This window comes from Chryseobacterium sp. Leaf394 (assembly GCF_001424105.1).
Taxonomy (GTDB): Bacteria; Bacteroidota; Bacteroidia; order Flavobacteriales; family Weeksellaceae; genus Chryseobacterium.
On record NZ_LMQH01000011.1, the window covers coordinates 2,119,113 to 2,176,783 of the forward strand.

A 57,671-nucleotide genomic window follows, 5' to 3' on the forward strand; every position below is an offset into this window, starting at 1 on the left:
TTTGTAGAACAGCAAAATAAAACAATACAACTTATATGTCAAAAGCAATTTCGCAAGTACCATTTGCAGTAAATGAGCCGGTAACTTCTTACGAACCGGGATCAGCAGAAGTAAAATCTCTTCTTGCAACTTACAAAAAAATGTGGGCAGAAAAGACAGAGATCCCAATGGTTATCAACGGTAAAGAAGTAAAAACAGGCGATACTGTTCAGCTTCAGTCACCTCAGGATCATGCACACGATTTCGGTTTTTATCATAAAGGAACGATGCAGCATGTAGACGATGCCATCAACTCTGCTTTAGCAGCAAAAAAACAGTGGAACGAGCTTGGATGGGAACACCGTGCAGCAATTTTCTTAAAGGCAGCTGATCTTTTGGCGGGACCTTACAGAGACGTTATCAATGCAGCAACAATGATCGGACAGTCTAAAAATGTTCATCAGACTGAAATTGATGCCGCTTGTGAATTCATTGATTTCTTAAGATTCAACGTAGAATTTATGACTGAAATGTATTCTGAGCAACCGGTTTCCGACGCAGGAATCTGGAACAGAGTAGAATACAGACCTTTAGAAGGATTCTGTTTTGCCGTAACTCCATTCAACTTTACTGCAATCTCCGGGAACTTGCCAACCTGTATGGCTATGCTTGGAAACGTAGTGGTTTGGAAGCCTTCAGACAAACAGATCTATTCTGCAAAAGTGATCATGGATGTTTTAATCGAAGCGGGGCTTCCTGCCGGAGTGATCAACATGATTTTTACAGACGGAAAAGAAACTGCTGAAAAAGTAATGGCTCACAGAGATTTTGCCGGACTTCACTTTACAGGTTCTACAAAAGTTTTCCAGGGAATGTGGAAAATGATTGGCGATAATATTCACAACTACAGAACTTACCCGAGAATCGTTGGAGAAACTGGTGGAAAAGATTTCGTAATCGCTCACCCTTCTGCAAATGTAGAAGCAGTTGCTACAGGTTTAGTGAGAGGTTCTTTCGAATATCAGGGACAGAAATGTTCTGCAGCTTCAAGAGCTTACATTCCAAAATCGCTCTGGGCTGATGTGAAAAAAGTAATGGAAACTCAGATTTCATCTATTAAAGTTGGTTCTCCTGAAGATCCTTCGAACTTCGTGAATGCAGTAATCGATAAAAATTCTTTCGAAAAATGCAAAGGTTACATCGACAGAGCAAACGCTTCAGATGTTGCCAATGTTGTGATCGGCGGTAAAACTGATGATTCTAAAGGCTGGTTTGTACACCCAACTGTTATTGAAACTACAGATTCTCAGTACGAAAGTATGGTTGAAGAAATTTTTGGTCCTATCCTGTCTGTTTTCGTTTATGAAGACGCTGATTGGGCAGAAACTTTAAAAGTGGTTGATTCTTCTTCTCCTTATTCATTGACTGGTTCAGTTTTCGCTCAAGACAGATATGCTGTAAATGAAGCTTTCAAAGCACTGGAAAATGCATCAGGAAACTTCTATATCAACGACAAACCGACAGGAGCAGTTGTTGGTCAGCAGCCTTTCGGTGGAGGAAGAGCTTCAGGAACTAACGACAAAGCAGGTTCTAAAATGAACTTACTAAGATGGACTTCTGTAAGATCGATTAAAGAAACTTTTGTTTCTCCAAAGGATTATAAGTATCCATATTTGGGATAAACAATAAAACATGGGCAATAAGTAATTTTTGTCTCACAAAAACAGCCTCGGAATTTCGGTTTCGGGGCTTTTTGTTTCAAAATTTTAGCTGAATTAAATTTTATTGCTTGTAATTTTAATAAATTAACATTAAGGAATTTAATTTTATCATTCTTTTAATGAACAAAAACTTTTTTCGGAATAATTCTTGAATAGTTGAAAATACACCAAAACAAAATATTATGAAAAAGTTAGTTTTAGCCGCACTTTTCGGCATTACGATTACAGCTTGCGGAACGAAGGAGTCTTCGGCAAGTACCAACAGTACAGATTCTACAGCAGCTGATAATGCTGCAAGAATGTCACCATCAACAATGGACACTATTGTTCCGGCAGTACCAAATGACAGCGCCGTAATGAAAGCAGACTCGGCAACAACAGGACGTTAAAATTTTATTTACATAGAAATCTTCAGAATCTTCTGAGGGTTTCTTTTTTTTAAAACTATTTTCATTTCTTCTTTGGCATAAACAAAACTGAATTCTTCTCAAAGGTTGTTTACTGAAGTTTTGCTTTTTACTTTTTACTTTTTACTTTTTACTTTTTACTTTAATTAAAATGATTATATTTGATTAATTAACCTCACAATTATTCAATATGAAAAATACGATCGTCAGTGCATTACTGGTATTATTCTGTGCTGTAAGCTGCGCCGATAAAAAAGAAAACCGCGAAGAATTTAAAGAAGAACACAACAAAGATTCTATGCGGAATAAAATGGGTGACAGTGCAGTTGCCAATTCAGAAACTGTAAACGCAGCAGATTCTTCCACTTCTAAAACCGACTCTACCGAGAAGCCTACAAACTACAAAACGATGCCACCCAATCAACAGGGAGGAGGAAACAGGTAGTTCTGATTTAAATCAAAAATAAATTAATTCTCTTTCAGAAGATATCCGTAATTTTAAATCATGATTTCAGAAAAAACAGGTTTGGTACTTTCCGGCGGAGGCACCAAAGGGATTGCCCATGCAGGAGTTTTGAAATTTTTGAATGAAAAAAATATTCAGATTGACGTTTTATCCTGCTGCAGCGCGGGATCAATTGTCGGCTGCCTGTACGCAATAGGAAAAACACCGGAAGAAATTTTAGATTTTTTTAATTCTGTATATTTTTTCAACTGGAAACACTTTACCTTCAATCAGCCCGGGCTTGTATCTTCTGTGATTTTCAGGAATTATTTAAAACCCATTTTTGGAGATTTAAAATTAAATGATCTGGACAAAGATGTGAGAATCGTGGCAACAGAACTGGTTTCGGGAACTGAGAAAATTTTTGATCCCGAATTTGAAATTGTAGACGCCATCATCGCTTCCTGCTCCATTCCGGGAATTACTACACCTTATATCATCAAAGAAGAAATGTTCTGCGACGGTGGAGTTCTGAATAATTTCCCTGCAGATATCATCAGAAAAGACTGTGACAGACTGATTGGCGTATTTGTTTCGCCTCCTCACAACATCAACATTAATGATCTTAAGTCAATAAAAGCAATTGTTTCACGTTCCTATGACCTTTTATCTTACCGTGTCGAAAAAATAAAATTCGATTACTGCGACTGGCTCATCACGTCACAGCAATTTTCCAGTTACGGAACTTTTGAAAGAAAGAAAAACAGATTGGAAGAGTTGTTTGATCTCGGCTATCAGGCGGCAAAAGAAAGTTATGAGGAAAATTTCTCTGTTAGAAAATATTCAGTAAAATAATCAGTTTCAGTAAATATTCATTGAAAAAACATAAGTTACAAATAAAAATTACATGTTAAATTTTGTATGTTGAAGTTTTTTCATAAATTTAAACAATGGATTGGCAATTTATTTGTTGACCAAAATCAAAACCAAAAATCTCAAAATAATAAAAATATGGCAATGTTTAATTATGGCGTTGGAGGAAACGAAGTGAAAGTTGATGCCAACGAAGCTATCGCCCAAATTCAGGAAAACAAATCTCTGATCGTGAGCCAGCTTACCACAGACGAATCTTACACTCCGGAAATCGTTACCGGCCTGAAAACTGTAGAAGATGTTTTCAGACATTTTCAGCCTTCTGTAGAAGTGCAGCACGAGGATGCAGACGGAAACGCGATTGATGAGGAATTCAGATTCAGAAATCTCGCAGATTTTACACCAAAAAATCTCGTTAACAATTCCGACTATTTACAGAAACTGAGCATGGAGCAGGATCAGTACAACAAAATTGTGCGTCAGCTGAAAACCAACAAAATTCTCAGAAACATGCTCGAAAACGAACAGTCGAGAGCAGCTTTTGTGGAAGTTCTGAAAAATGTAGCTCAGGAACTCGAAAAATAATAAAAACACCCCAAAATATCATGGAAAATAAACTTCAGGCATCTGAAAACACGCAGCAACAGCAGCAGTTTCAGGACAAAAGACCGTCTGCAAATCCTCTGGAAGAACTCAACAGAATCGGTGGCTTCGGCTTCGTAGAATCTGTTGTAGACGGCATCGCCAATATGAACCCTACCAGAAAAGCGAGAAAAGAAATATTCTTAAACGACTCTAATAAATCTGACGAAAGAAAAGAACTTCTTCAGAAAATCAACCTTTGGGTAGAACTTCTGGAAGGAGGCGACAACGCTGAAAAACTGGCTGACACCTGCAAAAATAAAGCTCTAAGTGCAGAGAATAATTTAAAATCAAATCTGAAAAATACTTTAGATTCTGTGCGTCAGCTGGAGACTTCTTACCGTACAGTCGCTCAGTTTTACAAAAACACAGAGCTTGATAAAGTAGATAACGTAAGTATCGTGAATGCAAGTCTTGATCAGGTTTCAGATTTGGACAATCCTGTTTTCATCGAGGCCATTTCGGAAGAATTCAAACAGTATTATGACCGTCTTGATTTAAGAGACAACTACTCTATTCTGGCAATTCCTGGTTATTTAGGTTCTAATAAAGTCATTGAAAAATGGGCTAAAATCTGTAATGAAAATAAAGTAATGATGGTGACCGATTTTGCCAATCTGGATAAACCGGATGATGTGGTAGATCTTTTCCATTCAGCGAATCTTACAGGTGGCGAGCTTCACAGAAGCAATGTGATTATGACCTGCAACTGGCTTGTAGGAAGAGGAAGAGCAGAAGAAGTAGGCGAAGAGGAAAACGTAGAACTTCCGCCATCGACTTCTTTGGCTGGAAAAATCCATAAAACTCTGATGTCTCAGGTGGCCGCCGGTAAAAAACACGGTAACATCAACGAAGTAGACGCCGTAAAATTTGATTTAAAGAAAAGTGAAATTTCTCAGCTTGAAAAAATGGGACTTGTTCCTATGGTCAACGAGTACGGAAAAATCATGGCATTCTCAGCGAAAACATTGTTTACCGGAGACAATATCGGTCTTCAGACCTATTCTGTAGTTCGTGTATTCGATTATGTAACTAAAGTTTTGCTTGATTTCCTAAACAGAAGAGCTTTTGAAAACTGGAATGCTAAAAACGAAGATGATCTGAGAAGACAGATTGTAAGTTTCCTTGACGGAATTAAAGGTGCCGACAAACTGATTGAAAAATTCAAAATCGTAAGATTTGAGCAGGATAAAGTGAATAAGGACAGAGTTTGGTTAGACATCAGACTGACTCCATACTTCCCTACAAAAAGTTTTGTAATCAAACTTGATGGTCACAAAGGTGATGACGGTAACGAGTGGGATGCAGAATATATTCAGGATTAAATTATATAAAATAAATCATAAAAACAGACTGTCATTTTTGGCGGTCTGTTTTGTTTTAAATTTAGAAACATCTTTCATATTTAAGTATCTTTGCGCTTACCATTGAGATTCTTTATTTGAAACCTAAAAAAAATTCCACAGACTTTCTTCACATCGGAAATAAAATCCAGACTTGGTATAGCAAAAATGCAAGGGATTTGCCTTTCCGGAACACAAAAGATCCTTACAAAATCTGGATTTGCGAAATTGTTTTTCAGCAGACCAGAATTGCTCAGGGTTTGGGACACTACAACAGATTCATCGACAGATTTCCGGATGTAAAAACACTGGCTGAAGCCGATGAAAACGAAGTTATTCTTCACTGGAAAGGTCTGGGATATTATTCGAGAGCAATCAATATTCATAAAGCTTCAAAACAGATCATGACTGAGTTTTCGGGAATATTCCCCTCAGATTACGATGATATTTTGACGCTGAAAGGTGTCGGAAAATATACTGCAGCAGCCGTTTCGAGCATCTCTTTCGGTGAAAGAAGAGCAGCGGTTGACGGAAATTTCTACCGAGTTTTAAGCAGAATATTTGCTGATGATTTTGATGTATCTCAAACAAATGCATTTTCCTATTTTTCTGAATTGGCATTTTTAATTATGCCCGAAAACGCAGGCGATTTTAATCAGGCCATGATGGATTTAGGTTCGGAAATCTGCAGACCAAAAAATCCAAATTGTGGTGATTGCCCTGTGAATGACGACTGTCTGGCCTTCGCACTTGGTAAAGTTTCTGAATTTCCTGTGAAGACCAAAAAAGTGAAAGTTGAAAATCATTCGCTGAAATATTATTTTGTTCACAGAAACAATCAGTTTATCATTCAGCAGCGTGGCGATGATGATATCTGGAAAAAACTGTATGAATTTTTGCCCGAGATTTCTTCAGAACTCGTTCCCTTTATCAAAAATGCAAAAACTGTGAATCACAAACTGACGCACAGAAATTTAAGTATAGAAATATTTGATGTGGAAATCAATTCCGACCTGGTTTGGAATGAGATCATTTCAAACAAAAACCTGATCGTTTCAGACTTTGAAGATTCTCAAAAGCGTTCATTTCCCAAACCGCTGGAAAATTATATTCAAAACACATTGAAAGACTGAAATTTGTCTCGTAAAATCTAAAATCTAATTTGTATTTTTGCAAAATGATTAAAAAAGTCAGTTTTGTTTTTGCGTCTGCGCTTCTAATTTCCTGTGGAAAAGAGGCCACACCAAAACCTTTTGGTGAATTAAGACTGGAATATCCGGCACCGAAATATCAGAAGATGGATAAAAACTGTAATTACAGCTTTGAATATTCAGACTTCGCCAACCTCAGTGATGCGAAAAGACCTTGCTGGTACTATCTTAATTATCCTAAAATGAAAGCGAAAGTTTTCATTTCATACTATCCGATTAATAATAATTTTGCAGATCAGGTAGCTGAAGCCGAAAAAATGGTGTACAGACATACTGTAAAAGCAAGTTCTATCGACACAAAATCATTCGAATATTCTGAAAGAAAAGTTTACGGAAACTTCTATGAACTAAAGGGACAGACGGCTGCCAACATTCAGTTTTATGCGACAGACAGTACAAAACATTTTGTTACTGCTTACCTTTATTTCAATTCAAGACCAAAACCGGATTCGCTGGCTCCTGCTGTGGATTATGTAAAGAAGGATCTGATGCATTTTTTGGATACTTTTGAGTGGAAAAATTAGAATTAAATTAAATAATAAACATATAAATATGCAGTCGCTGTTGATTAATTTAAAGACAGTAACTAAATCTCAATTGGCGATTACATATAACAAAGAAAATAAACATAAAAATATGAAACTTTTAGTTGTAGGAAGTGTAGCATTTGATGCGATTGAGACACCATTTGGTAAAACAGATAAAATTTTGGGCGGTGCGGCTACATATATAGCAATTACTTCGTCTATTCTAGGCGTAAAATCAGGAATTGTTTCCGTTGTGGGAGGCGATTTTCCTCAGGAATATCTTGATATGTTCAGCAAAAGAGATGTAAATCTTGAAGGATTGGAAATAGTAAAAGACGGAAAAACTTTCTTTTGGTCAGGTAAATACCACAACGATCTGAATACCAGAGATACTTTGGCTACTGAGGTAAATGTTCTGGAAAACTTTGATCCAAAAATTCCAGAATCTATGCAGGATGCAGAAGTTTTATTATTAGGAAACTTACATCCGGGCGTTCAGCTTTCAGTTTTGGAAAAAATGAACAACCGTCCGAAATTAACGATTCTAGACACGATGAATTTCTGGATGGATTCTGCTATGGATACTTTGAAATTAATGATTGCCAAAACTGACGTGATCAGCATTAATGACGAAGAGGCAAGACAGCTTTCAGGAGAATATTCTCTGGTAAAAGCTGCTAAAAAGATCCACGAAATTGGACCTGCGTACGTAATTATCAAAAAAGGAGAACATGGAGCTCTTCTTTTCGGAGAAGGAAAAATCTTCGCCATTCCGGCACTTCCATTAGAAGAAGTTTTTGATCCGACCGGTGCGGGAGATACTTTCGCAGGTGGATTCGCGGCTTATTTAGCTAAAAAAGGAAATTTTGACTTTGAAACTATGAAATCTGCACTGATCGTTGGATCTGCAATGGCATCTTTCACAGTTGAAAAATTTGGAACAGAAAGAATTGAAGAAGTGCAGGAAACTGATGTTTACTTAAGAATAAAACAGTTCAAAGAGTTGACTACTTTTGAAGTAGACCTTGATTAATCATTGGTTTTAAGAAATATTTATAATAAAAAATTTAGTCTGATTCATTAAGAATTCTAAATTTGCAACTCGTTTAATATAAAAAAATGATAGATAAATTAAAAATCGCTTTTCTTTTTGGTATTTTCATGATGTTTTTCTCTGTAAATACATCTGCACAGCTGAAGAAAGGACAATTGGTAGATGGGATTGCTGCAGTAATTGGCGATGAAATTATTTTAGAATCTGATGTGGAAGAGCAGCTGAACTATGCAAAACAGCAGGGCGCGGGAGAAACCAACAAATGCGAGTTTCTTGAAAGCCTTCTTAATAACAAGCTTCTTGTAGTTCAGGCAAAAAAAGATACCTTGATCGAAAACCGTTCTGCAATGATCAAAGAGCAGGCAAACGCTAAATACAATCAGTTAGTTTCTCAGTTTCCGGATGAAAAAACAATGCTTGCAGCGTACAAATTCCGTAACCAGTACGAAATGAAAAATGCCATCGAAAAAATTGATACCGATCAGTATTACGGGCAGGCAAAATACCAGAGAATCACCGAAAAGGCAGACGTTACACCAAATGAAGTAACCGATTTTTACAATCAGTTTAAAACGCAGCTTCCGCAGATTAAAGACGAAGTTTCTTTATCTCAGATTTTTATGTATCCAAAGCTTACAGAGAAGCATAAAGATGAGTTAATTGCAAGATTAAAAAAGATAAAAGCAGATATTCAGAGTGGTGAATCATTTGACAGCCAGGCAAGAATTTATTCGGAAGATAAAGGTTCTGCTGCAACTGGAGGTTTAATGAAAAACGTTTTCAAAGGACAGATGGTAAAACCTTTCGAGGCGGCAGCACTGAATCTTCAGGAAGGTGAGATTTCTGATCCGGTAGAGTCTGAATTTGGCTATCACATTATTCAGTTGGTGAAAAAATCAGGTAAAGCATACGATGCACGTCACATTCTTTTGATGGCAACACCTACGGAAGAGGAAATTACTACAGCCAAATCTAAATTAGACAGCATCAGAGGTTTAATTCAGGGAGGAAAAATTACTTTTAAAGAAGCTTCATTCAAGTTTTCTGATGATAAAAGAACGAAGTTCAATGCGGGTGTAATTCCGGGAGCAGACGGTTCAAACAAAATTGAAAGAGAAAGCATTCCGGGAACTATAACTTATGAATTGGCAGGTCTGAAAAAAGGAGACATTACCACAGCATTTGATGATAAGGACGAAAGAGAAAGAATTGTTGTAAAAATTGTAAAAATTGAAGACGAAATCGCAGCTCACCAGATTACTCTGGAGACAGATTATGACAGAATAAAGCAGTTGGCACTCAACAGACGCCGGAACGAAATGGTAGAAAAATATGTAAATGAAAAAATTCCTACCACTTTTGTATCCATCGACGGAAGATATGAATGCGATTTTAAAAGCAACTGGAAGAAAGCTTCCATTTCAAAATAAACTTTAAAACCTTCAGAAATGAAGGTTTTTTTGTGCCCTTACCATTAGTTTTATTATTTTAGAGGTTTACTATATTTACAGGTATCATTTCATTTAAAATAAAATATGTACGAAAATCAAAACAGAATTTCAGAACTTTTCAATATCAAATATCCTATCATTCAGGCAGGAATGATCTGGCACTCGGGATGGCGCCTGGCATCAGCAGTTTCCAATTGTGGCGGACTCGGAATCATCGGTGCCGGAAGCATGTATCCCGATATTTTAAGAGAAAACATCAGAAAATGTAAAAATGCCACAGACAAACCTTTTGGTGTAAATGTCCCAATGCTCTATCCCAATCTGGATGAAGTAATACAGATCATTATGGAAGAAGGCGTGAAAATCGTTTTCACATCTGCAGGAAATCCAAAAACCTATACAGAAACACTTCAGAAAGAGAATATCAAAGTCGCCCACGTCGTTTCATCAACCAAATTTGCTGTGAAATGTGAAGAGGCAGGTGTAGATGCTGTTGTAGCAGAAGGCTTTGAAGCAGGCGGTCACAACGGCAGAGACGAAACCACTACCCTGTGCCTTATTCCGAATGTGAAAAAACATCTTTCAAAACCACTGATTGCAGCCGGAGGAATTGCGTTGGGATCACAGATGAAAGCAGCGATGGTGTTGGGTGCTGACGGCGTTCAGATCGGTTCGCGTTTTGCCGCTACACATGAAGCGAGTGCCCATGATAACTGGAAAAATAAAATAACTGAACTGAATGAAGGCGATACGCATTTGACTTTAAAAGAGTTGGCTCCGGTACGTTTGGTGAAAAACAAGTTCTTCAGTGAACTCGAGGAAATTTATCATGTCGGAAGAAACAAAGAAGCTCTGACAGCATCTTTAGGCCGTGCCCGCGCAAAGCTGGGAATGTTTGAAGGCAATATGGATGACGGTGAACTCGAAATTGGTCAGGTTTCTGCACTGATAGACCAGATTTTATCTGTAGAAGAGGTTTTCAACAATCTGTTGAAGGAATTCAGAGCGTCTGCAAATCCCATCTTCTGAGAATTCTGTTAATTGAATTTTTAAATTTAAAAAAAATTTCGATATTAGCAGAATATAATTTATGCCCTATTCCCCCAAGTCAAATGGATTCTAAACAGCAATTTTTAAAAATGTCTAATGAAGCGAAGGAAATCTATCTTTCGCATCTGTCGGCAGATCCCGTCATTTTCGGATTTGAAAATAATGAGCTCAAGGTGCTTCTCGTAAAAATGAATTACCGTGACAAATGGCTTTTGCCGGGAGGTTATGTGAGAAAAGATGAAGATCTTGACGATGCTGTGCAGAGAATTATAAAAGAGAGAACGGGTCTTTCTGATGTCTATTTACAGGAATTTGGCGTTTTCGGAAAGAAAAGCAGAAGTGAAGATTATTTTGAGGATTTTGATGAAACTCTTTTTCACAAACAGCGTTTTATTTCAATAGGATATCTTGCATTATACAATCCTTCAGGCAGCGATTTGGTAAAAGATGAGCTGAGTCAATCCTGTGAATGGGTTTTCGTAAGCCAACTTGGTGATTTTGATCTGGCAATGGACCATCGTGAGATTATTGAGAAAGCTCTTTTATCCCTGAGAGAAAAAATTGCAATCAGACCGATTGGCTATAATCTTCTTCCTGAGAAATTTACGCTTTCAGAAATTCAGAAGCTGTATGAAACCATTTTAGGTAAAGAATTAAACAGAGGAAATTTCTACCGGAAAATAAAAAATTTAGGAATACTGAAAAAACTCGATGAGCAAAGACGCGGCGGCGCGCACAAGTCTCCTGACCTCTATACTTTTGACGAAGAAAACTACCAGAAAGCCCTGCAAAACGGACTTACAAACTGGTAATTTCATTAAATGAAAATAATTTTGGGCTTGCATTTTGCGAGCCCAAAGTGTTTTTTATCTGCCAAATCTGAAATATTCTGAGAGCGGATGTTTACTGTTTTTCATAAATGCAGAAGCCATTTCCATTCCTGTTACCGAAAAAGTAATTCCGTTTCCTCCGAAGCCGCAGACGAAATAAGAGTTTTTAAAATTCTGATGTTCTCCGATGTATGGCAATCCATCCTTTGTTTCGCCGAATGTTCCTGCCCAGACAAAATCGGTGTAGAAATGTTCATCAGGTTTTATTCTTTTCAGATTTCTCAGAATTTCTTTTTCTTTTTTGCTTAATAAAGCATCGCGCTTTTCGGCATTGTGAAAATCTTCATCACCGCCACCGATCAGAAATCTGCCGTCGTCTGTGCTTCTCATATAAAGATAAGGCTCGTCTGTGTTCCAGATCAAAGTATTTTCCATAGTTTTAAAACCTTTAGCATGAACTTCAGAAACAATGGCATATGTGCTTTTCAGATTTACAAAATCTTCTTTGATCAGTTCTTTAGACTCATAGCCTACACAGTAAATAATTTTCTTTGCGGCAATGGTAAATCCGCTTGTAGTAAGGGCAAGATTATGATCTTTTAAATATTTTACAGATCGGAGTTCGGTTTTATCATAAATTTCCAGGCCTTTTTTTTCATTAAATCTTAATAACTCGTGTGAAAACTTAAAGGCGTCAATACTGCCACCTGATTTGGATAAAATTCCACCATAGGTATTGGTAATTTCATATCTCTTTTCTATCTCTTTTGCAGATAAATATTCCACATCGAAACCTGCTTTCCGGCGAGCTTCAAACTCATGTTCAAGCCAGTCGGCATCCTTTTTCCGGGCTGCGTAATAAAGAGAAATTTTTTTTCTGAATCCAGACCTTGATTTTATATCTTTTACAAGTCCTGCAATATCTTCGATTGATTTCTCGCATGCTTTGTAGCAGCTTATTGCTGCAGTTTCGCCAATCATTTCAGACATTTTATACAAAGGCACATCAACTTCGTACTGAAGCATGGAAGTAGTGGCAGAAGTGCTCCCGTTACAGATTTCCCTTTTATCAATGAGGATTGTACTGTAACCGTCTTTGATCATCTGATGGGCGATAAGGCTGCCCGTAATGCCTCCGCCAATAATCAGTACATCGCATTTTTTATCTTCTTTAAGGGAAGGATAGGAAGAAATAAGACCATTTTTAATCAACCAGAAAGGTTCATTAGATTTAAGATCCATAGTTTAAATTTTTTGATAAAAGTTTATCAACAATCAAGCCTTTTTACCTCTGAAAAAGATTGGTTTAATTATTGTTTAAACTCATTCACCAAAACAATAAAAATTAAAATATGATCACTATTATTCCAGATGCTCCGCAGAATGTCGCCGCATTTAAAGCTTCGGGCGAAATTACCAAAACAGATTTTGAAACCGTTGTAAATCCTGAAGTTAAAAGAAAAGTGGAACTGTATGAAGAGCTCAATTATCTTATGCTGATCGACACCGATCTTGACCAGTTTACCGCAGGAGCATGGTTTGAAGATGTGATGTTAGGCGTTAAAAATCTTGCAAAATGGAATCGTGCCGCCATCGTAACAGACAGCAAAGGCATTCAGAACTTCACTGATGCTTTCAGTGTTTTGATGCCTGGAGAATTTAAAGGATTTCCTAAAGACAATCTGTACAATGCCCTGTATTGGTGTGAAAACGGAAACGAAGTCGCAGATTAATAAAAAGTTAGTTAAAAAAAGCCCGGTTTTGAAATTTCAAAACCGGGCTTTTCTATGATAATTTATATTTATTTTACGGTCACCAATTTTGGTTTGGCATTTCTGTACAAAAAAAGATAACGGATGCTGATCAACAGACCGGTCATCGTCATTCCTACCCCAACCAGTGAAGGATAATTGTATGGAAGTTTGTATTCTAAAGGAATTCCGCCTAAAAACGCTCCCATTGCATTGGCAATATTGAAAGCCGCCTGCATAAATGCTGCTGCCATCATCTCACTTTTTGGTGCTGCTTTCATCATCATAATATTGATGGGTGCAGAAACTGACATCGATAATGCTCCGCAGATAAAGGTCAGCACGAGAGATATTATTCTGTATTCTGATAAGAAAAATACCGAGCACAAAGCAATCATCATCAGAGAAAGAAATAAGATGCAGGTCTTTTCAGGACTCATGCGGTCTGAAATATAACCTCCGACTAAATTTCCAACCACCATTCCGCCACCGGCAAGCATCATCACATAAGCCATCTGATCTGGTTTTATCCCTGAAACGACCGTCATTAAAGGAGTGATATAACTGAACCAGGTAAACAGACCGCCAAAACCAATAGCTGTAATCATCAAAACGAGCCACGCCTGTCTGGTTTTAAGAAACTTAATCTCATCTTTAAAATGCGCATCCTGATTGGCCTCGGTGTCGGGTAGCCAAAGTCTGATAAAAAGCAGAGCCAGCAAGCCAATTACTGCTACTATTCCGAAATAGTAACGCCAGTGGAAAACGTGTCCGATATAGGTAACCAAAGGAACCATTGCTAAATTGGCCAACGTAAGTCCGGTAAACATTAATGAAATATAAAATGCTTCTTTGCCTTTGCCACCCATTCTTGATGCGACAACAGTTCCCACTCCGAAGAATGCACCGTGAGGAAGTCCGGATAAAAATCTCATCGCCATCATCGAGCCGTAGTCGGGCATCAAAGCTGATAAACCGTTAAATACCGTAAACAAGACCATTAAAGCCAGTAAAACTTTCTTCGCTGGAAACTTAACAGAATATCCTATCAAAATCGGAGCACCAATAACAACACCGAAAGCATAAGCTGAGATCAAATGTCCCGCCTCGGGAATGCTGATCGCTAAAGACTTTGCGAGATCCGGAAGAAGACCCATGATGGTAAATTCTGTTGTCCCAATTCCCAATCCGCCGATTGCTAAAGGTAAAATTCTTTTATCTAATGCCATGATTTATTTAAAATGATTGTAATTGCCTACTTATGAAGCAATGAAAGTTTTGAAACCGCAAAAGTCTGTAAAATTTATCAGAATTTTGTTTCCAGATGATTAAATTTTGAGTGGAAGTAATAATTTTTATTAATGAAGATCAGATGTGATTTGATTAAACTCATCTCAGAGAAATCTAAAGACGCTGTTTCGAATAGGTTGAATCGCTCAATTTGTGTAAAATAATAATCTAAGCCTCTTTTAAAAAATTAATATAAAAAAACTGCCTCAAAAATGAGGCAGTAGTATTTTTAGTGAATATGTTTTTCGGCGTGGTAAGAACTCCTTACGAGTGGTGAACTTTCTACATGTCTGAAGCCTAAACTTCTTGCAAAATCTCCAAACTCATCAAATTCTTCAGGTGTGATGAATTTTTTCACAGGCAAATGTTTTTTTGTCGGCTGAAGATACTGTCCCATTGTAATCACGTCCACATTTGCATTTCTGATGTCTTCAATCGTCTGAAAAACTTCGTCTCTGGTTTCGCCCAAACCAAGCATTACGCCTGTTTTTGTGCGGTTTTGTCCAGCTTCTTTAAGATATCTCAAAACCTCAAGGCTTCGCTCATATTTCGCCTGAATTCTCACTTCTCTGGTCAGACGTTTTACGGTTTCCATATTATGCGAAATCACTTCCGGAGCCACAGCAACCAAACGGTCAAGATGCTTCGTCATCCCCTGAAAATCGGGAATTAATGTTTCCATGGTTGTTCCCGGAGAAATTCTTCTCACAGCATTTACTGTTTCACCCCAAAGGATTGAGCCCATATCTTTCAAATCATCACGGTCTACAGAAGTAAGAACTGCGTGTTTGATTTTCATTAATTTGATTGACCGTGCTACTTTTTCCGGTTCGTCCCAGTTAACATCCAAAGGCTTTCCGGTTTTTACACCACAGAATCCACAGCTTCTTGTACAGATATTTCCAAGAATCATAAAGGTTGCAGTACCTTCGCCCCAGCATTCACCCATGTTTGGGCAGCTTCCGCTTTGGCAAATGGTGTTGAGCTTATATTTATCTACCAAAGTGCGGAGTTCACGGTAATTTTTCCCTGTAGGAAGTTTTACTCTGATCCATTTCGGTTTCTGAACGGTTGTATCCTGAACTAAATTCTCCATCAGCTTCTTAAATTGGCCTCAAAGTTACGTAATTTTTAAATGAAACCATCAACGATCAACATTGACAAAATGCATAAAAAAAGGTCCGCATTTCTGCAGACCTGATATTGTAATTTTTCAGATTTAGTCTAAAGGCTTCCGACCTGAAATAATGTTATATAAAATAACAATAATTGCGATTACCAGTAAAACGTGAATCAGATTTCCTAATCCCATTCCACCTCCTACACCTGCTAAACCAAGTACCCAGACAATGATGCAGATTACTGCTACTAACCATAATAAGCTTCTCATAATAAAATTTTTTAGTGTTATGAAAACTTATATACACAATCTGTGCCTTTTGGAATAAAATACTGTTTAATGTTAAAAAAAAATTAAAGATCTCCGCCGTGATTGTCTAACTGACCTTCCCATTTGGAAACTGCAGATGTTGCCAAAGCATTACCTAAAACATTGGTCATACTTCTTGCCATATCGCAGAAATGGTCGATTGGAAGAATCAATGCTATTCCCGCCGCAGGAATATCAAACATGGTACATGTTGCTACGATGATCACCAAAGAAGCTCGCGGAACTCCGGCAATACCTTTTGAAGTAAGCATTAAAACCAAAAGCATGGTAATCTGCTGCCCTAAAGTCATATCAACACCGTAAAACTGAGCAATAAATATTGAGGCGAAAGTCATGTACATCATGCTTCCATCAAGATTGAATGAATATCCCAATGGTAGAATAAACGAAACGACTCTGTTATTACAGCCAAATCTTTCAAGCTCTTCAACCAGTTTCGGGAAAACCGCTTCTGAACTTGTTGTGGAAAACGCAATTAATAAAGGAGATTTTATTCTTCTTAATAATTCGAAAAGCCTTTTTCCTAAAATTAAATATCCTACCAATAAAAGTACTACCCATAAAACAGCAATCGCAAAGAAGAAATCTCTCAGATAGACAGCGTAGACCTTAAAAATTTCAAAACCGTTGGTTGCAACTACTGCTGCAATGGCTCCGAAAACGCCTAATGGTGCAAACCACATGATGTACCCAACCATTTTTAAAATCGCGTGTGCAATAACATCAAAAAGCTTAACCACTGGCTGAGAATACTCATCACCCATATTTGCCAAAGCCACTCCAAACATAATAGAAAAGACTACAATCTGCAGAACTTCATTGGTTGCAAAAGCTTCAAATAAACTTTTAGGAATAATGTGCTTCACAAAATCTTCCAGTGAAAAACCTTTACTCGTTTTCACAAGTTCGTCTGCTGCTGTGAGTTCCTGATTCGGGAATTTAATGGCGTGCCCTGGCTCGAGCCAGTTGACCAAAACCAAACCTATAAATAAAGACACCAGTGATGCAGAAATGAACCAGAGCATTGCCTTGGTTCCTACCCTACCTATCATTTTGATATCGCTCATTTTTGCAATACCCACCACCAACGTCGTGAAAACCAGAGGAGCAATAATCATCTGAACCAGTCTGATAAAAACGGTTCCGAGGAGTTTAATATTTTTTGAGAAAGCAAGTGCACTGTCAGGATACTGCAGATGCACGATTCCGCCGAGTAGAACACCGAGAATCAGCGCGATGATAATGGCGAAAAAAAGTTTGTTTTGTCCTTTCATGTTGTAAAATCAAGTGGCACAAATATAATATTTTTAATCTACCAAAAAATTAAAGTTTAAGCACTGAAATACATTCTGGAAACCAGCAATTTTCTGAAAATTCAGATAATTTTTAGAAAAAATTTTCGTGAATTTAATTTTCAAAAGAGAAATAATTATTACATTTACAATTAACAATTTAAAAAAATAAATTCACTTATGAAAAAAACAATCACAATGGCTGCTCTTGCAATTGCAGTTTCTTTTGCGTCTGTTTCTTGTAAAAAGAAAGTCTCTGACGCTGATTTACAGACTCAGGCAACGACAGTGGTAACTTCTACTCCTACAGCTACCGTTGAAATCAAAGAAGGTGTAGCACATTTGAGCGGAACTTTCCCTGATCAGGCTTCAAAAGATGCAGCAATTACGCAGCTGAAAGCTATTAAAGGTGTAAAAGATGTGCACGATATGGCTAAAGTAGAAACTCCACTTGCCAGCACTCCGATTGAAAATGCTTCAATGGTAGATCCTGCTGTACAGCAAAAAGTAAAAGATGCTGTAAAAGATTTCCCATCTGTAAATGTAGAAGTTGTAAACAACGAACTTACGCTTACAGGTAATGTTTCTGCAGCACAGGCAAGAAAAATTAAAGAGTCTGTTGACGCTTTGAAAGTAGGAAAAGTAAACTTCAATTACACAGTAAAATAATTATAGATGAGCACATTAGAAGAAAAATATTCAGGAGTAGTATCTGCAGCACAGTCTGCCGGGATCTCGAATTTAAAAGTACAGGAGCAGGACGGTATTCTTTATGTATCTGGAGATGCAGCCAACACAGCTGCTAAAGATACAGTATGGAATGCTTTGGGAGCTATCGACGCTTCTTATTCTGCATCAGATATCAATATCGACGTGCAGGTTACAGGTTTGGCTGCAGGAGCTTCATTAAGTGTAGCAACTGAAGAATCAAATCTGAACATCAGACAGGATCCTTCTACTGAAGCTGCCGTTGTAGGTAAAGCTTCAAAAGGATCTTCTGTAACACTTGTAGAGCAGACTTCTGACGACTGGTGGAAAGTAAAAACTACCGACGGAGTTGAAGGATATGCTTATGCAAGATATCTGAAGGCGTAATACTTCAATATTTATAGAAATATTAACACACAGGAACATCCCAGCAATGGGATGTTTTTCTATTTTTGCCCCATCAAATAACTATTACTTTAAACATGAGGAAAATCTTATCCCTATTTTTTCTTTTAGGTTTATTTTTGGTGGCAAACGCACAGAAAATCAGCCTGGACGGAAAAGTAAAAACTTCTGACCAGAAACCACTACCAAACGCTACCATTTACCTGTTAAAATCAAAAGATTCTACGATCATCAATTACACCTCGAGCAATAGTGAAGGTAGATTTTCCCTGAAAACAGATCAGGTGAATGAAAGCAGCATTCTGAAAGTGGAAGCAGACAAACACAGCGTCTTCTCAAAAATTTTTGATAAAATCGACAGTTCTGTAGATTTAGGAGACATAACGCTTGAAGACAGCAAAATCACTGATATTGCAGAGGTAAACATCTCGGCTTCTCCGGTAAAAATTAAAAAAGATACCATTGAATTTAAAGCTTCAGCAATCAAGGTAAGACCTGACAGTAAAATTGAAGAACTTCTGAAAAATCTACCAGGCGTAGAAATCAGCAATGAAGGAAAAATTACTGTTAACGGAAAGGAAGCAGATCAGATTCTCATCAACGGCAAGCCTTTTTTCGATAAAGACGGAAAAATTGCCCTGCAGAATTTACCCGCAGACATCATTAAAAGCATTCAGTTTACCACCACAAAAACAAAGGAGGAAGAGCTCAACGGAACTGCCGCAAAATCCAACAACGCCACGATCAATTTCACGATTGACGAGAAAAAAAACAAAGGTTTGATCTCCAGACTTACGGCAGGATACGGTTCAGACGAGCGGTATGAAAGCAGCGGCCTGATCAGTTATTTTAAAAATGACACCAAAATCAGTTTGCTCGCATCTTCCAACAACATCAATTCTCAGGGCTTCTCGAATGACGAAGTTTTCGACAGCATGGGACACGGCAGAAACTCATGGCTGATGCGTGGCGGAAGCGTTGTAACAAACGGAAACAGCACTTATTACACTCAGGGCGGAAATAACAACAAAGGAATTCAGAGATCCACCACCATCGGACTTAATTACAGCGATAAATTCGGAAAGGATGTTGACCTTGAAACTTTAAGCTTAATTCATACAGACAATGATCTTACCACCAGATCAAAAGCTTCCCGAACTACCCTTTTGCCGGATTTTACTTTAAAAACAAACTCTGAAAGCAACGGTAAAAATGAAAATACACAGTATGGAGTTGATCTTACTGCAAGAATTAAAATAGACTCGCTTACAAACATTTATTTTTCACCCAATTTCAACAGAACAGAGTCTAAATCTTTCAGCAATTCTAATTCAAATACGCTGAGAGATAATCTTCTGCTCAACGAAAACACGAGCTACATCCGCAACGAAACTGAAAATAACAGTTTTGCACCGAATATTTATTATTCCAAAAAATTCAAGAAAAAAGGCCGTGTGGCTTATGCCAACATGAGTTCTACCATTTCAGAAAACATCAACAACAATCTGAATAATTCCCGCACAGTTTTCTACAATTCTCCGGATCCCGACGATATCAGAAATCAGCTTGCCAAAACAAAAAATCAAATCAACAGATATGATTTCAGAACCGGATATACCGAACCGCTTTCCGATTCCGCTACGGTGAGTCTGAATTTTAACTATAATACATCTGCCTTCAACAACAGAAGAAATGTAAATGATTTTGATGTCGCAAATAATGGCTATTCCAATCTTAACAGCGCGCTTTCATACGAAATGAATCAGGACATCGACAGAATTTCGCCTGAAATAGGTTTTCAGATGAACAAGAAGAAAATTAATATCTGGTCATCAGCAGAATTTCAGTTTACAAAAATGGGCGTAAATTCATTTTATCAGGGACAAAACTTCCGTTTAGACAGAGATTATGTACTTCCTGCGTTCAACCTCAGTGCAACCTATAATTTTTCAGACAACAAACGGTTAAGCATTTACAATTACGCCTACTTCGACATTCCTTCAGCCGAAAGACTGACGCCGTACGAAGACAGAATCAACCCTTTGATCTCTTATATTGGTAATTCAAACCTGAAAAACACCTGGACCAACAGCCTTTTCATCAATCTGAATAATTTCAATATGGTGAAAAATATCAATTACTATTTAAATGTTGGTTTTACCTATAGAGATAATGACATTGTAAACTATTCTTACTTCGACGAATCCGGGAAGCAGTTTATAACCTATGCCAACCTCAGCGGAAACAAAAACATCAACGCCGGCGCCGGCTTTACCAAAACCTTCAAGTGGAAAGATAACAAGCTGAGCATTAACCCGAGAATGAACATAAATTATTCTTACAATCAGGGTTTTATCAATACACAGCAGTTTGTAAGTAATGTATATTCGTTAAATCCAGGAATGAACGTTACGTATGAAATCAAAGATAAAATTACAATCAAACCGTCTTACAGCATGAGTTACAACTTCAGCAACTACGAAAACTACAGCATTGATGAAGTAAAAACCAGCAATCAGATTCTGAAAATGGAACTGACCAATTATGTCTTCAAAAGTAAACTCGTTATCGGCAATGACTTTGAATACAATACCACATCTAATATCGCTCCCGGTTTCAAAAGAGATTTCTATTTCTGGAATACCAGCGTTGGGTATTCTTTCTTTAACAAACAGCTGACGGCGAAAGTGAAAGTTTATGATATCTTAAACCAAAACCAAAGCGTAAGAAGAACCATTACCAATGCTTACTTCGAAGACCGCGAAGATTTAATTTTAAAGCGTTATGTGATGTTTTCACTCACCATGAAACTCAATAAATTTGCAGGAAAAAAAGTGAAGGAGAATAAATAATTTAACGATATAAAATGAAATAACCGGAGAATGTTCTTCGGTTATTTTTTTTAAAGAATGTTTCTAAATTTATTCATTCTTTCCAAAAATCTTCTGTCAGGTAAAAAACAGTATCAATAAAATACAGCATATCATCCTGTGTAAGAACATTTTCATCATGAAGATCTTCTAAAATAACTCCAATCTCTCTATTAATGTAATCGTTATTTCTATTATTTTCAAAACCATTTTCTAATAGAAATTCTTTCACTTTTGAAAGGTCTGTGACAGAAGTAATTGAAACATACTTTTGTTGAACTACCGCAAACAAAACCTCCTCATCCTTTGCAAAACCAAGTAATTCGTATGCAGTATCCGGGAAGAAAAAATTATGTAAAATGAGATTATGGAAATATTCTTTCCAGGATTTATAATAAATTCCGTCATTTAATTTTACAACAGATTCATTATCCCTCAAATAGACTTTTTGTTCTGCACCTTCACTTACGTATTGCGAAAAATCAATATCTCTTACCCAAAGATTGTGATTATCAATATAATTTTCTAGTCTCTCTGTTTCTTTTCTTTTGAAGTGCTTTTCGATTTCAGTATCTGCACCTGCTTTCTCGCCATCATCAAGGTAACCGGCGATTGTTTGGATAGTTGCTCCGTAGCTAACTTTGCTCTTTCCTGAAAGGATATTGTGTAATTCATCTTTTAAAGCATTTTGCATTTACAAATTTAATTAATTATTTAAATCAAACGAGTATCTCAAAAATATGTAAAATCACCTTTTCTTAATTCAGAATCCACTTCCTGTAAAACCCAAACTGATCCATCTCCACAGCCGGCGGATAAGTATTTTTTATATTTTTCTGAAACTCCGCAGTCATCTTGTTGAGATCCTGCACTCTCACATCTTTATCATCAATATTCAGTTCAACGCCGTTTCCCAGCTGGTTTCTCTGGTTCTGAAAAGGATTTTCCAAAAAGTCACCCATCAGTTTATCGTATTTTTCCACTGTGATTTCCTGAGCCTTATTAAAATCGAAACTCAGTCTTTTGGTATCACTTTTAAACTTTTCAATACTGATCATCTGGTAGAAGAAAATATTTTCGCTGTCACTCAGTTCGAAGATCAGTCCCGGCAAATCTCTGAATTTATATGGACCTTCCATCATCACAATTTCCGGACAAAACCACGCTGTCCATTTTCTTTCTCCGAAATTTGCGGTTGCTTTCTGAACTTTGTATTGGTCTATCTGCTTAAACTCCTCCTCCACTTTCCAGCTGATTTTGTCATCAGATTTAATTTTAAAAGGTAGATTTTCGTGGCTGTAAATAATCTGAATATTTTCGTTTCCCGCCTGCTGATGTACCAGAAACTGATTTGATTTTGAAGGATATTTACTGTTTTCTAACAGCTTTTCATCATAAAAATAACTTTTCCCGCCCTCTACATCAAGATTCATATTGTATTTCCTTTCGCTTTTGTCGGGATGTACAATTTTCAGATTGTAATTGACTCTGGTTTGAGCCAAGAAAATTGTTGCCAGAAATAAAGCCGTGACCAGTGTAATTTTTCCCATTGATGAGTATTAAAATTCGGAGTAAATATAGGGATTTGACCTATATTTTTTTTAAAAAAATAGTACACATGTTTTTATCAAAATTTTAAATCAGTAAGTTTCGGCTAAAGCCAAATTCCTGTCTGCATTAAGAAGCCGGGCTAAAGCCCGACCCTATTGAATATTGATTCGTCGTAAAATTCTAACCAAAACGACGAAATGGGTTCAATATTAATAGCTGTGGATAAAATCAAGGAACGAAATTCGGTGAAGTCAAGTCCATGGAACAAATCAACACCAGTCATCAGAACCATGAAATGGTTCAACAACAATAGCCGTGGGTGCAACCCACGGAAAAAAGAAGACAACCTCAACCAGAACCACGAAATGGTTCAACAAAAATACCCGTGGGTGCAACTAATGAAAAAACATACAACCCAATCAGAACCACGGATTGGTTTAACAATAATAGCCATGGGTGCAACCCATGGAAAAAAGAATACAACCTAACCAGAACCATGAAATGGTTCAACAACAATAGCCACGGGTGCAACCCATGGATCGACGCAAAACATAACAATCAAAAATAAAAACAAAAGACCAAAAGCAATTCCGATTTTTGTTGTTTTTACAGAGAAGATTTATTTGACAAAAATATTTTATATGACTTCAGAAGTAAATCCAAGATATTTATTTTTCGTAAATTTGAAAAAGAAACAACTGCTTTTTTAGATATGAACTTACCTAAGTATTCGCTAAATTCCAGTGATCGAATGATGACCTTTGAATTTATTAGTGAAGGGAATAAGGGGTTGATCCATAAATTAGTCAGATTTCAGGCTACCAACCTAAAAGATGTTTACAATCTTGCTTTTGGAGATAAAAATCTGACAACTGGCGATATTGATGATAAAGTAATTTCAAATAATGGAGACAGTGAAAAAGTTTTAGCTACTGTAGTATCAACACTTTATGCTTTCACAGATAAATACACTGATGTTTGGGTTTATGCGACTGGAAGTACAAAAGCCAGAACAAGATTGTACAGAATGGGAATTACCAAATTCTTTTCTGAAGTTGAGAATGATTTTGAAATTTTCGGTCAATTACAAGATGATTGGGACAGTTTCAAAATTGGTATAGAATATGAAGGATTTTTAGTGAAAAGAAAAAAATAATCTTTGTAATGAAAATAATAGAAGAATTAAAAAAAAGAAAGATTCCAATTGTCGCAATAGACAAATCTTTGGATCAATACGATGATAAAATTTTATTTCCAAAAAAGCTTGCAAAAGCTAATGAAATGCTTAGGAAAATTGGATTACCAAAAACGACAGCGAAATAGATTTTTTTAATTAAATATCAAAAGACCAGAAGAAATTCCGGTCTTTTTCTTTTCCTAAAACTTCATTTTTTAAATCATCTTTCAAAAACTTTTTAATCATTAAATTAGCAGCAAATTTCAAATATGAACATCCGATATTCATTTTTTCTGATTTTGCTTTTTATTCTTGGGAATGCGCAGACTCAGCAGGCAGACAGTTTTGTGAAAGAGAATTTTACAAAGCAGGAATTTTATATTCCGATGCGGGACGGGACAAGGCTTTTTACTTCGGTGTATATCCCGAAAGATATTGCGAAAAATAAAAAATATCCTTTCCTGATGCAGCGTACCTGCTACAGCATCGCTCCGTACGGGGAAAATGAGTACAGGCGAAGCCTCGGACCTAACAAATATCTGATGAATGACAAATATATTTTTGTTTATCAGGATGTCCGCGGAAGATATATGAGTGAAGGCACTTTCACAAACATGACGCCGCAGGTGGAGAGAAAATCGAAAAAAGATGTCGACGAAAGCACTGATACCTACGACACCATCGAATATCTCATCAAAAATATTAAAAACAACAACGGGAAAGTCGGACAATACGGAACTTCCTATCCCGGATTCTATACGGCAGTTGGCGTTCTTGCGCAACATCCGGCACTGGTAGCTTCTTCACCGCAGGCACCGATTTCAGATTTCTGGAATGACGATTTTCTGCACAATGGAAGATTTATGATGGGTTATTTCAGAACATTTCCAGTGTTTGGAGTACAGAAAACAAAGCCCGAAAACAAAGCATGGTACACGGATTCTATGATCAGGTCTACCTCAGAAGATGGTTTGAAATTTTACCGTGACATGGGAACTTTGAAGGATGGATATGAGAAATATTATAAAAATAATTTCTTCATGACCGAAATTATGGAACACACCAACTACGATGAATTCTGGCAGAAAAGAAACCTTCTCCCCCATCTTAAAAATGTGAATCATGCGGTGATGACCGTTGGCGGTTGGTTTGATGCTGAAGATCTTTCCGGACCGTTGAATATTTACAAAACGATTGAAAAAACAAGTCCGAAAGCTAAGAACACGATCGTGATGGGACCATTTTCTCATGGTGGCTGGGGAAGAGAAGAGGGAAAACATTTTCACAATCAGATCTATTTCGGGGACAGTATTGCGACCTACTATCAGAAAAATCTGGAGACGAAATTTTTCAGTCATTATCTGAAAGGCGACAGCAAAAAAGATGCAGGTTTGCCGGAAGCGATGATGTACGATACGGGATCAAAAGAATGGAGAGAATTTGCACAATATCCTCCGAAAAATACACAGAAAATTAATTTTTATCTGGCTGACAAATCTTTAAAAAACACTGCCGGGCAAGGTTCTTCAGAATATTTCAGTGATCCAAACAATCCGGTTTTAAGTTCAGACAACCTGAAAGATTTCAACGGATTTACGCCAAGAAATTACATGTCGGAAGACCAGAGATTTGCTGTAGGAAGACCTGATGTTTTAACCTTCACGACAGATGTTCTGACCGAAGAACTGACTTTTGCCGGAGAAATTTTAGCTAAATTAAATATTGCTTCAACCTCTTCAGATGCTGATTTTGCAGTAAAACTGATTGATGTTTATCCTGAAGACTTTAAGCCTGAACAGAAAAAAGACGGTGTGATCTATGGAAATTACCATCAGATGGTGAGAAGTGAGATTATGCCTGCCAGATTCAGGAATTCAAGGGAAAAAGCGGAAGCGTTGCAGCCGAATCAGAAAACTGCAGTTAATTTTAAATTGCAGGATGTAGTTCACACTTTTAAGAAAGGGCATAAAATTCAAATACAGATTTCTTCAACGTGGTTTCCGCTGTTTGCTGTCAATCCGCAGAAGTTTATGGAGAATCCTAATTTTGCAACGAAGGAAGATTATACCAAAGCGTTTATAAAGGTATTTGGAGATTCTGCAATAGAGGTGCAGGTGTTGAAATAATCTATTTCTTTTGCCTTGATGCAAAAGAAACATAAGATCAAGACTGGAAATTCCGGCTAAAAATTATTTTTTTTAAACGGCTCCATTTCCTAAGTCATTAAATTAAACGTTTTATTAAAAAGGCTGCTCAGAATACTGAACAGCCTTTTTTATATTGTATTGTAAAGCTAAGATTATTGATATGCGTAGTATCTCGCGCCAAGTAAAACAGGATTTTCTGTCTCAACAGATTTCAAACCGAAACCTTCGTAGCTTGGATTTATTGAATGTTCCAATTGTTTTCTGTGAAGTTTCTCGTACGTTTCAAAGTCAATGGCCAGTCTGTTTTTTAAAGTTTCAAAAAGATTCCATTTTGAAACGATATTTTTCCAGTTTGGGGAGACTTTTCCGGCAAAAACTTTAGATTTGGAACCACTTCCGTAGCCAAGGAAACCAATTTCATTTCCGGTTAAATCTTCATTTTCATTGAAAGAAACCTGCAGCGCTGACAATAAAGCCATAAAGATCGAAGCGGTGTACATATTCCCGATTTCAGATGAGGCACGCTGGGATTTTTCAATTTTATCATGAATAAATTTGACGTATTCATCAGATTTTGCAACCGCTTTCTGCTCATCGGCATTGCTGTACGGAAGTCCGTTTTCCAGACTGTAAATTTCAGTAAAAACCCTCTTTCCGTGGAATGCATAAGGTAGGTGAAAAATTAAATATTTCCAGTTTTCATACGGTTTATCCTCACCAGTGATCTCTTTATAATGTTGGTAAGCTTCCCTGATTCTATCCTGATAGCATTGATTGGAATATTGTCCGTCAAAAACCGGTTCATCTGTAAATATTTCAATTTTATTGGGGAAAGTTTCGGGTGCATTGCTGAGATTTTCTTTGTTGAAATTTCTTCTGGGTTTGAAAAAATCAAATACAGATTCTGTGGCTACACCCCAGTTATTTTCAATTTCAATGAGATCAGGTTTTGACGAAACCAAAAGTGCTACAGCACCGCCACCCTGCGTGTATTCTCCTGAAGAAGCCAGTTCGTATTTGGCATAATCACTTGCAATAACAACTGCTTTTTTATCAGGATTTACCCTTACAAAATCGAGGGAATTGTGAAGTGCATCCACTGCTCCGATGCAGGCGAAAGTCATGTCTACAACATCACAGTTTTTAAAACATCTTTCGCCAAATTCCTCTGTCAAGACAGTTTCTACCATCTGCATAGCGTAGGATGCTGTAGGTTTTGCGGCATCCAGAGCACTTTCGGTTCCTAAATAAATTCTCGAAATTTCTTTTGGATTGATATTGTAATCTTTGATTAATTTTAATAATGCTTCAGCTGCAAATGTTGCTGCATCTTCATGCACATCCGGGAAACCCATTTTATGAAGTCCTAAACCCTTCTCCAGTTTTGCCGGTTCTATGCCTCTTTTTTCGGCTAAATCTTTAATTTCCAAATACAAAGAAGGCACATAATAGCTCGCCGCTTCAATTCCAAAACTCATAATTTTTTATATTTTGAACTAATTTATGAAAGATAATGCAAAAATAGTGGCTTATTAATACTGACATTTGTTAGATTATCAAAAATTATTATTGAGTTGGATGTATGATTATATTATTCCTATTTTCGAAAGACAAAAATTCCGAAATGAAAAAATATTTATTTTTGATTCTTCTATCGGGACTTTCATACAGTCAGGATCAAAAGCAAATTTCAGATTTTATCAATCAAATGTATGGTAACGGATACTATTTTTTAGAGAACAAATCAAAAACCAGCCTAATCGAAGAGTTTGATAAGGATTGGGAAAATATTTTATCTGAAGATGAGAGAAAAAAATATAATTCGCAGATAAGAATTCAGAATGAAAAATATGTTAACTGGCTTGATTTTCAACTTAAAAAAGCAATTATCTGCGAAAATGGGAGACCAATAGTGAACGAAACAAATATTCCTTTCGAAACTGTTTTGTTTATCCCAAAAGGTTTAGAGAAAAAAGAGCGACAAAAGATTACAGATGAATCCGGACAGAACAGATTTATCATTTATTCTAAAAAAAGCTGGAATGATTCAAGAAAAAAAGCTGCTTATTTATCTTTTCTAAATAATTTTCAGAAAAACTACAGAGGGAAAGATTTTAATGTCATAAGTCTTTCAAAACCAATTTTCTTCGGTGACAAACGTGTTTTGCTGAGTAGCTTTTCGAAATTTCGCCGATCCGCTTGCCTGCTTAAAGAGACATCTGGAAGTAATTTTGAAGAAGTTGACTGTTTGATTATAAATGTTGATTAGGTTAATATCAGAAAATGAAATACTCAGCATAAAAAAGCCGGCTTCATCTGCCGGCTTCCTTATTTGATCTAATAAAAAATCTTATTTAAAATCTTCAATTGCTTTGTTAATCGCATCGATCTGTTTGTTGATGCTTGCAGCGTTTTGAGGGTTTTGTTTTAAAACTTCCATTTTTTTGTTGAGACCATCTTTCAGCATCTGGGAAATCATCATTTTTACCTGAGGATTGTCGCCCATCTGACCTTTTGCCTGACCTAAAATTTTGGTAATGCTTTCAGTAGCTTTCAGGTTATCAGAACTCATGATCCAGTTGTAGCCTTCCTCGGCATTTTTCCCCAATTCAGGATTCTGGAATTTGATGAAAGGATAAAAGGCCACCAACTGACCGAGATGATGCATCTGCGAAGTCACTTTATTTTTAACTATGACTGGAAGCATTTGTGTTAACATTTCTTCCGAAGCACCTTCTAAATCGATCTTTTCAGCATACGAAGCCGCTTTTGAAGGATCAATTGCCAGAATTGCACCTACAGAATTCGCTTTTACAGCATTTGAAACTGCGCTCACTCCTTTTTCAAAAAGAGGAATGTATTTTTTGTCTTTCATTTTAGCCAAAGCCGCAATCGCAGCTGCCTGAACCAAAGTTTTAGGATCGTTTGAAGCCAGCTTTTCAACTTCAGTTCCCATGGCCTTCATCTGCTCGGGATTTGAAAGATCAATCATTTCCAAAGCTTTCATTCTTACTCTGAAGTAAGGATCTTTGATTGCTGCTGCCAATAATTTTGTAGCCGCAGGGTTTTTACCTACCTGATCTTTAATTCCTGTTAAAGCTGAATATCTGCTTTTAAATTCTTTCGAACCTGTGAATTGCAGAAGATTTTGCTCAGGTGTTTTAGTATCTGTAATGTCTGCTACTAAAATTCCGTCTGCATTCAGATTTACCAAATCCGGAGTTTTGGATGAATCAAAATTAAATGTATTTTTTGCTGTTGCTTTTACCCAAACCTGTTGTCTTTTAGGCTTACCATTGTCGTAAATATCAATGGTTAAAGGAAATTCAAATGGCTCATCCTGAGACTGACTGATGGTAACAGAAACCTGCTTTTTTACAGGCTCGTAAGATGTTGTGTAAGAAATTTTCGGGTGACCGCTTCCAAAATACCACTGATTGAAGAACCAGTTTAAATCTCTACCCGAAACTTTTTCGAAAGATAATCTCAACTGATGTGCTTCGGCATTTTTGTACTCGTAAGTTTTCAGATAATCTGTGATTCCGGCAAAGAAAGCATCATCGCCAAGGTAATTTCTGAGCATGTGAAGAATTCCACCTCCCTTCTGATAGGTTACCAAATCAAAAACATCTTCTCTTGATTTATAATCAAATCTTACCAGATCTTTTTTGAAATCTCCCGGATTGTGAATGTACATATTGACATCGGTCATCTGATGGTAATCAGCCTGATCTTTTCCGTATTTGTACTCGTTCCAAAGGTATTCTGAATAGTTGGCGAAAGATTCGTTTACCGTAAGATTGCTCCAGCTTTCGGCAGTAACCAAATCCCCGAACCAGTGATGAAAAAGTTCGTGAGCGATGGTGTCTTCCCAACTGTTTTCGTCGATTAACTGTCCCGGTTTTTGAAGGACAGCACTTCCGTGAAGGGTTGCCGTCGTGTTTTCCATGGCACCGCTAACATAATCTCTTCCTGAAATCTGCGCATATTTTGCCCAAGGGTAATCGTAGCCTAATTTTTTAGAGAAAAACTCCATCATTTCCGGCGTGTTTCCGTAGATCTGTTTTGCGTAAGGTTCGTATTCTTTTTCTATGTAATAGTCAACTGGAATATTTCTCCATTTGTCTTTTACGATGGCATATTCGCCAACTCCCATAAAGAAAAGGTAGGTAGAATGCGGTTTATCCATCACCCAATGATCTGTTCTCAAACCGTTTCCTGCTTTTTCAGAACCTTTCATAATTCCGTTGGAAAGGGTAACGTATTTATCCGGAACGGTCATGTAAATTTCCTGAGTTGTCTTTTGATTGGATTTATCGATAGTCGGGAACCATGCGGAAGAAGATTCGGTTTCACCCTGAGTCCAGATTTGGGTCGGTTTGTCGGCATCTTTTCCCTGTGCGTTGATGAAATAAAGACCTTTTGCATCGCTGATCGCAGCACTTCCTTCCTGCTTTACTTCGTTCGGGCGGGAGGTATATTTAATGTAAACCGTGTAATCCTGATTTTTCTGATACGTTTTGTCTAAAGTAATTTTTAAGACATCATTTTTATAATCATATTTCAGCGGAGATTTTTTTCCGTTCTGATCCAGAGCCACTTCGTGTATAAGCATTGATTTTGCATCAAGCGTCAGCTCATTGGTTGCGTAAAAATAGGGAGATGCGGTAAGCCATTCTTCGCCGTTCATCTGCTCTTTCTGATAGTCGAAACTGACTTTGAGTTTGGTATGTTTAAGTTCTGTAACTTTGGCATGTGTTGCTCTGTACACTTCCTGTCTTCCTGAGGTTTCGCTTTGTGCAAATGCATCTGCCGAAAATAAAATCCCTCCCAAAAGAGCGACTGATAGAATGGCTTTTTTCATTATATATCTAAAATTATTTCTTTGTTAAAATGGTAAAAATATCATTCACCAATGTTTCGTAATCTCCTTTTTTGAACTGTTCTTTTGTTTTTTCGAAAGCCTTCTTCAACTCGCTTTCGGGATTTTCTTCGTCGATAATTTCAACTGAAGATATTCCTTTGATCTGCGAAAGCAACATTTTTATTTTTTCTGCATCCACATTTTGGTCTAAGGTGATTTTTATTGACTTCATGATTAATAAGTAGTATAATTCAATGTATAGTTACAAAAAAAGTGAAGTTTCTGACTCCACTTTTATATTTTATTTAATTCATTTTAAATCGCTACAGGTGCTTTGATTCCCGGATGCGGATCATAATTTTCTAAAGTAAAATCTTCGAAATTAAAATTAAAGATATCTTTAATCTCAGGATTTAATTTCATGGTGGGTAAAGATCTCGTTTCTCTTGAAAGCTGTTTTTTAACCTGCTCAAAATGATTGTTATAAATATGAACGTCCCCGAAAGAGTGTACATAATCTCCTACTTCTAAATCGCAGACCTGCGCTACCATCATCAACAGCAATGCGTAGCTCGCGATGTTAAACGGAACACCTAAGAACACATCTGCACTTCTCTGGTAAAGCTGTAAAGATAATTTGCCGTCAGCTACGTAGAATTGGAAAAGAGCGTGACAAGGCGCCAAAGCCATATTTGGAATTTCAGCAGCATTCCACGCAGAAACGATGAGTCTTCGTGAATCGGGATTTTTTTTGATCTGGTCGATTACGTCAGCAAACTGATCTACTACTTTTCCGTCTGCACCAGTCCAGCTTCTCCACTGTGCGCCGTAAACAGGACCTAAATCACCATTTTCATCAGCCCATTCATTCCAGATAGAAACTCCATTATCCGTAAGATATTTAATATTGGTATCACCTTTCAGAAACCACAGCAATTCATAAATAATAGATTTTAAATGAACTTTTTTCGTTGTAACCAAAGGAAATCCTTTTGACAGATCATAACGCAGCTGGTACCCGAAAACGCTTCGTGTTCCCGTTCCCGTTCTGTCGGTTTTATCGGTTCCGTTGTCTAAAATATGCTGAAGTAATTCGTGGTAATTTTGCATTTCTGGAGAATAATATTGGGCTCAAATTTATGAAAAATCATGCAGATAAGTTGTGTGACTTTATTCAAAAAACAAATTGCTGTTATTTTACTTCATCTGAAAATCCTTATCACCACATTGCCACAGCAGAAAAGAATATTCTCTGGCCACCTGAACAAACTGTTCATCTACTGTACTTCCGCCGAAATGCCCCGCTTTGTAATCTACATACAGAAGAACTGGATTTTTTGATGCATTCTCATCCTGCATTTTAGCCGCAAATTTTGCGGGGATATAGCTTTCTACGCGGGAATCATTGAAACCGGTCGTGATCAGCTGAGCAGGATATTTTGTTCCTTTTTCAATATGATGAAAGGCATCCATTTCCCATAAAGCTTTAAATTCCGTTTCGTCTTTTACGGTTCCAAATTCAGGGATATTTCCGGGGCCGTTTGGTGAAAATTCCATTCTCAGAGCATTCAGACAGCCTACTTTCGGAATGGCAACTTTATAAAGATCGGGACGTTCTGTAATCGCTCTTCCAATCAAAATTCCGCCAGCGCTTGCTCCCGAAATTCCGAATTTATCTGATGAGGAATATTTATTTTTAATCAAATATTCTGCGCAGGCATTGAAATCTTTCCACGTGTTGGGTTTTGTAACCTTCTTACCGGCAAGATACCAATCCCGACCTTTTTCTCCACCACCGCGGATGTGTGCAAAAGCCAGAATGACACCGCGATTCAGCAACGGTAAATATCGCGTTGAAAAGTAAGGTGTAGAAGACATCCCGTAAGCGCCGTAACCCTGCATGAATGCGATATTGCTGCCGTCTTTTTTCAGTTTGGTTTTATCATACATAATGCTCAGCGGAACCATTGCACCGTCGTGGGAAGGAACTTCTACTTCCTCAAAAACAATATTTTCAAGATTCGGAAAATTGATATCCATGCTGAAAGGTCCTTTGGAAAAGTTTTTCGAATCAACGTCGTAAGTGTAAAAATTGATCGGTAAATTCCAGCCGACATTGATGAGCGTCAACTCGTTTGAATTCTTTGAAAGTGCCGTCGCTTCTACATTTCCCTTCAAAGGTGTTTCTATTTTTGTGGTTTTTCCGGTTTTTAAATCATAATAAAACGGTTCTACAACCAACTCATTTTTAGTTTTAAAATAAACCAGATAATCTTTTGATTGTGTGACAGAGGACAGCTTCCATTCTTTATCTCCGGATGCTACTTCTTTGGCGGTGGTAAAATCGGGTTTCGAAAGCGAGGTTTTTACCAGTCTGAATTTAGAATTTCCTTTTGTAGTTAAAAGATAAACATCATCACCCTTCACAAAAAAATTCCAGATTTCATCTTTTTTTGTGCAGAACGGTTTCCAGTTGATGCGTTCTTTTTTCAGTTCTGAAGCGGGTGCGTAAAACATTTCCTTGTAATTTTCAACCGTTGCTTTACTTAGAAAAATATAGGGGGAATTTTTTGAAATATACATGTCCGGATATTCCGACAGGAGAATGTTGAGATCAGGATATTTTTTTGCACTTGCCAGCAGAAGATCTTTTGAATTGTCGGTGCCGAGAACATGAAGCTTTGTTTTGGAATTTAACCATACTTCGGGATCGTGGGTATCATAGCTTTTTGCCTCACCGTACATGATTTCTGTATTGCTGCCGTCAACAAAACCGCCGTTGCTGTGCGGGATGACATCAGGGAGAAACTTTCCGGTTGTCACATCCATGATTTTCACATCACCCAATTCCGATCCCACTTCGCTAAGATTAAAAACCAATCTGCTGCCGTCATGACTCACACTTACTGCATAATCCATCACTTTACCTGCTATGTAATTTTTGGGATCAAACAGAAGGACTTCTTTTCCGTTTTTGCTTTGTCTGTAATAGAGTTTGAGTACAGACTCATCCGGCAATCTTTTCTTATAAAAATATTTTCCGCCTTCAATGGCAACGGGAATATATTTTACAGCAATAATTTTGTCGAGCTCTTTGAGTTCCTGAATGATCTTATTCTGATTCGGAATTTTTGAAAGCTGTGCATTGGTGAAGTTTTCCTGGACTTTGAACCAGTCCAGAACTTTTGGATCTTTGATATCTTCCAGCCAGCGGTAGGAATCTTCAACTTTCTTCCCGAAATAGGTATCGGAAACCAGTTCTTTTTTCGTTTCGGGATATTTGTACTGACCAAAAGACCATACACTCAGAAGCAAAACGCCCAATGTTATTGATTTTTTCATGGTAATAAGTATTAGTTTTTAAAATTGGTGACAATAACTGTCCGCTAGACAAATATAATAATTTGACTGTCAGTGCAGTTAAATATTTAAACCGAATTTAATTTTTCCTCTAACATAGAATGTCAAGATCCTGAAAACAGAGCTGATTACACAGAAAATTATTTAGATTCTGCAGATTAAATGTTTAAATAAAAAAAACAGGCTTCATCGAAACCTGTCTGAATTGTACTATGTAAATTAAATTTAAACTGCAGTATAACCACCGTCAACAAGGTAATATCCACCGGTCATAAATGATGCTTTGTCTGAGCTTAAAAATAAGACTAACTCAGCAACTTCCTGCGATGTCCCAAGTCTTCCCATTGGATGTTTTGCCACCAAAGCCTCCTTCATATCTCCACTTGCACTTTCTAACAGAGGTGTTTCAATATAAGCAGGACCTACAGCATTACAACGTATATTTTTCTGTCCGTACTCTGCTCCGATATTTTTCGTTAAACCAACAACTGCATGTTTTGATGCAGTATATGCCGAAGAAAGCGGTGCTGCCACTGTTCCGTGGATTGATGCGATATTCACAATCACTCCGCCACCGTTTTTCTCCATCTGCTCCAGCTGATATTTGCAACCGTAGAACACACCATCTAAGTTCACGTTCAGTACTTTTCTCCAACTGTCAAGACCATATTCTCCGGTCAGTTTCTGTTCGCCTCCAATTCCTGCATTATTACACGCAATATCTAATCTTCCGTAGATTTGAACTGTCGATTTAATAAGTGCTTCTACTTCTTCTGCCTTTGACGTATCTGCTCTTACAAATGATGCTTCACCGCCTTCAGATTTGATTTTTTCTACCGCCTGTTTACCATGTTCTTCATTGATATCAGAAACGATAACTTTTGCTCCCTCTTTTGCATAAGACTCGGCGATTGCCAATCCGATTCCTGAACCTGCTCCTGTTACAAGAGCTACTTTATTGTCTAAAATTCCCATTTGATAAAATTTTGATTAATATTTGAATAATTAAATTTACAAAAATTCCAGTTCATTGTTTCTTTTTAAAACATTAAACTTTTATTAAAGTTTTTCTGGATAATTTACTCAAAAAGGATTCCGAAATCTATCAATAATTTGATTTTGAGAATTATCAAATCTCAGGTTTAAAAAATATTTAAGATTTTATGGTTGACATTATTCAAACTGATACCCTCCGATTCTGATTTTCCTTCCAGTACTTTTGCCAAAGGTGAATCTGGGGAAATGCAGAAAATTTTATTCCCGTCTAAATCAATATTTGAAAGGGAAACCGAAATGTAGAAAAGTCCTTTATCTGTTTTTACCAGCGCTCCTTTTTCCGCCTTTGCAGAAGGTTTTGCAGATAAACTTTTAAGAAAATCTCTCTGTTTCAAAACTTCATTCAGCTGAACTTGCAGATTGTTGATTTCCTGCTGCAGCATTTCGCGGCCGGTTTCATATTTATCTCCCATCGAACTTTTGGTATCGTTGCTTGAGGCGCGGGTTTCAGCGATAAGATTTTCGAATGTCAGAATTTTTTCTGAGATTTTGTTCCTGAGAATGTTTAGTATTTCTTCTTTTTTCATTTTGAATAACCTTTGTGAAAGATTTATTTTTGGCTAAAGCCAATTCCAACATCAAACTAAAAGCGGGCTAAAGCCCGCTCCTATTGATATTTTAAATATTATATTAAAGTTACACCTTATTTTTCAAAAACAGCAAAATCAGAAACTTTAAAATTAAAATCTTTTCCTTCACTAAAATCTCTCTTTGTTTTATCAAAAACATTTTTAAAATTTCCATTTACGTTTTCATCCTGAATGGTGAAATTTACCGGCTCCTTTGAAAAATTTAAAACCACTAAAACCTCATCTTCCCCGTTCTTTCTAACGTACGCCAAAATTTTATCATTGGCGGTGGTGTTCAGAAGATATGTTGAAACTGCAGAGTCTCCACCTCTCAAAGCTGGATTTGATGATTTTAAACTCAACAGTGTTTTATAGAAGTCAGCCATATCGTATTTTCCATTCCACTCGATGACGTCTTTTTCGAAGAACTCCAATCTCTTCATATTCGGAAGTTCCTGACCGGAATACAATAGTGGAATTCCGTTCCATGTGGCAGAGAAAACAGCCATCGGCTTTGTGATATCTCCGTATTTTTCAAACTCGGTTCCGTTCCACGAATTTTCGTCGTGATTTGTTGTAAACCATGCTCTCATAGAAGCATCTCCGATTGCAGAATATTGTTTCAGCAAATCTGTCAGTTCACTGATAGGCTCATTTTTTTTGTAGTAGTCCGCAGATTTGTGCATCCACTTCCATGAATAACTTGCGTCGAAAACTTTACCGTAATCCGGATTTTCCAACTCGTCGTATTCGCCTATGAAGAAAAGAGGCTTTATTTTTTCAACTTCAGGTCTTGCTTCTATCCAGAAATCGACTTCAACCCATGAAGCCAAATCACATCTGAAACCGTCGATGCCTGTTTCTCTTACCCAGAATTTCATTGCATCGATCATTTCCATTCTCATCTCCCTGTTTTTATAATCCAGTTCGATGATATCATCCATTCCTGAAGCTTTGTGAAAACTTCCGTCGGGATCTTTTAAATAAAATTCGGGATGAGTTTTCGTCCATACATGATCCCAGCCGGTGTGATTGGCTACCCAGTCGATAATCACTTTAAAGCCCAACCGGTGCGCTTCGTTAACCATATGCTTAAACTCATCCATGGTACCGAATTCAGGATTGATGGAAGTGTAATCTGATGCTGCGTACTGACTTCCCAGACTTCCTTTTTTATTGAGCTGTGCAATTGGGGTAACAGGCATAAACCAGAGGGTTTTCACGCCCATATTTTTGAGGCGGGGCATTTCTTTTTCAAATGCTTTGAAAGTGCCTTCTTTGGTATATTGTCTCAGGTTGACTTCGTAGATATTGGTGGTATGTTTCCAGTCTTGTGGTAAATTCATATTCTGATTTATTTTTTGAACGCCGCACGATAGCAATGTGCAGGCAATCGTGAATGACAAAAGATATTTTTTCATCCTTATTCTTATTTCAACAAAAATAGGAATTGCTTCTTTAAGAAACGGTATTCCACTGTGAAATTAATTTATGTATTACATTTTAAATAAAAGAAAAACCCCAAACTTTCGTCTGAGGTTCTGTATTTTATAAAATTTTATCTTTCGTCGTCCTGATCATCTTCATCAAAAACATCGTCGTTGTAGTCGTCTTCTTCTTCATCATCGAAATTGTCGTCGTCTTCATCTGCAAAATTTCCTGTTGCTCCGAAGTCGTCATCAAAACCGAAATCATCGTCGAGAATTGGTTTTGCTGCTTTTTTCTTTCCTCCACCAATAGCATTTTTCACAGGTGCCTTCAATGGTGCATTTCCAAATCTGAAAGCTGTAAGCGGATAATTAACACCTTTTGTTTCTTCGTTGATCTCTACCAACTCGCAGAAAAACTCCCATAGATCAAGAAGACCATACTGAAACTGCGCTTTGTCACCGATCTCAGCAAAAGCCTCATCAATGTAAATATCAGACATAATCTCGCCGTCTCCGTCGTCACTCATATCTTCCAGAGGAACACTTTTTACTACAGTACCGTCATTCTCCAGCATATTAAAAGCTGAAAGCTCGTCGCCCTGCAAATTGAAAGCACTTTTGATACCCAAATGTAAGTTCCAAAGCGTTTGTTTTCCCTTAACCTCGACATCTCTGAAGACATCTTCTTTTGCATCTAAAATTACACGAATCTTGTAAACCATACCAACTTGAATTTCTTTTTTTCTTTTACTACTGAATCTATTTCTGTTGCAAATATAAAATAAATGAAAGTGGACAAAAAAATTTTTCAGAATTTTTTAAAAGATTTTTTTTTCATACATTTTGAGCCGTACTACTTCCCTTTTTCAAGCATAAAACTGAATTTTGTGCCTTCCAGATAGATGCTTTCTACAGTAATATTTTCATTGTGCGCTTCCAAAATATGCTTTACGATGGCTAAACCGAGACCTGAACCACCCTGTCTTCTGCTGCGGCTGGTTTCCACACGGTAAAATCTTTCAAAAATACGGGGAAGAAGTTCTGCTTTTATTCCCATTCCGTTGTCGATAACCTCTACGAGTACTTTATTTTTCACAATACCCGTTTTAACAATCACTTTAGCTTCCTGACGGTTGGCGTAATGGATGGCATTGGAAATTAAATTGATAAAAACCTGCGAAATTTTTCCTTTATCAGCATCAACAAAAATTTGGGTCTGCGGCGTCTGAATCTGAAGAGTAGTATTGTGTTTCTCCGCTTCGAGATCGAGAAGATCGAAAATTTCTTTAATTAAAAGATTGATGTCAAATCTTGACACTGAAAGATTAATTTCACCGGCTTCGAGCCTGTTGATCATATCCAGATCTTTTACAATGGCAATCAGCCTTTCTACAGACTGATCTATTCTTTCTAAATACTTGTCGCGTATCGCAAGATTTTCTACACCACCATCCAACAAAGTTTCTACATAGCCCTGAATGGAAAATAAAGGCGTTTTCAGCTCGTGGGAAACATTTCCGATATAATCTTTTCTGTAGCTTTCCATTTCCTTCATCAGATCGATTTCAGTCACTTTTCTCTGATTGAGGTCTGAAAATCTTTCGCCCAGTTCTTTCAGAGTAATATTGTCCTGATCATCGTACACCATCTCTTCAGGAAGTATTTTGGAAATATTCCTGATTTGTTTTTTGGCGTACGAATTAAAAAGGAGTTCGAGAACGGTGTAGTTGATGAGAAACATAATGATGATACTAACCAGAATTCCGAAATTGAAAACGGAAGAATCCTGGTAGACATCTTTTACAGAATCAAATAATATAACAAGCGTAAACATCACCAAAGTGATGAGAAATGAGGAGACGAGTGTAAGTCTGTAAAACTTCAATTTTACAAAATTTTAATTGTTTAGAAATTAAAGGTAAGGAATTTAACCCTGAACAATCAGTTTATAACCAATTCCTTTTAAAGTCTGAATGGTATTGATCCCTAATTTTTCTCTAAGTCTTCTGATGTGTACGTCGATGGTTCTTTCACCCACAATCACATCATTGCCCCATACTTTTTCAAGAATTTCTTCTCTTTTAAAAACTTTTTCGGTGTTTGAAGCCAAAAGATAAAGAAGATCAAATTCTTTTTTCGGAAGCAGAAACTGCTGTCCTCCTTTTGATACTCTGAAATTGTCTTTATCTATAATTAAATCTCCGATTTCGATCTGCTTTGATGTATCAGAAACCTGAGACGTCAGCTGAAGCAATGCATTAACTTTAGAAATAAGAATTTTCGGTTTGATAAGCTTCACGATGTAATCATTCGCCCCTGCCTGAAAACCTGCAAGCTGAGAAAACTCTTCGCTTCTGGCAGATAAAAACACGATGAGTGTCTTTTGCAGTTCTTTGATCTTCCGGAGTTCCTGACAAGTTTCAATACCGTCTTTTTCGGGCATCATCACGTCGAGAAGAATAAGGTCCGGAACAATTTCCTTTGCTTTATCAATTCCTTCGTTACCGTTTGTGGCGGTGTAGATATCATAACCTTCTTTTTCTAAATTGTAAGAAAGTATCTCGAGGATATCCATTTCATCGTCAATTAAGAGGATCTTTTTTGAGTTCATTTTTGAATTTTGCTGGTCAAAGTTAATCATTTTTAAATCACACGTTAAGGTTAGGGTAATCGTTCACATAAAGTTAACAATAATTACCGATTGGTAATGTTTCGTTAATGAAAATTTAAATTTAACTAAACCAACGCAGGCATAAATGTTTAGTTCCTTTGCACCGAAGAAATTAGTAAAAAAGAAATGAACTTTAGAAAAATCAGTATTGCAGTTTTGTTTTTAACATCAACAGGAGCTGTAATGTATGCCCAGGAAACCAAATCAGACACTGTAAAATCTGAAAAGAAAATTGACGGTGTTGTCATCCAGGGAACTACAAGAAAAGGTGCAGAATCCAACATCATCGGACTGCAGAAAAAATCAGTGGAAGTAATAGAACGTGTAGGTTCTGTACAGTTGGAAAAACAGGGTGTAGGTGATGCATCTGTTGCAGTAACCAAAGCTACCGGTTCACAAAAGCAGGAAGGCAGCGGCCAGATCTTCATCAGAGGTCTTGGTGACAGAAACAACTCTACCACCATCAACGGACTTCAGGTTCCTTCCAATGATCCTTTATACAAAAACATCGATTTGAGTATCATCAAAACTGATATGATCGATTTCATTGGTTTGGAAAAAGTTTATAATCCAAGACTTTGGGGGGATATGTCTGGTGCGAATGTAGACATTGTAACCAAAGTGTACACAGGAAAGCCTTATTTTAAAGTTAATTTAGGATCATCTGTAAACTTTAATGCAGTTCAGAAGAATAATTATTTCTTACAGGACGGACCGAATTATTTTGGTTCTACCATCTTAAAAAAACCATCTAAGAATGCTATTGTAAATCAAGGTTACGCATTTAAGACATCATGGAGAAATGAGGAAGTGAACAATCCTTTTAACTCTGCACTGAGTTTTGATTTCGGAACTAATTTTAAAGTTGGTGACCAGGGCAAGTTCAGCATTTTCGGATATGCCGGTTTTGATAACAACTACGAATATTTCAAAGGTGTTACGGGAGGAGCTTATGACGGACAGGATAATGCTCTCAGATTATATACTGATGCTGAAGAATTTAAATACAGCACCAATACAACAGGTTTAATTAATCTAAATTACAAGATCAATCCTAAACACAACATCAATTTATCATCAAATTATATCCATACAACCGAACAGAGATTAGGAAATTATTCCGGATACAACAGAGATTATTATGATAATGATGTAAACCAGGAGCGATACGTAACACAGCTGCGAAGAGCTACTTACAGAACAAATGATTTGCTCGTAAATCAACTGAGAGGTGAACATACCGTAAGCGAACCTCTAAAAATCAGCTGGAACTTAGGCTACAACAGATTAGACAGCAGAAGACCAGACAGACAGCAGAACGTAACGGTGCTGGACAAACAGACAAATACGAGTTTCTTTGCAAGCTCGAATCCCGGAGCTAACAACAGGTATTTTGACAGATTGTTGGAAAATGATTTCGTAGGTGATGTACATGCAGATTACAAAATTGGTGAAGCTAAAATAACCTTAGGTTACAGCGGCAGATACAAGGAAAGTGAATTTAAAGCAACTCAGTACAACTTCAGAATTTTACCGGCACAGGGAACTTATACCGTAAATCCCAATAACTATGATGCATTTTTCAATTTAGCAAATTATCAGGCCGGAGGATTTTTTGACATTGTAACTTTCAGAGGAGATATCAAATACGATCCTAACACTGCATTAATCCCGCAATTATTTACTTCTGAAGTAAACAATCACGCAGGATATCTGAACGTAGATTACAAATTCACTGAAAAACTTACTGTACAGGCAGGTGTGAGATACGACAAACTTATGCAGAAACTTACGTACAATACTGCTATTCAACAGGGTGCGAGAGACAAAGACTATAATAAAATCTTACCTGCTGTAAACGTTAAATACAGCATTAACGATCAGCATAATTTAAGACTTGCAGCATCTAAAACATACACAAGTCCGTTATTACTCGAAATTACTCCGTACCAGTACGAAGAAGTAGATGAGACTATTCAGGGAAGCCAGTCTAACTATCTTGCTGATAACTATAATGTAGACTTGAAATGGGAATGGTTTCCGAAGAAAAATGAACTGATTTCCTTAACTGCATTCGGAAAACACATACAGAATCCTCTTGCTAAAATAACAATTAACTCAGCTTCCAACTTAACGTCAGTGGTGAACGTGGGAGATACAGGAAGAGTATTCGGTTTGGAAGCAGAGGTAAGAAAAGACATCTACGATTCAGGTAAAACAAGATTCTATACATTCCTGAACGGTACTTACCTTAACACTAAAATGGAGCTTGACGGTGAAAAAGTAAGAAGAGAAAATGCCGGTGTCGGAGAGTCTCAATATACTACTGATTTCCTTAAATCTTCTGATAAATTACAGGGAGCATCTGAGTTTCTGGCCAACGTAAACCTAGGTGTAGAACAGAAATGGGGGAACAAAAATCTAATGGATTTTGTAGTTTCTTACTCTTACATTTCAGATAACATTTATTCAATCGGTTTCCAGAGTAGAGGAAATATGGTTGATAAAGCATTCAGCACTTTAGATGCTACACTTAAATTCAAATTAGGAAACGGAATGGGATTCTCGTTTACAGGAAGAAACCTTCTAAACCCTACTTTCACAAGATTCCAGGATAATACTGTGACCGGTCAAGAGCTGGTTTCAAAAAGATATAAAAGAGGTGCAGGTGTAGGCGCAAGCATTTCTTATGAATTCTAATAAATAAAAAAATAAATAAAATATTGTAAAATGAAAAAGAACAATTTAAAATTATTAGCTGTTGCATTCCTTGTATCAACAACAGCGGTAGTATTTCAATCTTGCAGCGATGACGACGATGACGATATCGTAATAACCAACCCAGGCGGTGCTGCTTCAGACCCAAACAACTTTAAGGGAGAGATTAAGTCTGGTGAAACAGTAACACTTGACGCAACTAAGTTATACAAACTTACTGGCGCATTAAAAGTAAAAGCTGGCGGTACTTTGGTAATTCCTGCAGGAACAAGAATTGAAGCTTCCGGTGGTACTTCTGCATATATCACTGTAGAGCAGGATGGTAAAATTTTAGCCAACGGTACAGCTTCTAATCCAATTGTAATGACTTCACCAAACCCTACACCAGGAAGCTGGGGAGGATTGGTAATCTGTGGAAAAGCTCCGATAAATAAGGGTACAAGTGCAAATGCTGAAGTAGGTGACGCAACTTATGGAGGTACAAATGTTTCAGACAATTCAGGTGTACTTAAATATGTAAGAATTGAGTATGCCGGAGCAATCTTTCAGGCAGATAAAGAATTCAACGGTTTATCTCTTTTCGGAGTAGGTAACGGAACTGTAATCGATAATGTATCACTGATCAACGGATCTGATGACGGTATCGAATTCTTCGGTGGAACAGTAAATGTATCCAACATTATTTCTGTAGGAAACGAAGATGATGCTTTCGACTGGACTGAAGGATGGAACGGTACTGCAACCAACATCTATACAAAAAGAAGAGCATCAGGAGTTGGAAACAGAGGGATCGAGGCAGATAATAACTCAAACAACAACGATGCTAACCCAAGATCTAATCCTACCATCAAAAATGCAACCTTCATCGGAGGTACAGTAGGAGCAGAAAACGATGCAATCAAATTAAGAGTGGGTACTCACGGAACTTTGGATAATATCGTTTTATCTAACTGGTCTACAGGGATAAACGTAGAGCATGACGCATCTGTTTCTTACTTTAACGGTGGTGGTAAAATCACTAATGTGAAGTTTGATACAAACGTTACCACTAAAGCTTCCCTAAAATCAAGTACAGGTGCTACAGTAACTGCAGCAGCTAACTTATTTACTGAGAATGCTTCTGCTACAGGTGCCGGAAGTGGTACTGCAACTCCTACATGGGCTGCAGGATGGGCAGGTATCTAATTTTAAACAATTAGTTTCTTCATATCAAATTGAGAAAACCTCTTCAGAATTTCTGAGGAGGTTTCTTTTTTTTATTCTTCAATCGTCCGGAAGGTTAAATTGATTCTCGGAGTTTTCACTTTGGTCGTGGGTGGAAGACGGTGCAGCCAGTTTTCCTGCGTAGTTCCTTTCATGACCAATAAACTTCCGTTTTCCAAAAAAACATCGATGGTTTCTTTGGTAGCTTTATGTTTAAATAAAAACTTTCTCTCAGCTCCGAATGATAAGGAGGCGATAGCACCATTTTTCTTCAAATCTTTCTCGCCATCGCTGTGGTAGGCCATTCCTTCGCTGCCGTCGTGGTATAAATTAAGTAAACAGGAATTGTACGTCTCGCCGGAAAATTCTTCACATTTTTGTTTTAATTCCAGTAACTCAGGTGTCCAGAATCTGGCGTATTTTGTCCGTTTGGAATAAGTATATTCAAATTCTTTTTCGCCAAACCAAGCCACTTTTCTTTTCGTTAAAATCAGTTTTCCGAAAATAACAGCTTCATCGTGCTCCCATGGAATTTGGTTTAATAAATACTGTTCATATTTCAGACATTCCTCTGGAGAAAATATTTTACCGTAATATTCTGTAATTCCATCTTTCGGAAGAATATTGATTGGAAATCTTGGTGTTTCATCGAATAGATTGAGCATTTTTTTGATTTTAATTTTTTAGAGGTAATACACCGATGGCTTTCAGGAATAACATAATCTGTCTGTGGAAGTCTCTGCAATCTGTGGAAGAAATAAAGTTGTTAACTGAAACTTTAACGTCCAATTTGTCATTCCGGAGGAATCTTAACAAAGATTTTAATAGTTGAGATCCTTTGACCACGCCGAACCCTAAGGTTTCAGGATGACAAACAGCCTGTATCATTTTTCTAAATATAATCAGAATAAATCTTAGCACTCTCCCACCCGATCATCAACTGCTTTCTATCACTTCCCCACATGTAACCTCCGATTTTACCACTTGATTGTATCACACGGTGACAGGGAATTAAAAACGCTACAGGATTGCTCCCAATCGCAGTACCAACCGCTCTTGACGCATTAGGATTTCCCACTTCCTGAGCCAGACTTCCGTAAGTAGACAATTTTCCCATCGGAATTTTAAGCAGACTCTCCCAAACTTTTAACTGGAAATCTGTTCCTTTTAAATGGAGTTTTACCGTTTCTAAATTTCCCCAGTCTTTATTAAAAATTGACAGTGCATTTTTCTGGAAATCATCCTGTTTTTTTGAAAATGCTGCGTTTGGAAATCTGAGTTTTAAATCTGATAAAGCTTTTTCTCTGTCATTTTCAAAAGCAATGTAGCAAACGCCTTTTTCTGTGGAAGCCGAAATTACATTCCCAAAAAGACTTTCTGAAAAACTATAGTTAATTTTTAAATTCTTTCCGCCGTTTTTATATTCCGCAGGTGACATTCCTTCAATTTTAACAAACAGATCATGCAGACGACTCGTACTGGACAAACCTGTTTCCAAAGTCGTATCAAAAAGGCTTGTTTTTTCTTCTTTTAAAAGACTTTTAGCATGATTTAAACTGATAAACTGCAGAAATTTTTTCGGACTCGTTCCTGCCCAATCAGTAAACATCTTCTGAAAGTGCGCCGGACTTAAACCCACGAATTCCGCCACCTCATCCAGATTAGGCTGAAGCTGAAAATGATTCTTAATATAATCTATTGCCTTTGCAATTCTCTGATAATCTAAAATACTCTGGGCAGACATGCTTTTTTTATTTAAAACAAATTTCAGAAGAAAATTCCGAAGAAAAAATCCGTTTCCGGCGGAATTTTGGTTGAGGCTGAGATAAAGGTTAAAAATATAGAATGAATATTTTAATCCTCACATTATATGTAAAGAATAATACAACATTTCGGTGCGTCGCACCTCCCATTCATTTTGTAAGAATATAGTTCTACCGATATTCCACATCTTCGCTGCTCTCTTAAAAAAACTAAATTAAAGTTGTACCTCTCTCTCTTTTTCAACCTCAACCTCGACCTTAACCTTAACCTTAACCTTAACCTTAATCTCAAAATCCCTACCTTTGCCAAAACAGAAAATATGTCATTAAAAGCTGTGCTGTTCGATATGGATGGCGTAATTGTGGATACAGAACCGCTGCACAGAAAAGCCTATTTTAAAACCTTTGATCAGCTTGAAATTCCCGTTTCAGAGGAACTGTACACTTCATTTACCGGAGCTTCAACCAAAAAAGTTTTCGAAACTTTAATCAGTCAGTTCAGTCTTTCTCACAGTCACGAAGAATCCTCAGCAATCAAAAGAGCGCATTTCAAAGATTACTTTTACAGTGACGAAGATTTTGATTTGATTTCCGGCGTCCGAAAACTGATCGAGCATTATTACGACAACGGAATTACTTTGATCTTAGCCTCATCCGCCACGATGACCACGATCAATATGGTCTTTGATAAATTCGGACTGGAAAAATACTTCAGCGGAAAAATAAGCGGTGCCGACCTGAAAGAGTCAAAACCTCATCCTGAGATTTTCCTGAAAGCAGCAGAAATGGCCGGTCAGCCCATTGAAAACTGCATGGTGATTGAAGATTCCACTAACGGAATTCTGGCCGCTCACCGTGCTGGAATATTCTGTGCAGCCTACAAAAGTTTTCATACACACAATCAGGATTACAGTCTGGCGAATATTATTGTTTCAGATTATGCTGAACTTGAAGTTGGTAAGATTTCGAAATTCTTTTAAACGGACAAGATCATTTGATCATAGTCATATTCTGGTTCGCCTGGGAAAAATCCGTTCAGGTCCGGAAATATCAATTGTAAATATTTGAATTCCGAATTCTCATAAAATTTAAATGAGGTTAATGCATATTCATGTAGCAATTCGTTTTTAATCTCAACGAAATAAACAGGAAAACGGTCAATCAAATCGTCTATTTTTTGATTTAAAGGCACTTCTTTAAACTTGTACCTCTCCGCATAATTATTAATCAAAGTATTCGTCAGTCCATTTGGAAGTCCGGAAATGAAAAGTTCAGGAATTCTAAAGTTTTTAGAGATACCTGTTGAGTATCCAAAAGGTGTAAATCCAATTTCTTCCATAACGTAGGTATTATGAAATCCATAATTTTCTATATTGTCATACACCATTTTGAAGTATTTCTCTTTTTTATTGTCTCTCATCTCCAGTTCGTTATCTAAATTATATATAAGTTATTCTACAGAATAGACTTCCGCTAACACACCAAAAAATTGTGTAGATTGCCCAAATTTCTGTTAATTTTATTTATTTCAAAAATAACTATATTTCACAAATAAGAAAATTTTAGACGAAGAAATACTGAGTATCACTTTGTAAAACTGTGGATTCTTTTAATGCTTTGGGACTTGGAAAAAATAAAAGATACATCCGATTATTTTCAAATAAAATAAAAATTCTTGTAAAATATTAACGTACAATCACATGCAAAATTCGTAACCTGACCAAATGCGTAAGACAGAGCGCAATTTTATTAATATTGAATTTGATTAATTCTCGTCGTGTCGCTAGCCACCCAAACATTGTTTTTCAAACGGTATACAACATCAAATTTTTCAATTTTTTTATACTTTTTTCTTTTTTTTGAAATTCCAGTTTTATATTCGTAATTAAAAATTATTGAGTCTTTTGCTGTCTTAAAAGTAGATTCTAAGGAACAAGCCCACCATTTTTTACCATTTGTTTCGCACATTCCGTGAAATAAACTTTTAATAATTGGGTTTAAATTTTCCTGAGGTGTAACATCTTTAAAAAAATACAATTGTGCTGAGCAAAACGCAGAACCAGTCCCACAACTTTTTATGAAAAAATAATCATTAATTTTTCCAAATCCATCAAACTTATTATTCCAACAACATAGGTAAAAACCATTTACATATCTTTCACTTTTTATAATTTTTCCTTTAGAATCCACTTCAATAATAAAGTTTGAAGGTGATAATTTTTTATTTGTGATATCGTTCAAATACAAAATAAAGTTTGTACTATTTAATTTCCTGTAATATTTACCAATTGTGTCACTTTGTTTCAGTTGCTTGTATTCAAAATCAATTATGTCATTTTTATTCAATTCCAATAGTAAATTTTCTCCACTTTTTATCGAAACGTAACCAGAATCACCATCAAATGTATTAGTCTCAAAATCATTGTTATTTTTTCGGAATGACTGATTTGACATAAAAATTATTGTAAAAAAAGATAGAAATATTATTAAAGATGTTTTTTTCATAGTATGTCTTCCAACCTATTTACAAGAGAAACAAACTTTCGCAAATACATAATGAATTGTGTAATTGGCGAAGTTTATTTCGTTTTATTTATTTTCAAAGATAATTATATTTCACACATATGTAGATTTCCTACTAGAAATTATGACCAGTAAATTTCCAAAAAAAAAGCCGTCAAACTGACGGCTATAGTATTTAAAAATCTGTAATTTTTTAGCAGATTAGTACCCAAGAATTTTCAGAATATCCTCAGGCCCCTGTCTTTCTCTGAAAATCTCATACTGGAACTCACCATTTTCATCCTTTTGAATCAAAATATGTCTTGGCTGAGGCATCAGACAGTGATGAACACCGCCGTAACCGCCAATCGTTTCCTGATAAGCTCCCGTGTGGAAAAACCCGATATACAGAGGTTTTGTGTCACTGAAAACAGGCAGATAAATCGTGTTGGTATGCTGTTCGGAATTGTAATAATCGTCAGAATCACATGTTAATCCTCCAAGGAAAACCCTTTCGTAGGAATCATCCCAACGGTTGAGGGGAAGCATAATAAAGTGTCTTGAAATTGCCCAGGTATCAGGAAGCGTGGTCATGAAAGATGAATCGATCATATTCCATTTTTCTCTGTCGTTCTGGCGTTTTTGTGAAATGATTTTGTACAGATTAGCACCACTTTCTCCTACGGTAAAACTTCCGAATTCGGTGTAGATGTTTGGCTCTTCTACCCCTTCCTCTTCACAGAATTTTTTGATCTGAGAAACAATTTCTTCCACCATGTACTGGTAATCGTAATCAAAATTTAAAGAAGTTTTAATTGGGAAACCGCCACCGATATTGAGTGAATTCACTTCCGGAGCGATCTTTTTCAAACGTGCATAAACACGGAGACATTTGTACAGTTCATTCCAGTAGTAGGCTGTATCCTTGATTCCGGTATTGATGAAGAAGTGCAGCATTTTCAGCCTTGCATTAGGATGTTCAGCTATTTTCTGGCTGTAATATGGAATAATATCCTTGTATCCGATTCCGAGTCTTGAAGTATAGAATTCGAACTTCGGTTCTTCCTCAGAAGCGATTCTGATTCCGATATCGAAGGTTTTGTCGATGCTTTCTGTGAGTTTATCCAGTTCACGGTAATTATCCAGAATGGGCGTAATATTTTCGAAACCGCTGTTGATCATGTCCGAAATTTTCGCGAGATAATCGTCGGTTTTAAAGCCATTGCAGATCACTTCGATGCTTTTTTCCACTTTTCCTTCATTGAAAAGAGATTTTACGATGTCCATATCGTAGGCTGAAGAAGTTTCGATGGAAATATCATTTTTCAGGGCTTCTTCAATTACAAATTTGAAATGACTGGATTTTGTGCAGTAGCAGTATCTGTAGTTTTTTTTGTAGTCGATTTTCTCAAAAGCTTCTTTAAACCAGCCTTTTGCCTTCTGTATATTCTGAGAAATCTTCGGGAGGTAACTTACCTTAAGAGGTGTTCCAAACTTCTCAACAACTTCCATCAGAGGAATGTCGTGAAAAGACAAATTGTTCTCAGAAACATTGAATTCTTCGGTTGGGAAGTACAATGTCTGATCAATAAGTTCCGAGTACTTTATTTTCATTTTCTAGCAAGTGAATTAAGAATGCAAAATTGCTAAAAAAGTTTGATTTTACGGTTTTAAATTTTCTTAAAGTTTCAGCAGGATCAAAATTAGCGTCCTTGTTTCTGTCAATATAAAATTAGAGATAATCCTTTCCTACAAACAACAGCAGATCTCCTTTCTCATACGTTACTGAAACTTCATCTTCAGATGCAAAATTCCGGGTACCTATTCTTGAGGTAATATTCAGATTTTCATTATCTAACGTCCAGTTCAGACCTTTCGTGGTTAAATTTTCAGCTATAGGAAATGGATACAGTGAAACCAGTTTGCCTTTTACATTTTTTAAAGTAAAGGATTGGGGAATAAAAAAATATTCAGAAAACTCATCATAAAATGTGATGTTTAGATTCTCTTTAAGTGAGTAAGCCACCGTCAGATTTCCCAAAAAGTGATCCTGTTCGCCACCGCTTCCTCCAAAAACATCGATATTTTCAAAACCTTTTTCAGCAATAATTTCCAAGGCTTTATGAAAATCTGTTTTTTCCTGATCGGGCGTGTAAATAAATTTGTCTTCATACAGATTTTCGTCTGATCCGGAATGCGAATCAAAATCACCGGAAATGAAATCTAAATTCTCCATCGGAAAATTTAAATCTTTCAGATAATGGAAGGCACCGTCGGTACAGGCGATCAATGAATAAATATCTAAGTCGGGGAGCGATTTTGGGGCATCGCCGTTGATGAAAAGCAGACATTTTCCTTTCCTTAAATCCCTCTCCGAAAGAAAGGGATTTTCACTATTATTATAATCAGAATTACTTGACATATTTTTTTATCTCTTCATTGACATCCATTTCGTAGAACGTAAATATTTAGTAAAAACTTACATTTTGTTTATTTGGCTCTTTTTACTTTTTACTTAGCTCTTCCGACTAACCTCTTTCACTCGGGTTCCAGTATTCTTCAGTTTCATTGCTGATTTTGGAAATGTATCTCGCCAAGACGAAAAGATAATCTGAAAGTCTGTTTAAATATTTAATCAGCTCAGGACGTACTTCCTCAGATTCATTTAAGAAAACCAACGAACGTTCTGCTCTTCTGCAAATCGTTCTTGCAGCATGTAAAAAAGTCGCTGATTTACCACCACCCGGAAGGATGAAAAATTGAAGCGGCTCTAATTTTTCTTCAAAAGCATCCATCCAGTTTTCGAGTTCTTCAATTTCGCTGTCTGAAATGATTAATGGAAGTCGCGATTTTCCGTTCGCCAACATCAGTTTATCCACAGGAGTTGCTGCTTCAGAACCGACTGTAAATAAGTCAAACTGAATTTTTTTGAGCTGTTTTAAAACTTCCTCATCCGTAATATAACTTTTTGAAATTCCTATAAATGAATTGAGTTCGTCGATATTTCCATAGCTGTCTACTCTTGCACTGGCTTTTGAAACTCTCGTTCCGCCGTATAAAGCGGTCTGCCCTTTATCTCCTGTTTTGGTGTAAATTTTCATCTGTAAAATAAGTTGTTTAAATGACAAAAGTAATGATGGCATTTTCAATTCACTAAAGTAGTTTATTTTGCAAAAAGTAAAAAATGAAAATCACCAGTTCTGAAAAAACACAATCCCTTAGCCCGGATAGGAACGGCATCCTTTTGTGATGAGGAACGAAGAGCAAAAGATACAGTGGATAGCCGGATTAAGCTCCTGAAAAAATTAGTCACTACTGTTGCCCATTGCACATAAAAAAGACCAACCTGTAACAGATTGGTCAGATTCAAAATTATCTTTTATGACAACTTCCATAGGCTGGATTTCTGTTATCAACTTCACAATAACGTGAGGAAATATATTTTATTTTGTGGAAATTTTAAATATTTTTAAATCTTAAAAATCCTACTGACAAACTGTTGTCATCATCACTTCTTACCTTTGTCTTAACATTAACAAACAAAACAATAGGTTATGACAACTACAGCAACATCAACGACACATTTTATCTCTTCAGCACAGCTTTTGGAGCACTGGCAGGGACACAGAAACCTGACAAGAAGAGTGATTGAAATGTTTCCTGAAAAAGAATTATTTGAGTTCTCGATCGGCGGAATGAGACCGTTTGCAAAACTGGCAGTGGAATTGGTCAGCATCGCAGGTCCGGCTTTAAAAGGTATCGTTGAAGGTCAGGTGGAGGAGTTTTCTGAGGAAGCTTTTCAGCCGAAAACTAAGGAAGAACTTTTGGCGAAGTGGGATTCTGAAACGGAAGTGATCAATCAGTATTTCAGTCAGATTTCTGAGGAGAGATTTCAGGAAACGTTTAATTTATTCGGTCAGTATGAGTTTCCGGTGTATCAGAATATTCTGTATTTCGTAGATAATGAGGTGCATCACCGTGGACAGGGATTTGTGTATCTTAGAGCGCTGGGAATTGAGCCGCCGTTTTTCTGGGAAAGATTTTAGGCATCTCTGATGCTTTAATATTTCTCTCGCAGATTTTGCGGATGAAGCAGATTTTTTTTTGAATGTGTGAGCATCTGTGGAATCTGTGAGAGTTTTTTTTCATTAACATATTTTTTTTGACACATACGTCACATGAGTTTTCAGTCGACAGCTTTGAAAACATTTTAGAACACATGAGTTTGAAAATCGAAGATTTTCATTTACTGTCTGTAGAAATCGCTGGAATCTGTGCGAGTTTTTTTTGCGCACGGATTACACGGATTTACACAGATGTTTCTGAATAAAATGCTTGTGAAAGATTTTTTTCTCCCACAGATTTTGCAGATTGAGCAGATTTAAAATCTGTGAGGATCTGTGGAATCTGTGCGACATTTGTTTGCCACGAATGCACGGATGATTATGTAACTATAGGCTTTTTGAAACTTTAGTGATTAATTCTTTCATAGTAATTTTCAGGGCTTCGGGTTCGATGATTTGGGCGTAATCGAAAAATGTGATCAGCCAGCGTGGGAAGCCTTCGTCAATCCATTCGGTTTCGAAGGTCATTTCGGTGCCGTTTTCGGTTTCTTTTTCTTCGGTTAAGCCGTAATAAATCTTAGAATTATTCAGATGTCCGATGATTTTTTTATCTACCAAAAGCCTGACGATGGTTTTATTTCCGTTCGGGCTCTGGCGGTAGTCGTTGATTTGTCCGTACTCCTGCAGAAAAGGATTTTGGGTTTTGGTAATACTTAAAATCCGGTCGATTCTAAACTGCCTGAAATCATTTCTAAGTGTACAGTACGCAATCATGTACCAGTAGCTGAATTCAAAAAATACACCTACCACTTCGAGGGTTCTTGTCGAGATTTTGTCGTCAACCGTTTTGTACTCAATTAAAATCTGCTGTTTTTCTGCAATACTTTCCAGGATTGTTGGAATAATATTTTTTATTGTGTCTTCCTTTTTTGGATTGTAATTGTAAATTCCAATCTGATTTTCAATATTCTGGATTAAATTTTTATCTGAGTTTCTCAAAACCGAACGCACTTTTTCCATGGCGGTCTGGTAGTGATTCCCCAAACTTTCATGGGAGAATTTCTGCATTAGTTTTTCGGCCGTGATAAAACTTAAAACTTCTTCTTTGGTAAACATCACGGGCGGAAGTTTGTAGCCATCCATCAGAGAATAACCGCTTCCAGCTTCACCAACGATTGGAATTCCGGCATTTTCCAGAGTTTTTATGTCACGGTAAATTGTTCTTACGCTCACTTCAAATTTTTCTGCCAAATCCTGAGCTCTCACAATCGGTTTTGACTGTAGTTGCGTGAGAATTGCGGTGACGCGGTCGAGTTTTTTGAGATAGTGGTCGTTCATTGAGTGGGAGAGTTGGAGTGTTTTAGCGTTTTAGCGTTTTAGCGTTTTAGCAAAATTAATTATCCTTAAACGTATTCATCAGTTTATCCAGATTCAAACTCCTTGCAGAAGCATCAAAAATTTCTCTATACGTTCCGTTTAATTGCACCAGTTCATCATGCGTTCCGCTTTCAACCACGTGTCCTTTTTTCATCACATAAATTTTATCTGAATCTAAAATCTGGGAAAGCGAGTGCGAAATAATTACCACCGTTCTTCCTTCTTTAATCGCTTCTAAAGAGTTTTTAATCTGTTCAGTGGCAATCGCATCCAAACTGGCAGTTGGCTCATCCAGAAAAATAATCGGTGGATTTTTTAAAAATAATCTGGCAATCGCAATTCTCTGTTGCTGTCCGCCCGAAAGCTGGGTGGCATCGTGCTGGTATTTTTCGGGTAAATCTAAAATCTGATCGTGGAGATAGGCTTTTTTAGCGGCTTCTTCAATTTCCTCAAAACCTGCATTCATATTTCCGTAACGGATGTTGTCTTCAATACTTCCCTGAAAAATATGGTTTTTCTGTAAAACCAAACCGATATCATTTCGCAGATAAGCATTGTCGTACTGATTCAGATTAATTCCATCCAATAAAATTTCGCCAGTATCGGGAAGATAAAATTTACATAAAAGATTGATGATAGTGGACTTTCCGGCTCCACTTAAGCCGACTAAAGCTGTGGTTTTTCCGTTTTCGATGGCCATAGAAACGTTGTGTAAAGCCTGAGTTCCGTTTGGATACGTGAAATTGACGTTTTTGAGCTCAAAATTTTCAAAAGTCATGGCTTCTTTCAGCGTTCCGTTGGGCTCCGCTTCTTCGTCTGCATTTAAAATTTCAAAATAACCTTCCGCGTAAATCATCGCATCATTCATGTCATCATAAATTCTGTGAAGCTGTCTGATCGGCGAAGAAACATTGTTGAACAACATGATGTGAAGCATGATAGCGCCCAAAGTCATTTGCTGGTTCAAAACCAAATAAACCGTCAGTAAAATAATCAAAACCACACCAATCTGCTCGATGAATGTCTTTAAACCTTCGTAGATAAAACTGGTTTTCCGGGTGTACATCTGGCTGTCCATGAGTTGCATCTGCAGATCAAACTGTTTTTTGCCTTCAAATTTTTCACGTACGAAACTTTTGATCACCAAAATGGAATTGATTAAATTTAATAATCCAGAAGTCTTCTGTTCACGCTGGTTCCGAAGCTGCCTTCTTACGCCACCCAGTTTTTTAGCCTGCATTGAGGTGACATAAAAATAAATCGGGACAATAATTGTGGAAACCAAACCGACGTACACGTTCTGCATGTACATTATAACCAAAGCGATAATCGCATTGGAAAACATCGGTAAAATATCGATGAAAAAGTTCTGAACAAGCTTCGTTAAACTTTCAATTCCACGGTCGATTCTGGTCTGTAATTTTCCGGAGGCGTGGTTTTCATCACTGAAATAGGCAACTTTGTAGGTTAAAATTTTATCAATTGCAGATTGTGCTAAAACAGAACTCACATTAATTCTGATTTTTTCACCATAAAATTTCTGTCCGAAACTGATAAAAATATTCGCAATTTCTTTTCCTAAAAGTATGGCAGAAATAATTAAAAGCACATGAATTCCCTCCGACATCGGACTGGGAAGTTTGGTTAATTTTTCCACTTCATCAACCGTATATTTTAAAACTACCGCGTTGACCTGAGCCGTGATTGCTCCTAAAAAAGTAAGAAACAAAGTACCATAAATCATCAGGCGATACGGCTTGATGAAAGGTTTCAGCTGTCTGTAAATCCCGAAAATACTGAGTGCGCGTGTGAAAGGTTTTGCCATGAATTGGTTTTAAATGAAAAACGTACCGTTTCTGAGAGAAAAGGTACGTTTTAAAATATTTTTTGGCAAGTGAAATTTTACATCAATTGAAAGTGGTGCAACAATTTTCAATGTCAGGCAATACTCTTAATGACTCCATCTATATATTTTATCAATTAGAATCCAATTATCATTAATATTTTCGTACACGTCTAAACTACCACCACTATTTCCGCGATTAATTAAAATCATTGCTAATTTTTTGTCGAAACTATAAATAACTTCAGAAAGCGAAATAGGAAAATGTCGCCATTCGTTTACATTTTCGTTATATCTTTTAACTTTCTTCCAAATATTATTTGTTTCAATTTTCGATAAATTATTTTTTGAAGAATATATTATAATGCTGTCTTTCGAAAGTATATTTTTTTTATCATTTTTTAGAATAAGGAAGTTATTTCCAAGTTCCGTTTTGGTCCAATTTTTATTTTCGAAATTATAATTTTTAATTGAACTTTTCAATTCCTCAAATTGATTTTGATTTAGGTTTTCGATTTCATTTTCATTCTATAAAACTCTTTTGAAATAGTATTCAATATTTAGTTTTTCAGACATTAAAATAAATCCATTTTCTTTCTGAACAGTTCCATAAAAATTTTGAGAAAAAATTACGTTAAAAAATAGTAATATTATAATCGCAAATAGTTTCTCTGAATAACGTTTCATATAGTGCTCATTAACAATTAAATTCACAAACTCCCAATAACTTTTGAATTTGCCAAAATGGAAATTATTCTCACGAAAAAATCTCTATAAAAAAACTTTTAAGATTATAATTTACCCTTCAAAAACATAAGTCGTCAGATAATGCAATTCAGATTTGCTGGCTGCTTTTGAATCTGCTTCTGCCTGTTCTAATGAATAGTTTGAATTGATTTCTTTCTTTTGGAAGACAAAAGAATTGTTGGCATTTTTATCGACAACGTCAGCAAAAATATGCTGAATATCTGAATTTCCTAATGATGCAAAACTGATATCTTCAAAACCGTGCATCAGTCTTAAATCATCAAACTGCGCAAAATTGTCGTTAACAAAACCCTGAAGCTGAGATTTTGAATCAAAATTCCCTGCCCAGATATTGTAGGCATAAGTTTTCTTGCTTGGCTTGTCGAAAATACTTTGGTAGACGAAGTTTTCACCCAAATACGCTTCACGTACCTGCGGATCATTTGCGAGTTCTTCAGGTAAACCTTCTTTCAGGATTTTACCTTCAAACATAATGTAGGTTTTGTTGGTAATCGCCAAAGTCTGCTGTACGTTGTGATCGGTGATCAGAATTCCGATGTTTTTATCGGTTAAACTTCTTACAATTTTCTGAATATCTTCCACTGCAATCGGGTCAACTCCGGCGAAAGGTTCATCCAAAAGAATGAAACTCGGATCGGTTGCAAGACATCTTGCGATTTCAGTTCTACGTCTTTCACCTCCGGAAAGTAAATCACCACGGTTTTTTCTCACATGTTGAAGTGAAAACTCTTCAATCAGCTCATCACATTTGATTTGCTGTTGCTTTTTTGAAAGTTTTGTAAGCTGCAGAACACCGAGAATATTGTCTTCCACAGACAGTTTTCTGAAAACGGAAGCTTCCTGCGCGAGATAACCGATTCCTTTTTGGGCACGGCGGTACATGGCATCGGTGGTAATTTCCTGTTTGTCGAGGAAAATTTTTCCCGAAGTAGGCTTAACCAAACCAACAATCATATAAAATGAGGTCGTTTTTCCGGCACCGTTCGGGCCGAGCAAACCTACAATTTCTCCCTGCTGAACCTGTACAGAAACGCCTTTTACTACTTTTTTTGGACCGTATTCTTTGATTAAGTTTTCTCCGCGTAAAATCATAAAGGCAAAGATAAAGTTTTTTTGGATTGGAATGACAGGTGTTTAAGTTTCCTGATGTTAATGATGACTGTTTGTGCTTCTTTAATACTACGTTATGCTGTATTCGTAATGATTGATTTTACGTTTGCTTACAAATACTCATCAAACGGTCAGTGAGTACCACTTTTGAATGATTAATAATTTTTGAATATCTTTTTTAAGGGGAACACTTACCGCA

General features: G+C 36.8%; 54 protein-coding genes and 1 pseudogene (1 of these 55 only partly in view). 25 read left to right on the plus strand and 30 right to left on the minus strand.

Annotated features, from left to right (window positions below):
* The first annotated feature begins 35 nt into the window (after nt 1–35).
* From pruA to ASG21_RS14380, 12 genes are all read left to right on the plus strand, one after another.
* Nucleotides 36–1,661, plus strand: a complete 1,626-nt coding sequence (pruA, locus tag ASG21_RS14325) for an L-glutamate gamma-semialdehyde dehydrogenase (RefSeq protein ID WP_056081501.1) — start codon at nt 36–38, stop codon at nt 1,659–1,661.
* 221 nt (nt 1,662–1,882) lie between these two features.
* Nucleotides 1,883–2,089 carry a hypothetical protein gene (locus ASG21_RS14330; RefSeq protein WP_056081503.1) on the plus strand — a complete coding sequence of 69 codons (207 nt, stop codon included), beginning with the start codon at nt 1,883–1,885 and terminating at the stop codon, nt 2,087–2,089.
* Between the two features lie 208 nt (nt 2,090–2,297).
* Nucleotides 2,298–2,552 (plus strand): hypothetical protein, encoded by a 255-nt coding sequence (locus ASG21_RS14335; RefSeq protein ID WP_056081506.1) that lies wholly within the window; start codon nt 2,298–2,300, stop codon nt 2,550–2,552.
* A gap of 60 nt (nt 2,553–2,612) precedes the next feature.
* The gene (locus ASG21_RS14340; protein WP_056081509.1) at nt 2,613–3,407 is read left to right on the plus strand and encodes a patatin-like phospholipase family protein; all 795 of its coding nucleotides are present in this window, start codon (nt 2,613–2,615) and stop codon (nt 3,405–3,407) included.
* Nucleotides 3,408–3,473: 66 nt separating this feature from the next.
* The gene (locus tag ASG21_RS14345; protein WP_082482428.1) at nt 3,474–4,010 is read left to right on the plus strand and encodes a type VI secretion system contractile sheath small subunit; all 537 of its coding nucleotides are present in this window, start codon (nt 3,474–3,476) and stop codon (nt 4,008–4,010) included.
* A gap of 20 nt (nt 4,011–4,030) precedes the next feature.
* Complete coding sequence (locus tag ASG21_RS14350; protein WP_056081511.1) at nt 4,031–5,392, plus strand: DUF5458 family protein; 1,362 nt, start codon at nt 4,031–4,033, stop codon at nt 5,390–5,392.
* Nucleotides 5,393–5,508: 116 nt separating this feature from the next.
* Nucleotides 5,509–6,543 (plus strand): A/G-specific adenine glycosylase, encoded by a 1,035-nt coding sequence (gene mutY / locus ASG21_RS14355; protein WP_056081514.1) that lies wholly within the window; start codon nt 5,509–5,511, stop codon nt 6,541–6,543.
* Nucleotides 6,544–6,587: 44 nt separating this feature from the next.
* A complete protein-coding gene (gene gldD, locus ASG21_RS14360; protein WP_056081517.1) occupies nt 6,588–7,145 on the plus strand; it encodes a gliding motility lipoprotein GldD in 558 nt (185 codons plus the stop codon).
* Nucleotides 7,146–7,257: 112 nt separating this feature from the next.
* Entirely contained in the window at nt 7,258–8,181 is a 924-nt protein-coding gene (locus ASG21_RS14365; RefSeq protein ID WP_056082439.1) for a PfkB family carbohydrate kinase, read from the plus strand.
* Nucleotides 8,182–8,267: 86 nt separating this feature from the next.
* The gene (locus tag ASG21_RS14370) at nt 8,268–9,632 is read left to right on the plus strand and encodes a peptidylprolyl isomerase (protein WP_056081520.1); all 1,365 of its coding nucleotides are present in this window, start codon (nt 8,268–8,270) and stop codon (nt 9,630–9,632) included.
* Nucleotides 9,633–9,737: 105 nt separating this feature from the next.
* Complete coding sequence (locus tag ASG21_RS14375) at nt 9,738–10,682, plus strand: nitronate monooxygenase (protein WP_056081523.1); 945 nt, start codon at nt 9,738–9,740, stop codon at nt 10,680–10,682.
* 110 nt (nt 10,683–10,792) lie between these two features.
* Nucleotides 10,793–11,515, plus strand: a complete 723-nt coding sequence (locus ASG21_RS14380; RefSeq protein ID WP_241773502.1) for an NUDIX domain-containing protein — start codon at nt 10,793–10,795, stop codon at nt 11,513–11,515.
* 54 nt (nt 11,516–11,569) lie between these two features.
* Here ASG21_RS14380 and ASG21_RS14385 read toward each other — a convergent pair whose 3' ends face one another.
* The gene (locus ASG21_RS14385) at nt 11,570–12,775 is read right to left on the minus strand and encodes an FAD-binding oxidoreductase (protein ID WP_056081528.1); all 1,206 of its coding nucleotides are present in this window, start codon (nt 12,773–12,775) and stop codon (nt 11,570–11,572) included.
* 110 nt (nt 12,776–12,885) lie between these two features.
* Here ASG21_RS14385 and ASG21_RS14390 point away from each other — a divergent pair, with 110 nt between their 5' ends.
* Complete coding sequence (locus tag ASG21_RS14390) at nt 12,886–13,266, plus strand: STAS/SEC14 domain-containing protein (protein WP_056081531.1); 381 nt, start codon at nt 12,886–12,888, stop codon at nt 13,264–13,266.
* Nucleotides 13,267–13,334: 68 nt separating this feature from the next.
* Here ASG21_RS14390 and ASG21_RS14395 read toward each other — a convergent pair whose 3' ends face one another.
* From ASG21_RS14395 to ASG21_RS14410, 4 genes are all read right to left on the minus strand, one after another.
* Nucleotides 13,335–14,513, minus strand: a complete 1,179-nt coding sequence (locus ASG21_RS14395) for an MFS transporter (RefSeq protein WP_056081534.1) — start codon at nt 14,511–14,513, stop codon at nt 13,335–13,337.
* Between the two features lie 290 nt (nt 14,514–14,803).
* The gene (gene lipA, locus ASG21_RS14400; protein ID WP_056081537.1) at nt 14,804–15,670 is read right to left on the minus strand and encodes a lipoyl synthase; all 867 of its coding nucleotides are present in this window, start codon (nt 15,668–15,670) and stop codon (nt 14,804–14,806) included.
* A 123-nt stretch (nt 15,671–15,793) separates the two neighbouring features.
* A complete protein-coding gene (locus tag ASG21_RS20090; protein WP_056032445.1) occupies nt 15,794–15,964 on the minus strand; it encodes a lmo0937 family membrane protein in 171 nt (56 codons plus the stop codon).
* 83 nt (nt 15,965–16,047) lie between these two features.
* Complete coding sequence (locus tag ASG21_RS14410) at nt 16,048–17,298, minus strand: cation:dicarboxylase symporter family transporter (protein ID WP_056081540.1); 1,251 nt, start codon at nt 17,296–17,298, stop codon at nt 16,048–16,050.
* A 198-nt stretch (nt 17,299–17,496) separates the two neighbouring features.
* Here ASG21_RS14410 and ASG21_RS14415 point away from each other — a divergent pair, with 198 nt between their 5' ends.
* The 3 genes from ASG21_RS14415 to ASG21_RS14425 all read left to right on the plus strand — a co-directional run bounded on the left by ASG21_RS14415 (nt 17,497) and on the right by ASG21_RS14425 (nt 21,281).
* A complete protein-coding gene (locus ASG21_RS14415; protein WP_056081543.1) occupies nt 17,497–17,985 on the plus strand; it encodes a BON domain-containing protein in 489 nt (162 codons plus the stop codon).
* 6 nt (nt 17,986–17,991) lie between these two features.
* A complete protein-coding gene (locus ASG21_RS14420) occupies nt 17,992–18,411 on the plus strand; it encodes an SH3 domain-containing protein (protein WP_056081544.1) in 420 nt (139 codons plus the stop codon).
* Between the two features lie 95 nt (nt 18,412–18,506).
* Nucleotides 18,507–21,281 (plus strand): TonB-dependent receptor, encoded by a 2,775-nt coding sequence (locus ASG21_RS14425; RefSeq protein WP_056081547.1) that lies wholly within the window; start codon nt 18,507–18,509, stop codon nt 21,279–21,281.
* Between the two features lie 73 nt (nt 21,282–21,354).
* Here ASG21_RS14425 and ASG21_RS14430 read toward each other — a convergent pair whose 3' ends face one another.
* Both ASG21_RS14430 and ASG21_RS14435 read right to left on the minus strand, forming a co-directional pair.
* Nucleotides 21,355–21,993 carry a hypothetical protein gene (locus ASG21_RS14430; protein WP_056081550.1) on the minus strand — a complete coding sequence of 213 codons (639 nt, stop codon included), beginning with the start codon at nt 21,991–21,993 and terminating at the stop codon, nt 21,355–21,357.
* 64 nt (nt 21,994–22,057) lie between these two features.
* On the minus strand, nt 22,058–22,849 hold the full coding sequence (locus ASG21_RS14435) for a GLPGLI family protein (RefSeq protein WP_056081553.1): 792 nt from the start codon (nt 22,847–22,849) through the stop codon (nt 22,058–22,060).
* Nucleotides 22,850–23,047: 198 nt separating this feature from the next.
* Between ASG21_RS14435 and ASG21_RS14440 the strand changes: the two genes are divergently transcribed.
* The 4 genes from ASG21_RS14440 to ASG21_RS14450 all read left to right on the plus strand — a co-directional run bounded on the left by ASG21_RS14440 (nt 23,048) and on the right by ASG21_RS14450 (nt 26,153).
* On the plus strand, nt 23,048–23,338 hold the full coding sequence (locus tag ASG21_RS14440) for a hypothetical protein (protein WP_056081557.1): 291 nt from the start codon (nt 23,048–23,050) through the stop codon (nt 23,336–23,338).
* 263 nt (nt 23,339–23,601) lie between these two features.
* Nucleotides 23,602–24,006 carry a hypothetical protein gene (locus tag ASG21_RS14445; RefSeq protein ID WP_347230674.1) on the plus strand — a complete coding sequence of 135 codons (405 nt, stop codon included), beginning with the start codon at nt 23,602–23,604 and terminating at the stop codon, nt 24,004–24,006.
* An 8-nt stretch (nt 24,007–24,014) separates the two neighbouring features.
* The gene (locus tag ASG21_RS20345) at nt 24,015–24,173 is read left to right on the plus strand and encodes a hypothetical protein (protein ID WP_185113730.1); all 159 of its coding nucleotides are present in this window, start codon (nt 24,015–24,017) and stop codon (nt 24,171–24,173) included.
* 123 nt (nt 24,174–24,296) lie between these two features.
* Nucleotides 24,297–26,153 carry a CocE/NonD family hydrolase gene (locus ASG21_RS14450; RefSeq protein ID WP_056081564.1) on the plus strand — a complete coding sequence of 619 codons (1,857 nt, stop codon included), beginning with the start codon at nt 24,297–24,299 and terminating at the stop codon, nt 26,151–26,153.
* Between the two features lie 173 nt (nt 26,154–26,326).
* On the opposite strand, the gene ASG21_RS14455 is transcribed toward ASG21_RS14450, so the two are convergent.
* A complete protein-coding gene (locus ASG21_RS14455) occupies nt 26,327–27,652 on the minus strand; it encodes a hydroxymethylglutaryl-CoA synthase (RefSeq protein WP_056081569.1) in 1,326 nt (441 codons plus the stop codon).
* Between the two features lie 146 nt (nt 27,653–27,798).
* Here ASG21_RS14455 and ASG21_RS14460 point away from each other — a divergent pair, with 146 nt between their 5' ends.
* The gene (locus tag ASG21_RS14460) at nt 27,799–28,443 is read left to right on the plus strand and encodes a hypothetical protein (RefSeq protein WP_128414309.1); all 645 of its coding nucleotides are present in this window, start codon (nt 27,799–27,801) and stop codon (nt 28,441–28,443) included.
* Nucleotides 28,444–28,524: 81 nt separating this feature from the next.
* On the opposite strand, the gene ASG21_RS14465 is transcribed toward ASG21_RS14460, so the two are convergent.
* From ASG21_RS14465 to ASG21_RS14510, 10 genes are all read right to left on the minus strand, one after another.
* Entirely contained in the window at nt 28,525–31,038 is a 2,514-nt protein-coding gene (locus ASG21_RS14465; RefSeq protein ID WP_056081575.1) for a M1 family metallopeptidase, read from the minus strand.
* 13 nt (nt 31,039–31,051) lie between these two features.
* Complete coding sequence (locus ASG21_RS14470; protein WP_056081577.1) at nt 31,052–31,270, minus strand: hypothetical protein; 219 nt, start codon at nt 31,268–31,270, stop codon at nt 31,052–31,054.
* 83 nt (nt 31,271–31,353) lie between these two features.
* Nucleotides 31,354–32,148: a thymidylate synthase gene (locus ASG21_RS14475; RefSeq protein ID WP_056081580.1), complete on the minus strand. Its 795-nt coding sequence runs from the start codon at nt 32,146–32,148 to the stop codon at nt 31,354–31,356.
* Between the two features lie 87 nt (nt 32,149–32,235).
* Nucleotides 32,236–34,380, minus strand: a complete 2,145-nt coding sequence (locus tag ASG21_RS14480; RefSeq protein WP_056081582.1) for a prolyl oligopeptidase family serine peptidase — start codon at nt 34,378–34,380, stop codon at nt 32,236–32,238.
* A 243-nt stretch (nt 34,381–34,623) separates the two neighbouring features.
* Nucleotides 34,624–35,373, minus strand: coding sequence for a glucose 1-dehydrogenase (locus tag ASG21_RS14485; RefSeq protein ID WP_056081584.1), 750 nt, complete (start codon nt 35,371–35,373; stop codon nt 34,624–34,626).
* Between the two features lie 167 nt (nt 35,374–35,540).
* Nucleotides 35,541–35,981, minus strand: coding sequence for a hypothetical protein (locus ASG21_RS14490; protein WP_056081589.1), 441 nt, complete (start codon nt 35,979–35,981; stop codon nt 35,541–35,543).
* Between the two features lie 116 nt (nt 35,982–36,097).
* A complete protein-coding gene (locus ASG21_RS14495; RefSeq protein WP_241773503.1) occupies nt 36,098–37,369 on the minus strand; it encodes an alpha-amylase family glycosyl hydrolase in 1,272 nt (423 codons plus the stop codon).
* A 212-nt stretch (nt 37,370–37,581) separates the two neighbouring features.
* Entirely contained in the window at nt 37,582–38,175 is a 594-nt protein-coding gene (locus ASG21_RS14500) for a hypothetical protein (RefSeq protein WP_056081595.1), read from the minus strand.
* A 131-nt stretch (nt 38,176–38,306) separates the two neighbouring features.
* Nucleotides 38,307–39,338, minus strand: a complete 1,032-nt coding sequence (locus ASG21_RS14505) for an ATP-binding protein (protein WP_056081599.1) — start codon at nt 39,336–39,338, stop codon at nt 38,307–38,309.
* A 42-nt stretch (nt 39,339–39,380) separates the two neighbouring features.
* Complete coding sequence (locus ASG21_RS14510) at nt 39,381–40,064, minus strand: response regulator transcription factor (protein ID WP_056082442.1); 684 nt, start codon at nt 40,062–40,064, stop codon at nt 39,381–39,383.
* Nucleotides 40,065–40,250: 186 nt separating this feature from the next.
* On the opposite strand from ASG21_RS14510, the gene ASG21_RS14515 reads away from it, so the two are divergent.
* Together ASG21_RS14515 and ASG21_RS14520 are read left to right on the plus strand one after the other, a co-directional pair.
* Nucleotides 40,251–42,824, plus strand: a complete 2,574-nt coding sequence (locus tag ASG21_RS14515; RefSeq protein WP_056081602.1) for a TonB-dependent receptor — start codon at nt 40,251–40,253, stop codon at nt 42,822–42,824.
* 30 nt (nt 42,825–42,854) lie between these two features.
* Complete coding sequence (locus ASG21_RS14520) at nt 42,855–44,027, plus strand: hypothetical protein (RefSeq protein WP_056081605.1); 1,173 nt, start codon at nt 42,855–42,857, stop codon at nt 44,025–44,027.
* 71 nt (nt 44,028–44,098) lie between these two features.
* Here ASG21_RS14520 and ASG21_RS14525 read toward each other — a convergent pair whose 3' ends face one another.
* Nucleotides 44,099–44,710, minus strand: a complete 612-nt coding sequence (locus ASG21_RS14525) for an alpha-ketoglutarate-dependent dioxygenase AlkB (RefSeq protein ID WP_056081608.1) — start codon at nt 44,708–44,710, stop codon at nt 44,099–44,101.
* 227 nt (nt 44,711–44,937) lie between these two features.
* Nucleotides 44,938–45,789 (minus strand): methylated-DNA--[protein]-cysteine S-methyltransferase, encoded by an 852-nt coding sequence (locus tag ASG21_RS14530; RefSeq protein WP_056081612.1) that lies wholly within the window; start codon nt 45,787–45,789, stop codon nt 44,938–44,940.
* Between the two features lie 339 nt (nt 45,790–46,128).
* Here ASG21_RS14530 and ASG21_RS14535 point away from each other — a divergent pair, with 339 nt between their 5' ends.
* Nucleotides 46,129–46,788: an HAD-IA family hydrolase gene (locus ASG21_RS14535; RefSeq protein ID WP_056081616.1), complete on the plus strand. Its 660-nt coding sequence runs from the start codon at nt 46,129–46,131 to the stop codon at nt 46,786–46,788.
* On the opposite strand, the gene ASG21_RS14540 is transcribed toward ASG21_RS14535, so the two are convergent.
* The 5 genes from ASG21_RS14540 to ASG21_RS14560 form a co-directional block, all read right to left on the minus strand.
* Nucleotides 46,785–47,228 carry a DUF4262 domain-containing protein gene (locus ASG21_RS14540; protein WP_056081620.1) on the minus strand — a complete coding sequence of 148 codons (444 nt, stop codon included), beginning with the start codon at nt 47,226–47,228 and terminating at the stop codon, nt 46,785–46,787. The two genes, ASG21_RS14535 and ASG21_RS14540, sit on opposite strands and share 4 nt — an antisense overlap.
* 329 nt (nt 47,229–47,557) lie before the next feature.
* Nucleotides 47,558–48,262 (minus strand): hypothetical protein, encoded by a 705-nt coding sequence (locus ASG21_RS14545; RefSeq protein WP_056081622.1) that lies wholly within the window; start codon nt 48,260–48,262, stop codon nt 47,558–47,560.
* A 270-nt stretch (nt 48,263–48,532) separates the two neighbouring features.
* Nucleotides 48,533–49,924, minus strand: a complete 1,392-nt coding sequence (locus tag ASG21_RS14550; protein WP_056081625.1) for an arginine decarboxylase — start codon at nt 49,922–49,924, stop codon at nt 48,533–48,535.
* 118 nt (nt 49,925–50,042) lie between these two features.
* Entirely contained in the window at nt 50,043–50,732 is a 690-nt protein-coding gene (locus ASG21_RS14555; protein WP_082482430.1) for a thiamine diphosphokinase, read from the minus strand.
* A 106-nt stretch (nt 50,733–50,838) separates the two neighbouring features.
* Nucleotides 50,839–51,411, minus strand: a complete 573-nt coding sequence (locus ASG21_RS14560) for a cob(I)yrinic acid a,c-diamide adenosyltransferase (protein WP_056082446.1) — start codon at nt 51,409–51,411, stop codon at nt 50,839–50,841.
* Between the two features lie 453 nt (nt 51,412–51,864).
* Between ASG21_RS14560 and ASG21_RS14565 the strand changes: the two genes are divergently transcribed.
* Nucleotides 51,865–52,356 (plus strand): DinB family protein, encoded by a 492-nt coding sequence (locus ASG21_RS14565; RefSeq protein WP_056081629.1) that lies wholly within the window; start codon nt 51,865–51,867, stop codon nt 52,354–52,356.
* Between the two features lie 405 nt (nt 52,357–52,761).
* On the opposite strand, the gene ASG21_RS14570 is transcribed toward ASG21_RS14565, so the two are convergent.
* The 5 genes and pseudogenes from ASG21_RS14570 to ASG21_RS14590 form a co-directional block, all read right to left on the minus strand.
* Nucleotides 52,762–53,712 (minus strand): YafY family protein, encoded by a 951-nt coding sequence (locus ASG21_RS14570; protein ID WP_056081631.1) that lies wholly within the window; start codon nt 53,710–53,712, stop codon nt 52,762–52,764.
* A 55-nt stretch (nt 53,713–53,767) separates the two neighbouring features.
* The gene (locus tag ASG21_RS14575; protein WP_185113731.1) at nt 53,768–55,576 is read right to left on the minus strand and encodes an ABC transporter ATP-binding protein; all 1,809 of its coding nucleotides are present in this window, start codon (nt 55,574–55,576) and stop codon (nt 53,768–53,770) included.
* Between the two features lie 126 nt (nt 55,577–55,702).
* On the minus strand, nt 55,703–56,077 hold the full coding sequence (locus ASG21_RS14580) for a hypothetical protein (RefSeq protein WP_056081633.1): 375 nt from the start codon (nt 56,075–56,077) through the stop codon (nt 55,703–55,705).
* A gap of 651 nt (nt 56,078–56,728) precedes the next feature.
* Nucleotides 56,729–57,454, minus strand: a pseudogene (gene lptB, locus ASG21_RS14585) (LPS export ABC transporter ATP-binding protein); the annotation flags it as partial.
* A gap of 209 nt (nt 57,455–57,663) precedes the next feature.
* A protein-coding gene (locus ASG21_RS14590; RefSeq protein WP_056081636.1) for a hypothetical protein crosses the window boundary here: on the minus strand, nt 57,664–57,671 show its end. The gene runs 391 nt beyond the window's last position; only the last 8 of its 399 coding nucleotides appear in the window; its start codon lies off the right edge, out of view — the gene reads right to left on this strand; its stop codon occupies nt 57,664–57,666.

Excerpts from the sequence above, each read along its gene's own strand:
- pruA (WP_056081501.1), top strand. The coding sequence starts at position 36 with ATGTCAAAAGCAATTTCGCAAGTACCATTTGCAGTAAATGAGCCGGTA.
- ASG21_RS14330 (WP_056081503.1), top strand. The coding sequence starts at position 1,883 with ATGAAAAAGTTAGTTTTAGCCGCACTTTTCGGCATTACGATTACAGCT.
- ASG21_RS14335 (WP_056081506.1), top strand. The coding sequence starts at position 2,298 with ATGAAAAATACGATCGTCAGTGCATTACTGGTATTATTCTGTGCTGTA.
- ASG21_RS14340 (WP_056081509.1), top strand. The coding sequence starts at position 2,613 with ATGATTTCAGAAAAAACAGGTTTGGTACTTTCCGGCGGAGGCACCAAA.
- ASG21_RS14345 (WP_082482428.1), top strand. The coding sequence starts at position 3,474 with ATGTTGAAGTTTTTTCATAAATTTAAACAATGGATTGGCAATTTATTT.
- ASG21_RS14350 (WP_056081511.1), top strand. The coding sequence starts at position 4,031 with ATGGAAAATAAACTTCAGGCATCTGAAAACACGCAGCAACAGCAGCAG.
- gldD (WP_056081517.1), top strand. The coding sequence starts at position 6,588 with ATGATTAAAAAAGTCAGTTTTGTTTTTGCGTCTGCGCTTCTAATTTCC.
- ASG21_RS14365 (WP_056082439.1), top strand. The coding sequence starts at position 7,258 with ATGAAACTTTTAGTTGTAGGAAGTGTAGCATTTGATGCGATTGAGACA.
- ASG21_RS14370 (WP_056081520.1), top strand. The coding sequence starts at position 8,268 with ATGATAGATAAATTAAAAATCGCTTTTCTTTTTGGTATTTTCATGATG.
- ASG21_RS14375 (WP_056081523.1), top strand. The coding sequence starts at position 9,738 with ATGTACGAAAATCAAAACAGAATTTCAGAACTTTTCAATATCAAATAT.
- ASG21_RS14380 (WP_241773502.1), top strand. The coding sequence starts at position 10,793 with ATGTCTAATGAAGCGAAGGAAATCTATCTTTCGCATCTGTCGGCAGAT.
- ASG21_RS14385 (WP_056081528.1), bottom strand. The coding sequence starts at position 12,775 with ATGGATCTTAAATCTAATGAACCTTTCTGGTTGATTAAAAATGGTCTT.
- ASG21_RS14390 (WP_056081531.1), top strand. The coding sequence starts at position 12,886 with ATGATCACTATTATTCCAGATGCTCCGCAGAATGTCGCCGCATTTAAA.
- ASG21_RS14395 (WP_056081534.1), bottom strand. The coding sequence starts at position 14,513 with ATGGCATTAGATAAAAGAATTTTACCTTTAGCAATCGGCGGATTGGGA.
- lipA (WP_056081537.1), bottom strand. The coding sequence starts at position 15,670 with ATGGAGAATTTAGTTCAGGATACAACCGTTCAGAAACCGAAATGGATC.
- ASG21_RS20090 (WP_056032445.1), bottom strand. The coding sequence starts at position 15,964 with ATGAGAAGCTTATTATGGTTAGTAGCAGTAATCTGCATCATTGTCTGG.
- ASG21_RS14410 (WP_056081540.1), bottom strand. The coding sequence starts at position 17,298 with ATGAAAGGACAAAACAAACTTTTTTTCGCCATTATCATCGCGCTGATT.
- ASG21_RS14415 (WP_056081543.1), top strand. The coding sequence starts at position 17,497 with ATGAAAAAAACAATCACAATGGCTGCTCTTGCAATTGCAGTTTCTTTT.
- ASG21_RS14420 (WP_056081544.1), top strand. The coding sequence starts at position 17,992 with ATGAGCACATTAGAAGAAAAATATTCAGGAGTAGTATCTGCAGCACAG.
- ASG21_RS14425 (WP_056081547.1), top strand. The coding sequence starts at position 18,507 with ATGAGGAAAATCTTATCCCTATTTTTTCTTTTAGGTTTATTTTTGGTG.
- ASG21_RS14430 (WP_056081550.1), bottom strand. The coding sequence starts at position 21,993 with ATGCAAAATGCTTTAAAAGATGAATTACACAATATCCTTTCAGGAAAG.
- ASG21_RS14435 (WP_056081553.1), bottom strand. The coding sequence starts at position 22,849 with ATGGGAAAAATTACACTGGTCACGGCTTTATTTCTGGCAACAATTTTC.
- ASG21_RS14440 (WP_056081557.1), top strand. The coding sequence starts at position 23,048 with ATGGGTTCAATATTAATAGCTGTGGATAAAATCAAGGAACGAAATTCG.
- ASG21_RS14445 (WP_347230674.1), top strand. The coding sequence starts at position 23,602 with ATGATGACCTTTGAATTTATTAGTGAAGGGAATAAGGGGTTGATCCAT.
- ASG21_RS20345 (WP_185113730.1), top strand. The coding sequence starts at position 24,015 with ATGAAAATAATAGAAGAATTAAAAAAAAGAAAGATTCCAATTGTCGCA.
- ASG21_RS14450 (WP_056081564.1), top strand. The coding sequence starts at position 24,297 with ATGAACATCCGATATTCATTTTTTCTGATTTTGCTTTTTATTCTTGGG.
- ASG21_RS14455 (WP_056081569.1), bottom strand. The coding sequence starts at position 27,652 with ATGAGTTTTGGAATTGAAGCGGCGAGCTATTATGTGCCTTCTTTGTAT.
- ASG21_RS14460 (WP_128414309.1), top strand. The coding sequence starts at position 27,799 with ATGAAAAAATATTTATTTTTGATTCTTCTATCGGGACTTTCATACAGT.
- ASG21_RS14465 (WP_056081575.1), bottom strand. The coding sequence starts at position 31,038 with ATGAAAAAAGCCATTCTATCAGTCGCTCTTTTGGGAGGGATTTTATTT.
- ASG21_RS14470 (WP_056081577.1), bottom strand. The coding sequence starts at position 31,270 with ATGAAGTCAATAAAAATCACCTTAGACCAAAATGTGGATGCAGAAAAA.
- ASG21_RS14475 (WP_056081580.1), bottom strand. The coding sequence starts at position 32,148 with ATGCAAAATTACCACGAATTACTTCAGCATATTTTAGACAACGGAACC.
- ASG21_RS14480 (WP_056081582.1), bottom strand. The coding sequence starts at position 34,380 with ATGAAAAAATCAATAACATTGGGCGTTTTGCTTCTGAGTGTATGGTCT.
- ASG21_RS14485 (WP_056081584.1), bottom strand. The coding sequence starts at position 35,373 with ATGGGAATTTTAGACAATAAAGTAGCTCTTGTAACAGGAGCAGGTTCA.
- ASG21_RS14490 (WP_056081589.1), bottom strand. The coding sequence starts at position 35,981 with ATGAAAAAAGAAGAAATACTAAACATTCTCAGGAACAAAATCTCAGAA.
- ASG21_RS14495 (WP_241773503.1), bottom strand. The coding sequence starts at position 37,369 with ATGAATTTACCACAAGACTGGAAACATACCACCAATATCTACGAAGTC.
- ASG21_RS14500 (WP_056081595.1), bottom strand. The coding sequence starts at position 38,175 with ATGGTTTACAAGATTCGTGTAATTTTAGATGCAAAAGAAGATGTCTTC.
- ASG21_RS14510 (WP_056082442.1), bottom strand. The coding sequence starts at position 40,064 with ATGAACTCAAAAAAGATCCTCTTAATTGACGATGAAATGGATATCCTC.
- ASG21_RS14515 (WP_056081602.1), top strand. The coding sequence starts at position 40,251 with ATGAACTTTAGAAAAATCAGTATTGCAGTTTTGTTTTTAACATCAACA.
- ASG21_RS14520 (WP_056081605.1), top strand. The coding sequence starts at position 42,855 with ATGAAAAAGAACAATTTAAAATTATTAGCTGTTGCATTCCTTGTATCA.
- ASG21_RS14525 (WP_056081608.1), bottom strand. The coding sequence starts at position 44,710 with ATGCTCAATCTATTCGATGAAACACCAAGATTTCCAATCAATATTCTT.
- ASG21_RS14530 (WP_056081612.1), bottom strand. The coding sequence starts at position 45,789 with ATGTCTGCCCAGAGTATTTTAGATTATCAGAGAATTGCAAAGGCAATA.
- ASG21_RS14535 (WP_056081616.1), top strand. The coding sequence starts at position 46,129 with ATGTCATTAAAAGCTGTGCTGTTCGATATGGATGGCGTAATTGTGGAT.
- ASG21_RS14540 (WP_056081620.1), bottom strand. The coding sequence starts at position 47,228 with ATGAGAGACAATAAAAAAGAGAAATACTTCAAAATGGTGTATGACAAT.
- ASG21_RS14545 (WP_056081622.1), bottom strand. The coding sequence starts at position 48,262 with ATGTCAAATCAGTCATTCCGAAAAAATAACAATGATTTTGAGACTAAT.
- ASG21_RS14550 (WP_056081625.1), bottom strand. The coding sequence starts at position 49,924 with ATGAAAATAAAGTACTCGGAACTTATTGATCAGACATTGTACTTCCCA.
- ASG21_RS14555 (WP_082482430.1), bottom strand. The coding sequence starts at position 50,732 with ATGTCAAGTAATTCTGATTATAATAATAGTGAAAATCCCTTTCTTTCG.
- ASG21_RS14560 (WP_056082446.1), bottom strand. The coding sequence starts at position 51,411 with ATGAAAATTTACACCAAAACAGGAGATAAAGGGCAGACCGCTTTATAC.
- ASG21_RS14565 (WP_056081629.1), top strand. The coding sequence starts at position 51,865 with ATGACAACTACAGCAACATCAACGACACATTTTATCTCTTCAGCACAG.
- ASG21_RS14570 (WP_056081631.1), bottom strand. The coding sequence starts at position 53,712 with ATGAACGACCACTATCTCAAAAAACTCGACCGCGTCACCGCAATTCTC.
- ASG21_RS14575 (WP_185113731.1), bottom strand. The coding sequence starts at position 55,576 with ATGGCAAAACCTTTCACACGCGCACTCAGTATTTTCGGGATTTACAGA.